Source organism: Gammaproteobacteria bacterium, assembly GCA_028819075.1.
Classification (GTDB): Bacteria; Gemmatimonadota; Gemmatimonadetes; order Longimicrobiales; family Gaopeijiaceae; genus BD2-11.
The window spans coordinates 1-57671 of record JAPPMM010000002.1 but is presented as its reverse complement, the minus strand read 5'-3'; the positions used below and the strand labels follow the sequence as shown (position 1 = coordinate 57671).

At 65.2% G+C, this 57671-nt stretch carries 51 protein-coding genes and 1 pseudogene (1 of these 52 running past the window's edge); 32 read left to right on the top strand and 20 right to left on the bottom strand.

What is annotated here, in order from left to right:
• The 12 genes from OXU32_00270 to OXU32_00215 form a co-directional block, all read left to right on the top strand.
• Nucleotides 1–767 carry the 3' portion of an alpha-E domain-containing protein gene (locus OXU32_00270; protein ID MDE0072406.1) on the top strand. 211 nt of this gene lie to the left of the window's left edge, so the window shows 767 of its 978 coding nt (coding positions 212–978); its start codon lies off the left edge, out of view; it ends in the stop codon at nt 765–767.
• Nucleotides 764–1636, top strand: a complete 873-nt coding sequence (locus tag OXU32_00265; protein MDE0072405.1) for a transglutaminase family protein — start codon at nt 764–766, stop codon at nt 1634–1636. The genes OXU32_00270 and OXU32_00265 overlap by 4 nt, the downstream gene beginning before the upstream one ends.
• A gap of 41 nt (nt 1637–1677) precedes the next feature.
• Entirely contained in the window at nt 1678–2439 is a 762-nt protein-coding gene (locus tag OXU32_00260; GenBank protein ID MDE0072404.1) for a hypothetical protein, read from the top strand.
• A 57-nt stretch (nt 2440–2496) separates the two neighbouring features.
• Nucleotides 2497–3186, top strand: a complete 690-nt coding sequence (locus OXU32_00255; GenBank protein ID MDE0072403.1) for a nucleotidyltransferase family protein — start codon at nt 2497–2499, stop codon at nt 3184–3186.
• Nucleotides 3183–4331, top strand: a complete 1149-nt coding sequence (locus OXU32_00250; GenBank protein ID MDE0072402.1) for an XdhC family protein — start codon at nt 3183–3185, stop codon at nt 4329–4331. The genes OXU32_00255 and OXU32_00250 overlap by 4 nt, the downstream gene beginning before the upstream one ends.
• A 29-nt stretch (nt 4332–4360) precedes the next feature.
• On the top strand, nt 4361–5224 hold the full coding sequence (locus OXU32_00245; protein ID MDE0072401.1) for a MoxR family ATPase: 864 nt from the start codon (nt 4361–4363) through the stop codon (nt 5222–5224).
• 37 nt (nt 5225–5261) lie between these two features.
• Complete coding sequence (locus OXU32_00240; protein MDE0072400.1) at nt 5262–6431, top strand: VWA domain-containing protein; 1170 nt, start codon at nt 5262–5264, stop codon at nt 6429–6431.
• 77 nt (nt 6432–6508) lie between these two features.
• Nucleotides 6509–6952 (top strand): SRPBCC family protein, encoded by a 444-nt coding sequence (locus OXU32_00235; GenBank protein ID MDE0072399.1) that lies wholly within the window; start codon nt 6509–6511, stop codon nt 6950–6952.
• Between the two features lie 22 nt (nt 6953–6974).
• The gene (locus tag OXU32_00230; GenBank protein ID MDE0072398.1) at nt 6975–7841 is read left to right on the top strand and encodes a xanthine dehydrogenase family protein subunit M; all 867 of its coding nucleotides are present in this window, start codon (nt 6975–6977) and stop codon (nt 7839–7841) included.
• Nucleotides 7842–7845: 4 nt separating this feature from the next.
• Nucleotides 7846–8325 (top strand): (2Fe-2S)-binding protein, encoded by a 480-nt coding sequence (locus OXU32_00225; protein MDE0072397.1) that lies wholly within the window; start codon nt 7846–7848, stop codon nt 8323–8325.
• Complete coding sequence (locus tag OXU32_00220) at nt 8325–10691, top strand: aerobic carbon-monoxide dehydrogenase large subunit (GenBank protein ID MDE0072396.1); 2367 nt, start codon at nt 8325–8327, stop codon at nt 10689–10691. The genes OXU32_00225 and OXU32_00220 overlap by 1 nt, the downstream gene beginning before the upstream one ends.
• Nucleotides 10692–11072: 381 nt before the next feature.
• Nucleotides 11073–14246 (top strand): metallophosphoesterase, encoded by a 3174-nt coding sequence (locus OXU32_00215; GenBank protein MDE0072395.1) that lies wholly within the window; start codon nt 11073–11075, stop codon nt 14244–14246.
• Between the two features lie 74 nt (nt 14247–14320).
• On the opposite strand, the gene OXU32_00210 is transcribed toward OXU32_00215, so the two are convergent.
• The 7 genes and pseudogenes from OXU32_00210 to OXU32_00180 all read right to left on the bottom strand — a co-directional run bounded on the left by OXU32_00210 (nt 14321) and on the right by OXU32_00180 (nt 25825).
• Nucleotides 14321–16123, bottom strand: a complete 1803-nt coding sequence (locus OXU32_00210; GenBank protein ID MDE0072394.1) for a restriction endonuclease subunit S — start codon at nt 16121–16123, stop codon at nt 14321–14323.
• Nucleotides 16120–17570, bottom strand: a pseudogene (locus OXU32_00205) (class I SAM-dependent DNA methyltransferase). Before OXU32_00205 ends, OXU32_00210 begins: the two are co-directional and overlap by 4 nt.
• A gap of 3 nt (nt 17571–17573) precedes the next feature.
• On the bottom strand, nt 17574–19934 hold the full coding sequence (locus OXU32_00200) for a DEAD/DEAH box helicase family protein (GenBank protein MDE0072393.1): 2361 nt from the start codon (nt 19932–19934) through the stop codon (nt 17574–17576).
• Nucleotides 19935–20338: 404 nt separating this feature from the next.
• Nucleotides 20339–21133 (bottom strand): DUF4268 domain-containing protein, encoded by a 795-nt coding sequence (locus OXU32_00195; protein ID MDE0072392.1) that lies wholly within the window; start codon nt 21131–21133, stop codon nt 20339–20341.
• 128 nt (nt 21134–21261) lie between these two features.
• A complete protein-coding gene (locus OXU32_00190; protein MDE0072391.1) occupies nt 21262–24006 on the bottom strand; it encodes a hypothetical protein in 2745 nt (914 codons plus the stop codon).
• 461 nt (nt 24007–24467) lie between these two features.
• Nucleotides 24468–25040, bottom strand: coding sequence for a hypothetical protein (locus OXU32_00185; GenBank protein ID MDE0072390.1), 573 nt, complete (start codon nt 25038–25040; stop codon nt 24468–24470).
• A gap of 140 nt (nt 25041–25180) precedes the next feature.
• Nucleotides 25181–25825, bottom strand: coding sequence for a hypothetical protein (locus tag OXU32_00180; GenBank protein MDE0072389.1), 645 nt, complete (start codon nt 25823–25825; stop codon nt 25181–25183).
• 237 nt (nt 25826–26062) lie between these two features.
• On the opposite strand from OXU32_00180, the gene OXU32_00175 reads away from it, so the two are divergent.
• Nucleotides 26063–27322: a hypothetical protein gene (locus tag OXU32_00175; GenBank protein MDE0072388.1), complete on the top strand. Its 1260-nt coding sequence runs from the start codon at nt 26063–26065 to the stop codon at nt 27320–27322.
• A 12-nt stretch (nt 27323–27334) separates the two neighbouring features.
• Here the strand turns inward: OXU32_00175 and OXU32_00170 are convergent, their stop codons facing one another.
• Nucleotides 27335–28519 (bottom strand): PDDEXK nuclease domain-containing protein, encoded by a 1185-nt coding sequence (locus OXU32_00170; GenBank protein MDE0072387.1) that lies wholly within the window; start codon nt 28517–28519, stop codon nt 27335–27337.
• A 372-nt stretch (nt 28520–28891) separates the two neighbouring features.
• Here OXU32_00170 and OXU32_00165 point away from each other — a divergent pair, with 372 nt between their 5' ends.
• The 6 genes from OXU32_00165 (at nt 28892) to OXU32_00140 (ending at nt 33125) form a co-directional block, all read left to right on the top strand.
• Complete coding sequence (locus tag OXU32_00165; protein MDE0072386.1) at nt 28892–29122, top strand: hypothetical protein; 231 nt, start codon at nt 28892–28894, stop codon at nt 29120–29122.
• Nucleotides 29119–29832 carry a class I SAM-dependent methyltransferase gene (locus OXU32_00160; protein ID MDE0072385.1) on the top strand — a complete coding sequence of 238 codons (714 nt, stop codon included), beginning with the start codon at nt 29119–29121 and terminating at the stop codon, nt 29830–29832. The genes OXU32_00165 and OXU32_00160 overlap by 4 nt, the downstream gene beginning before the upstream one ends.
• 352 nt (nt 29833–30184) lie before the next feature.
• Entirely contained in the window at nt 30185–30661 is a 477-nt protein-coding gene (locus tag OXU32_00155) for a hypothetical protein (GenBank protein MDE0072384.1), read from the top strand.
• Nucleotides 30662–30765: 104 nt separating this feature from the next.
• Complete coding sequence (locus OXU32_00150) at nt 30766–31935, top strand: hypothetical protein (protein MDE0072383.1); 1170 nt, start codon at nt 30766–30768, stop codon at nt 31933–31935.
• 27 nt (nt 31936–31962) lie between these two features.
• Nucleotides 31963–32265 (top strand): hypothetical protein, encoded by a 303-nt coding sequence (locus OXU32_00145; protein MDE0072382.1) that lies wholly within the window; start codon nt 31963–31965, stop codon nt 32263–32265.
• Nucleotides 32266–32483: 218 nt separating this feature from the next.
• Nucleotides 32484–33125: a hypothetical protein gene (locus tag OXU32_00140; protein ID MDE0072381.1), complete on the top strand. Its 642-nt coding sequence runs from the start codon at nt 32484–32486 to the stop codon at nt 33123–33125.
• Between the two features lie 62 nt (nt 33126–33187).
• Here the strand turns inward: OXU32_00140 and OXU32_00135 are convergent, their stop codons facing one another.
• Nucleotides 33188–33406 (bottom strand): type II toxin-antitoxin system HicA family toxin, encoded by a 219-nt coding sequence (locus OXU32_00135; GenBank protein MDE0072380.1) that lies wholly within the window; start codon nt 33404–33406, stop codon nt 33188–33190.
• Nucleotides 33399–33620: a type II toxin-antitoxin system HicB family antitoxin gene (locus OXU32_00130; protein ID MDE0072379.1), complete on the bottom strand. Its 222-nt coding sequence runs from the start codon at nt 33618–33620 to the stop codon at nt 33399–33401. Before OXU32_00130 ends, OXU32_00135 begins: the two co-directional genes overlap by 8 nt.
• A 185-nt stretch (nt 33621–33805) precedes the next feature.
• Between OXU32_00130 and OXU32_00125 the strand changes: the two genes are divergently transcribed.
• The 4 genes from OXU32_00125 to OXU32_00110 all read left to right on the top strand — a co-directional run bounded on the left by OXU32_00125 (nt 33806) and on the right by OXU32_00110 (nt 37254).
• Nucleotides 33806–34111 carry a transcriptional regulator gene (locus tag OXU32_00125; protein ID MDE0072378.1) on the top strand — a complete coding sequence of 102 codons (306 nt, stop codon included), beginning with the start codon at nt 33806–33808 and terminating at the stop codon, nt 34109–34111.
• Nucleotides 34112–34420: 309 nt separating this feature from the next.
• Nucleotides 34421–35407: an alpha-L-glutamate ligase gene (locus OXU32_00120; protein MDE0072377.1), complete on the top strand. Its 987-nt coding sequence runs from the start codon at nt 34421–34423 to the stop codon at nt 35405–35407.
• Nucleotides 35408–35446: 39 nt separating this feature from the next.
• A complete protein-coding gene (locus OXU32_00115) occupies nt 35447–36679 on the top strand; it encodes a hypothetical protein (protein MDE0072376.1) in 1233 nt (410 codons plus the stop codon).
• Between the two features lie 41 nt (nt 36680–36720).
• Nucleotides 36721–37254, top strand: a complete 534-nt coding sequence (locus OXU32_00110; GenBank protein MDE0072375.1) for a hypothetical protein — start codon at nt 36721–36723, stop codon at nt 37252–37254.
• Nucleotides 37255–37297: 43 nt separating this feature from the next.
• On the opposite strand, the gene OXU32_00105 is transcribed toward OXU32_00110, so the two are convergent.
• Nucleotides 37298–38077 (bottom strand): DUF4377 domain-containing protein, encoded by a 780-nt coding sequence (locus OXU32_00105; GenBank protein MDE0072374.1) that lies wholly within the window; start codon nt 38075–38077, stop codon nt 37298–37300.
• A gap of 161 nt (nt 38078–38238) precedes the next feature.
• Between OXU32_00105 and OXU32_00100 the strand changes: the two genes are divergently transcribed.
• Nucleotides 38239–38619, top strand: a complete 381-nt coding sequence (locus tag OXU32_00100; GenBank protein MDE0072373.1) for a VOC family protein — start codon at nt 38239–38241, stop codon at nt 38617–38619.
• 8 nt (nt 38620–38627) lie between these two features.
• On the opposite strand, the gene OXU32_00095 is transcribed toward OXU32_00100, so the two are convergent.
• Nucleotides 38628–40757, bottom strand: coding sequence for a copper-translocating P-type ATPase (locus OXU32_00095; protein MDE0072372.1), 2130 nt, complete (start codon nt 40755–40757; stop codon nt 38628–38630).
• A 174-nt stretch (nt 40758–40931) separates the two neighbouring features.
• Here OXU32_00095 and cueR point away from each other — a divergent pair, with 174 nt between their 5' ends.
• Nucleotides 40932–41333: a Cu(I)-responsive transcriptional regulator gene (cueR, locus tag OXU32_00090; protein ID MDE0072371.1), complete on the top strand. Its 402-nt coding sequence runs from the start codon at nt 40932–40934 to the stop codon at nt 41331–41333.
• Between the two features lie 52 nt (nt 41334–41385).
• A complete protein-coding gene (locus OXU32_00085) occupies nt 41386–42489 on the top strand; it encodes an ABC transporter substrate-binding protein (protein ID MDE0072370.1) in 1104 nt (367 codons plus the stop codon).
• Here the strand turns inward: OXU32_00085 and OXU32_00080 are convergent.
• From OXU32_00080 to OXU32_00070, 3 genes are read right to left on the bottom strand one after another with little or no spacing between them, the layout of a single operon-like run.
• Nucleotides 42467–43564, bottom strand: coding sequence for a saccharopine dehydrogenase NADP-binding domain-containing protein (locus tag OXU32_00080; protein MDE0072369.1), 1098 nt, complete (start codon nt 43562–43564; stop codon nt 42467–42469). The genes OXU32_00085 and OXU32_00080 overlap by 23 nt on opposite strands.
• Complete coding sequence (locus tag OXU32_00075; protein ID MDE0072368.1) at nt 43565–43846, bottom strand: antitoxin; 282 nt, start codon at nt 43844–43846, stop codon at nt 43565–43567.
• The gene (locus tag OXU32_00070; GenBank protein MDE0072367.1) at nt 43843–44124 is read right to left on the bottom strand and encodes a toxin; all 282 of its coding nucleotides are present in this window, start codon (nt 44122–44124) and stop codon (nt 43843–43845) included. The genes OXU32_00075 and OXU32_00070 overlap by 4 nt, the downstream gene beginning before the upstream one ends.
• Nucleotides 44125–44313: 189 nt before the next feature.
• Between OXU32_00070 and OXU32_00065 the strand changes: the two genes are divergently transcribed.
• Complete coding sequence (locus OXU32_00065) at nt 44314–44667, top strand: tRNA-binding protein (protein MDE0072366.1); 354 nt, start codon at nt 44314–44316, stop codon at nt 44665–44667.
• A gap of 12 nt (nt 44668–44679) precedes the next feature.
• Here the strand turns inward: OXU32_00065 and OXU32_00060 are convergent, their stop codons facing one another.
• Nucleotides 44680–45075: a type II toxin-antitoxin system VapC family toxin gene (locus OXU32_00060; protein ID MDE0072365.1), complete on the bottom strand. Its 396-nt coding sequence runs from the start codon at nt 45073–45075 to the stop codon at nt 44680–44682.
• Nucleotides 45072–45509 (bottom strand): hypothetical protein, encoded by a 438-nt coding sequence (locus OXU32_00055; GenBank protein ID MDE0072364.1) that lies wholly within the window; start codon nt 45507–45509, stop codon nt 45072–45074. Before OXU32_00055 ends, OXU32_00060 begins: the two co-directional genes overlap by 4 nt.
• A gap of 217 nt (nt 45510–45726) precedes the next feature.
• Between OXU32_00055 and OXU32_00050 the strand changes: the two genes are divergently transcribed.
• Nucleotides 45727–47364 carry a hypothetical protein gene (locus OXU32_00050; protein ID MDE0072363.1) on the top strand — a complete coding sequence of 546 codons (1638 nt, stop codon included), beginning with the start codon at nt 45727–45729 and terminating at the stop codon, nt 47362–47364.
• Between the two features lie 65 nt (nt 47365–47429).
• Complete coding sequence (locus OXU32_00045; GenBank protein MDE0072362.1) at nt 47430–50108, top strand: amidohydrolase family protein; 2679 nt, start codon at nt 47430–47432, stop codon at nt 50106–50108.
• Nucleotides 50109–50180: 72 nt separating this feature from the next.
• Here OXU32_00045 and OXU32_00040 read toward each other — a convergent pair whose 3' ends face one another.
• The gene (locus OXU32_00040) at nt 50181–52235 is read right to left on the bottom strand and encodes a S9 family peptidase (protein ID MDE0072361.1); all 2055 of its coding nucleotides are present in this window, start codon (nt 52233–52235) and stop codon (nt 50181–50183) included.
• A 75-nt stretch (nt 52236–52310) separates the two neighbouring features.
• Complete coding sequence (locus OXU32_00035; GenBank protein ID MDE0072360.1) at nt 52311–54020, bottom strand: Zn-dependent hydrolase; 1710 nt, start codon at nt 54018–54020, stop codon at nt 52311–52313.
• A gap of 134 nt (nt 54021–54154) precedes the next feature.
• Between OXU32_00035 and OXU32_00030 the strand changes: the two genes are divergently transcribed.
• From OXU32_00030 to OXU32_00020, 3 genes are read left to right on the top strand one after another with little or no spacing between them, the layout of a single operon-like run.
• Complete coding sequence (locus tag OXU32_00030; protein ID MDE0072359.1) at nt 54155–55324, top strand: ATP-binding protein; 1170 nt, start codon at nt 54155–54157, stop codon at nt 55322–55324.
• Nucleotide 55325: 1 nt separating this feature from the next.
• Nucleotides 55326–56702: an FAD-dependent oxidoreductase gene (locus tag OXU32_00025; GenBank protein MDE0072358.1), complete on the top strand. Its 1377-nt coding sequence runs from the start codon at nt 55326–55328 to the stop codon at nt 56700–56702.
• A 56-nt stretch (nt 56703–56758) separates the two neighbouring features.
• The gene (locus OXU32_00020) at nt 56759–57166 is read left to right on the top strand and encodes a hypothetical protein (protein MDE0072357.1); all 408 of its coding nucleotides are present in this window, start codon (nt 56759–56761) and stop codon (nt 57164–57166) included.
• A 41-nt stretch (nt 57167–57207) separates the two neighbouring features.
• Here the strand turns inward: OXU32_00020 and OXU32_00015 are convergent.
• A partial coding sequence (locus OXU32_00015) for a site-specific integrase (protein MDE0072356.1) occupies nt 57208–57671 on the bottom strand: 464 nt, incomplete at its 5' end.

Genomic DNA, 57671 nt, shown 5'->3' with positions numbered 1-57671 from the left:
TCGCCGACGCCTATACGCTCGCCGCGAGCCTGGTCGAGGAGACCACCAACCCCGACTCCATCATCCGCTGCTGGACCACGGCGCGGGACAACGCCAAGCAGCTCCGGCCCTGGCTCCCGGTCCGGGTCTGGACCTGTCTCAACCAGGGCTTCTTCTGGCTTCGCGACTGCGACTTCCCCGCCGCCTGGGCAACCGGACCGGCTGCGCTGGCGGGCGAGGCGATCGACCGGCTGCGGCTGCTGGCGGGGGTGGTGGAAGCCCGCATGCCCCGCGACGACGCATGGCGCTTCCTGGAGCTCGGACAATTCGTCGAACGTCTTCAGCACCAGGCGGCCCTGCTGGACGCCTGGGACCGCATCGGCCAGGCTCCCGGCGACGCGCCCTCGCTGTCGTGGGCGGGGCTCCTGCGGGTCTGCGCGGCCCATGAGTTCTACTGCCGCACCCACTCCATGGTGATCCGCCGGGGACCGGCGCTGGCGTTTCTGGCCCGCAACCCGGAGTTGCCCCAGTCGCTGTGCTTCGCGGTGCATCGCATCGAGCGGCTTCTTGCGGGCATCGACCCGAGGGGCGCGCGCTATCCCCTGGCGGCTCCCCACCGCATGGTGCTGCGCCTGTCCGCAACCGTGGAAACGGACCCCGCAAGCGAGAACGATGCCGAAGGGGATGGAGGGTCGTTCGAGGCGCTGCTGAAGGACAGCCGGGCGCTCCACGGCATCACCGTGTCGACGTACTTCGACTACCCCGTGGAAGCCGGGCTGCCGTCGTGAGCGCGCGCTACCGCATCCGGCACGAGCTCGAGTTCCGCTACGACGCTCCGGTGCGCGGATCCGTCATGACCCTCTTCCTGTCTCCGGTCCGGGATCGCCGCCAGCAACTGCGCAGCTTCTCCATCGAAACCGACCCCGGCGGAGCCGTGTTCGAGTTCAGGGGGCCCTTCGGAAACCGCGGCCACTTCTTCGACCGGCCGGGCCACCACCGCGCACTCCGGATCGTCGCCCGCTCCCGCGTGGAGGTCTCGCCCCCCGAAGCGGTTCCCGGCGACCCGGGACCTGGCTCGTGGGAGGCGCTCGCGTCCGAGATCCGGGCGCCGGAGCTCTGGCTCATGCTGCAGCCGAGCCGCTTCGCGCAGCCGTCGTCCGCGGCCCTGGGACAATTCGTGTCGGCGCGCGGCATCGAGAAGAGAGACGATGTCATGGGGAGCATTCGCGCCCTGCTGGCGCGAATCTACGAGGCCTTCGAGTTCTCACCCGGCATCACCGCGGCCGACTCGCCCATCGAGCACATTCTGGAGACCGGCCGGGGCGTGTGTCAGGACTATGCCCACGTCATGATCTCCGTCCTTCGCGGCTGGGGAGTCCCCACCCGCTACGTCTCGGGTTATCTCGGGCCCCACGGCGATCTGACTTCAACCAACGAAAGCCATGCCTGGGTGGAATGCTGGTTGCCCGGGTCGGGATGGCGCGGTTTCGATCCCGCCAACAACTGCGACTGCGATGAGCGCCATGTGCGCGCCGCGGTAGGCAGGGACTACGCCGACGTACCCCCGGTGCGGGGCGTCTTTCGCGGATCCGCCAACTCGGCCCTCGCCGCGCGCGTGGAGGTGGTCCGGGACGGGCAGGACGGGATGGAGCAGTGAGGAATTCAACCAGCGACCATAAATGTCATCAAGGGGGAAATATGTTTGCGACCCGTAGCGCACGCGTCCTGTTCTCGACGCTCACCATTGCCCTGATTCTCTCGTTTGCAGGCCCGGTTCAGGGCCAGTCCGCCTCCATCGGCGCCGATGTCGTCAGCCGCTACGTCTGGCGCGGCACCGACTTCGGGGAATCGATGTCCGTGCAGCCCGCGCTGACCCTCGGTTTCGGAGGCCTGGAGGGGGGCGTCTGGGGCTCCACTTCCATCTCCGCCTCCGGAGCCGGCGCCAACGAGGTCGACCTCTGGGCCACGTATACCGTTGCGGCCTCGAACGGCTCTTCGTTCTCGTTCGGGTTCACGGACTACTACTTCCCGGCCCCCGCGGCCGACGGCTTCTTCGTCACGGATGCCCACATACTCGAGTTGTCGGCTTCCTTCACCGGGCCGGAGAGCTTCCCGCTGACGCTCTTTGCCGGAAGGATGTCGCGGAACGACCACGACAATTCCCTGTACCTGGAAGCCAGCGTTCCCGTGTCGGCCTTCGAGGACGTCGAGATGAGCCTGACGGCGGGGATGGTGGCCGGCGAAAGCCAGTTCTACGGGACCGAGGGAACCGCGTTCGTGAATCTGGGCGTATCGGCCAGCAAGGATCTGGTCATCACCGATGACTTTGCGGTGCCCGTGACCGTCTCGTATATCGTCAACGCGAACCGCCTCGAACGGGACATGGATCACCACGGGGAGCCTCTCGGGGCGGATCCCGACCGCGCGTTTCTCGTCTTCGGTTTCAGCCTGTCGCCGTAGGCGGACGGGACGCGTCACTCCAGCAAAGCGCAAAGGGCCGGAGACACCGGGACTCAGGTGGGCAACGGACGAAGTGTAGCGGGCATCGTTCTCGCAGCCGGTTCTTCGACCCGCATGGGTCGGAACAAGCTTCTGCTTGAGGTGGCGGGCGAGGCGCTGGTCCGGCGCGCGGTGCGGATCTCGAGGGAGGCCGGTCTGGACCCGGTGGTGGTGGTCACGGGGCACGCGCGCGAGCGGATCGAGCGGGAGATCGCGGATCTCGACTGTACGCCTGTATTCAACGCCAACCACCGTGCGGGCATCCAGACCTCGGCGGCTTCGGGTGTCGCCGGGGTCGCGGGCGCGTGCGACGCCGCCGTGATCATGCTCGCAGACATGCCGTTCGTGACCGCGCGCATGCTGCGCACGCTGGTGGAGCGCTACACTGCGGAGGCGCCGCCACTGGTAGTGTCCCGATACGGCGGCGAGGTGAACGCGCCCCCGATGCTCTACGACCGGGTGCTCTTCCCCGAGGTGACCCGCATGCGCGCCGGGTGCGGGCGGGAGGTGGTGCGCCGCCACTACGACCGGGCCGTGCAGGTCGAGTGGCCGGCGGGCCGGTTGCGCGACCTCGACCGCCCGGAAGACTACGCGGCCGTGGTCGAGGAACTCGCGCGCGCCGAGGGGGGCGCCAGGGAGGAGGGGGGCGCGGGGGCGGCGGCGGACGCGGAGGCGGCGGCGGGCCCTACCCCGGGTGAGCGAAATTGACCGGCGACCTGCTGCGCCTGGCGGCCCGAATGGAACGCGAGCGGCGCCCGTTCGCGCTGGCCACCGTGGTAAGGAGCGAGCGCCCCACCTCCGGCAAGCCGGGCAACGCGGCGCTGATCGACCCCGAGGGAACCATGCACGGATGGATCGGCGGGAGCTGCACCCGCTCGGAGGTGATCCGGCATGCCCTGGAGGCGCTCCGACTGGGGGAGCCCCGGCTGCTGGCATTCGGGGCCGACGAGGAGCGGCCCGACGATCTGGTGAGGGTATCCATGTCCTGCGCGAGCGGAGGAAAAGTGGAAGTGCACATCAACCCCGTGTTGCCGGCGCCCGTCCTGCTGGTGGCGGGTGACTCGCCCGTGGCGCTCGCCCTGCTCAGGCTGGGGGGCGCGATGGGGTACCGGACGGTAGCGACCGCGTCCGCCAATGAGGCCATCAGCGAGGAACTGGCCGACATCGCCGACGAGCGCGCCAAGAACCTCGCCGGCTGGGTGGGGATGCTCGCGTCCCGTTCTCCCGGAACGCGGTTTTTCGCGGTGGTGGCCACCATGGGCCGCGAGGACGAGCGGACGCTCGCGTCGCTCGCAGGCGCCGCGCCCGACTACCTGGGCGTGGTGGCGTCCCCGCGGCGGATGCGGAGCGTGCGCGCGGTGCTGTCGGGTCTCGGGCTCGGCGATGACGCGATCGGCCGCATCCGCGGGCCCGCCGGCCTCGACCTGGGCGCCGAGCAGCCCGAAGAGATCGCGGTGAGCATTCTGGCGGAGATCGTGGGAGAGGTCCGGCGGGCGAGCGGGGGTGGGGCGGCCGGATCGGGCGGCGCGGGCGGCGCACCGAAAAACGTTGCGCGTTCGGATGTGGAGAGCGGTGACACGGGCACTACCGCGACGGATGCTTCGGGCCGCGCACCAGAAAACGTTGCGCGCTCGGATCTGGCCGGCGGTGGCGGCGCGTCCGGCGACTCCGACGCGACCTCCGCGGCCGCCTGGGCTACCGACCCCGTGTGCGGGATGACGGTGCCGGTCGCAGGGTCCCCCTCGGCAGTCCACGACGGCAAGACCCTCCACTTCTGCTGCGAGGGCTGCCGCGGCCTCTTCGAGTCGACCCCGGAGGTTTTCGCCTCCAACCCCGCGACGGGTCCGGCGTGAGACCCGAGATCCGCGCGCTGCAGGAGGCGATGCGCCGGGCGGACTACATCGCCGAGCCATCCATCGTCACCGCCGTCCACCTGGCGCGCGCGATGGAAAAGCCGCTTCTGGTCGAAGGCGACGCGGGGGTCGGCAAGACCGAGATCGCCAAGGTCATGGCTACCCTCATGCAGACCGAACTCATCCGGCTTCAGTGCTACGAGGGGCTCGACGTCAACACCGCGCTCTACGAGTGGAACTACCAGAAGCAGTTGCTCCGCCTGCGCATGGGGAGTGGTGAGGCGGAGGACGCCCCCGACACCCGCGACGACCACCTTGAAGGCGTCATCTTCGGGCGCCGCTACCTGCTCGAGCGGCCGCTGCTGCGCGCCATCACGCGCGACACGCCCCCCGTCCTGCTCATCGACGAAATCGACCGGGCCGACGAGGGGTTCGAGGCCTTCCTGCTCGAGGTGCTCTCCGACTTCCAGGTGACCATCCCCGAACTGGGCACCATCCGCGCAACCCACCGGCCGCTCGTCGTGCTCACCTCGAACCGGAGCCGCGAGATCGGCGACGCACTGCGGCGGCGCTGCCTCTACCTCTACATCGAGCACCCGACCTTCGGCAAGGAGGTCGAAATCATCCGCGCCAAGGTGCCTGGGATATCCGACGCGCTCGCCGCCCAGATCACGCACGTCGTGCAGGGGCTGCGCGCGCGGCGTCTCATGAAGCCCCCCGGCGTGGCCGAAACGCTCGACTGGGCGCGCGCCCTGGTCACGCTGCATCAGGATCACCTCGACGCCGAGATCGTCTCCGAGACGCTGGGCTGCCTCGTGAAGGATCGGCACGACATCAGCCTGCTCCACGCGGAGGACGTCGAGACCCTGCTTGCGGGCGCCGGGGCCGGCTGATGCGCGCGGCCGCGCCAGCTCGCCAAGGGCTCCGCTGATGCCCGCCGCGGCCCCGGCCCCGGAGCGAGAACTCGTCGCCCATCTGGCTCGCTTCTCCGGCGAACTTCGCCACGCCGGCGTGCCCGTCGGCCTCCGCGATGAGATCGACGGCACCGCGGCCCTCCGCTTCGTCGACATCGGCGACCCGGAAGAGGTGCGGCTGGCACTCCGCAGCGCGCTCAGGATCCCGCGCCGCTGGTGGGCGGAGTTCGACCGCCTGTTCGACGAGAGCTGGCGCCGCGCCGCCCTCCCCCGCCCCGCCCACGCCCGGAACGCCCCCCGCACCCCCCGCCGCTGGCGAGGCGACGAGAACACCGAGGCGCCGCTGGCGCGGATCCGCCGCGAACTGGACGAACGGACCGGCCGGGGCGACGCGGAGGCGCCCGACGCCGACGGCGACCTCCCCGGCTACAGCCCGCGCGCGCTCCTGCGCAAGAAGGTCTTCGACGAGTGCACCCCGGACGATCTCCGCGACATGGAGCGTCTGCTCGAACGCCTCGCGCGCCGCATCGCCACCCGGCCGAGCCGCCGGCTGGTGCCATCGGAGCGCGGGCCGGTGGTGGACGTGCGCCGGAGTTTCCGCCGCTCGCTGGCCCACGGCGGCGAACTGGTCGAGCTGGCGCGCCGCGCGCGGGCGGTCGAGCTCCCCAGCCTGGTAGTCCTGTGCGACACCAGCGGGTCGATGGACGCCTGCTCGCGCTTCCTGCTCGCCTTCGTCTTCGCGCTGCGCAAGGTCACGCGCCGCACCGAGATCTTCGCCTTCAACACCTCGCTCACGCGCCTCACCCCGTGGCTCCGGACGGGCGACGTGGCCGGCACCCTGGAGCGGCTCGCCCGCAACGTGCGTGACTGGTCCGGCGGGACCCGCATCGGCGAGTGCCTGCTCGCCTTCGTCGACCACCACCTGCGGCACACCGTGCGAAGCGATACCACGGTGTTGATCCTGAGCGACGGGCTCGACCGGGGCGACACGGAGTCGCTCGAGACGGCCCTGCTGGCCATCCGCCGGCGCGCCCGCCGGATCATCTGGCTCAACCCGCTCATGGGCGACCCGCGCTACCGTCCGGAGGCGAAGGGCATGCAGGCGGCGCTGCCGCACGTGGACCGCCTCGTGCCCGCCCACAACCTGGAGGCGCTGGAAGCCATCCTGCCGATGATCGAGCGCTAGACGATGCGCGACGATCCCGGAATCGCGAGACTAACGGAAATGACCGAGTAACCGGAATAACCGGAGAAATAACCCGCATGAAAATCCAGGACGGCTTCACCATCGACGCGCCCGCGGCCGACGTCTGGGCGCTGCTCTCCGACCCCGACCAGGTCGCGGACCTGCTCCCCGGCGCGAAGATGGGCGACATGATCGACGACAACACCTACTCGGGCGGGATGTTCGTGAAGGTCGGACCCCTCGCGGTGGCATACGACGGGACCGTATCCTTCCAGTTGGACGAGAGCGAGCGGTCCGTGCAGGTGCGCGCCCGCGGCCGGGGCAAGCGCGGCATGGGCACCGCCGAGATGACCATGACCAGCCAAGTGGTCGCGCACGGCGACGCGCGCACCGAGGTGACGATCGATTCCGATGTCGTTGTGACCGGAATTCTGGCCCAGATGGGACGCGGCATGATCCAGGTCGTGTCGAAGAAGATGCTACAGGAGTTTGTGGGAAACCTCACCAAAGCACTTGCCTGAACCGGCAGAGGAGAGCTGAGACATGATTCCCCCGCAGTTCGACTATCACGCCCCCGGCTCGCTGGACGAGGCGCTGGGGCTGCTCGGCTCCCTCGACGACCCGAAGGTGATGTCGGGCGGACAGAGCCTGCTGCCGATGCTGAAGCTGCGCCTGGCGTCGCCGGCGAACATCGTGGACATCGGCCGCATTCCGGGCCTCGACACGCTCGCGGAAGAGGACGGTTTCCTGCGCATCGGCGCGCTGGTCACCGAGACACAACTGGAGCAGTCGGCAGTGGTGGCGGAGCGCTATCCCATCCTGCTCGACACCGCGAAGGTGATCGCCGACCCGCTGGTGCGGAACCGCGCCACCATCTGCGGCAACATCGCGCACGGCGACCCCGCCAACGACCATCCCGCGACCATGCTGGCGCTCGGCGCCCAGGTGGTGGCCACGGGACCGGACGGCGCGCGCACCATCGACATCGGCGAGTTCTTCTTCGGGCTCTTCATGACGGCGCTCGGAGAGGATGAGATCCTGACCGAAATCCGCATCCCGGCGCCCGCCCCCAACAGCGGCGGCGCCTACGTCAAGCTCGAGCGCAAGGTGGGCGACTACGCCGTGGCCGGATCCGCCGTTCAGCTCTCGCTGGCCGACGACGGTACCGTGGCGAGCGCGGGCATCGGGCTCACCAACCTGGGCATCGCCCCCATCCGCGCGACCGCCGCGGAGGACGCGCTCAAGGGCGCGGCTCCCACCGACGACGTCATCGCCGCCGCCTCCCAGGCCGCCGCCGACGCCACCGAGCCCATCCCCGACCGGCGCGGTTCCATCGAATACAAGCAGAACATGGCCCGCGTGCTCACCGCCCGTGCCATCCGCAGGGCGCTCGCGCGCGCAGGAGGATAAAGCGATGGCCACACACAACATCAACGTCACCGTGAACGGCGAGGCCCACGCGGCCGCCGTCGACTCGCGGCTTCTGCTCGTGCACCTGATCCGCGACGACCTCGCGCTCACCGGCACCCACATCGGCTGCGACACCACGCACTGCGGCGCGTGCACCGTGCTGATGGGCGGCGTGCCCGTGAAGTCGTGCACCGTGCTGGCCGTCCAGGCCGACGGGGCCGAGATCGGCACCGTGGAAGGGCTCGCGGGCGCCGACGGCATGACCCCGCTGCAGGAGGGCTTCCAGGAGGAGCACGGCCTCCAGTGCGGCTTCTGCACCCCCGGCATGCTCATGACCGGGACCGCGCTGCTCGAAAGCAATCCGAACCCCAGCGAAGCCGAGATCCGCGAGGCCATCTCCGGGAATCTCTGCCGCTGCACCGGATACGTGAACATCGTCAAGGCGGTCGAGTACGCCGCCGCGAAGACGGGGGAGGGCGACTGATGGCACCGAGAACATCCGCCAAGATCTGCGGCATGGGCCACTCCATGAAGCGCAAGGAGGACCCGCGCTTCCTGCAGGGCAAGGGCAACTACATCGACGACTTCACGCTGCCGGGGATGCTGTGGCTGGACATCGTCCGGAGCCCCATCGCCTACGGCAAAATCAAGAACATCGACTCCTCGAAGGCGCTCGAGATTCCCGGCGTGCTCGCGGTGCTCACGGGCAAGGACCTGGAGGCGTACGGTCTGCACTGGATGCCGACCCTCATGTCGGACACCCAGATGGTGCTCCCCACGGACACCGTGATGTACCAGGCGCAGGAGGTGGCCGGGGTGATCGCCACCTCGCGCTACGCGGCCGCCGACGGCGTGGCCGCGGTCGAGGTCGACTACGAGCCCATGAAGCCGGTCATCGACCCCTTCAAGGCGCTCGAGGACGACGCGCCCGTGCTCCGCACCGACAAGGAAGGCAAGACCGACAACCACATCTGGCACTGGGAGGCGGGCGACAAGGAGGCCACGGACCGGATCTTCGATGAAGCCGATGTCGTGGTGCGCGAGAAGATGCACGTGCCGCGCATCCACGTGGCGTCCATCGAGACCTGCGGCTGCCTCGCCGACTTCAACCCGGTCGAGGGGCACCTGACGGTCTACATGACCACCCAGGCGCCGCACGCCATCCGCACCGTGCTCGCACTGGTGGCGGGCCACGTGGGGCTCTCCGAGGAGAAGATCCGCGTGGTGAGCCCCGACATCGGGGGCGGCTTCGGCGGCAAGGTCCCGGTCTACCCCGGCTACGTGGTCGCCATCGCGGCGTCGGTGGTGCTGGGCAAGCCGGTGAAATGGATCGAGGACAGGATGGAGAACCTCCAGGCCGACTCCTTCGCGCGCGACTATCACATGGACGCCGAGATCGCGGCCAACGCCGACGGCAAGATCCGGGCGCTGCGCATCAAGACGATCGCGGACCATGGGTACTCCGACGCCCAGGCCGCGCCGTCGAAGTGGCCGGCGGGCCTCTTCTCGATCTGCACCGGGTCCTACGACATGGAGCAGGCGTACGCCGAGGTCGACGCGGTCTACACCAACAAGCCGCCGGGAGGCGTCGCGTACCGCTGCTCGTTCCGCGTGACCGAGGCCGTGCACTGCATGGAGCGGGTGGTCGACACGCTGGCCCACAAGGTCGGCAAGGATCCGGCGCAACTGCGCGAGGAGAACTTCATCCCCAAGGAGGCCTTCCCCTACCAGTCACCGCTCGGCTGGGAGTATGACAGCGGCGACTACCAGGCCGCGATGGACAAGGCGAAGGAGATGATCGGCTACGACGAGCTGCGCGCCGAGCAGGCCGAGAAGCGCGCGCGCGGCGAGCTGATGGGGATCGGCGTGTGCAGCTTCACCGAGGTGCTGGGCGCCGGCCCGTCGAAGGACTTCGACATCCTGGGCATCAAGATGTTCGATTCGGCCGAGGTGCGCGTGCACCCGACCGGCAAGGCGATCGCCCGCTTCGGCACCAAGTCGCAGGGCCAGGGCCACGAGACCACCTACGCGCAGATCATCGCCGAGGAGCTGGGCCTCCCGGCCGCGCACGTGCAGGTGGAGGAGGGCGACACCGACACCGCCCCCTACGGGCTGGGCACGTACGCCAGCCGCTCGACCCCGACCGCGGGCGCCGCGGGCGCGATGGCCGCCCGCCAGATCCGCGACAAGGCCGCGAAGATCGCCGCGCACCTGCTCGAGGTGAGCGAAGAGGACCTGGACTGGGAGCCCGGCACCTTCTCGGTGAAGGGCGCGCCCGACAAGTCGGTGTCCATCCAGGACTGCGCCTTCGCCGCCTACACCAACATGCCCGCGGGGATGGAGCCCGGGCTGGAGGCAACCAACTACTACGACCCGCCCAACCTCACCTTCCCCTTCGGCACCTACATCTGCGTCGTGGACATCGAACGCGGCACGGGCGAGGTGACCGTGCGGCGATTCGTGGCGGTGGATGACTGCGGGAACATCATCAACCCGATGATCGTCCAGGGCCAGATCCATGGGGGGCTGACCCAGGGGATCGGACCTGCGCTGTATGAGGAGATTCCTTACGACGAAGACGGCAACAACCTGGCCGGCTCGTTCATGGACTACCTGGTGCCGACCGCGGTGGAGACGCCGGCGTGGGAGACGGGGCATACGGTGACGCCCTCGCCGCATCATCCGCTGGGGGCGAAGGGGGTTGGGGAGTCGGCTACGGTGGGGGCGCCGCCGGCGATTGCGAATGCGGTGGTGGATGCGCTGGCGCACCTAGGGGTGACGCATGTGGAGATTCCGATCAGACCCGACCGTGTGTGGGAGATTCTGAGGGAGAGGGGGGTGGCGAAGTGAGGGGGGAATGCGTGCCCGTACCCGATATCTCCTCGCGCAGTCCTCAGCGACGAACGTGGAGCCGCCGTCTTCGCTGTCACGGTCGCGAGCAAAGGACCGAAACGCCGCTGGCCGGAAATGCGGCCGCCCCTGTGCTTTCCCTGAGGCTCATCCCTTCCGGCCTTCGAGTAGTCGCATCGGAAATCCAAGCTGCCCGCCAGCCACCAATCTCTGAAATGCCCGACACCCTTAACGTAGTATCCGTCGCACATTTCGCTTTGCCAAGAACCCTCAACCGCCAGATGCGACCTCCGTCTCCGTCCCTTTGTCGCGTTACGTTTGTATCCAGTCCTCGCTAGCCTTCCAGCATTTCGTCACCAATAGGAACAATGGAGACTTTCCGTGACCTTCGCTGTTGTTCATCTAACTGACTTCCACATCCGGTCGAATACCGATCCAATCCTTGCCCGTACTCCCTTGCTCGCGAGAGCTATTGCCTCTCGCACTCAAACTTGTAGCGGAATCCTCCTCGCCGTCTCGGGGGATCTGTCATACTCCGGCGTTGAAGACGAACTACTAGACGCATTCTCTCTCGTCCAGCAACTCCAGCAGCTTCTAACGGAGGCAACCGCCGCGGATGTTTACATCTCTGCCATCCCGGGCAACCACGATTGCGATTTTTCCGACCCGACTACTATTCGCCAAACATTGCTCAACGCCGTGAATGGAGACGAAGAAGCGCTACAGGATGACGTACTTGTCGCGATAACTCAACCTCTTGCCAGTTTCTTCGAGCAACGCGACGCATGGTGCCCGCCAACCGTCGTCGATTCCCCAATCGCCTGGCATTACAATTTTCCAGTCCGCGACAAATCCATCTTGGTGATGTGCCTAAACACCGCGTGGTGTTCTTCTCGTAACGAGATTCAGGGAAGCCTGTTCGTACCCCAATCCCATTTCCCCGCCCAGCCCCCGGGGTCGCATGATCTCGTGATCGCCATGCTTCACCATCCCTACAACTGGATGAAGTCTGGCAACGCCCGCCTTCTGACTGCTCATATCGAGCAACACGCCGACATTGTCATCACCGGCCATGAACATGTTCCCGACCACCGTCTGATATCTAAGATCACTGGCGAACGGGTCCAGTACATCGAGGGCATCGCCCTCCAGGCCTCCGACACCAACTCCACTGGTTTCAATCTCATCACAATCGACCTCGCACATCGCACCCAGCAATTGTGGACCCTAATTTGGGACCGCGATACTAATTGTTACATACCTGACACTCTCAGCCCTCCTATGACCGACATGCAGGTCAATCGAGCGAGAAAGCGCAAACATTTCGTATTTACCGACGATTTTCTCCGCTTCTTGGACGATCTTGGCCTCCAGGTACAACATCCCGTCGCTGGCACCTTGATACGGTCTGACGTCTTCACTTATCCTCACGTTCGGAAGATCCAACTTCGCGAAACCGCCTCCGGGAATCTGATCGGCGCCGAAGCCATGCCGTCCCACCTGGCCGACGAGCGCATTGTCTTGATCACCGGTGACGATGCGTCAGGCAAAACGACCCTCGCCAAGCAATTAGTTGTCGATCTGCTCGCGTCCGATGTTGTTCCCGTCTACATGTCCGGCCGTGACCGCGCCCATCGCACCATCCAATCCCCTGACGACGTCGTTCACGCCGTCTCGACAATTGTCTCACGTCAGTACGGCAGCACCAAGGTTGATGCCTATCACCAGCTCGACGTTGATCAACGGGCCATCATCGTCGATGATTACGACAAACTATCTGACGGCCACATCGCCGTTGACGATCTGATCTCGTGCCTGACCGACATCTTCGGTCGCGTATATCTTTTCGCGGATGCGATGTCTCAAGAACTCAAGAGCATTGACGACGACCGTCGCCGGATTCTCTTGGAAGATCGCGAAGACGCGGCTCACTTTCGGATCCAACCTCTTGGCTTCCAACGACGTGCAGAGTTGGTTGAACGATGGGTGGCTCTCAAGGACAGCCATATTGACGCCGCCGCGCTCGTTAAGGAGATTGAACAACGAACGCGTACGATCAATACTGTGATTGGCCACAATTTAATACCCTCGTATCCGGTTTACATTCTAGGTATTTTGCAGGCGAGCGACAGCGTCGGCCCCGTCGATCTCCGAGCCAGTATCAACGCCCACTATTACGAGCTGTTCATCAAGAACGCACTGGCACTAACTTCTGACAAGATCGCCTATTCAATCAAGACGTCATTCCTCGCCCGTCTAGCATATGAGATACTTCGTTCGGAAGATATGGGTATATCCGAAGAGCGATTCCGTGAGCTATATATGACGTTTACGACAAAATACGAGCTGCCGATCACCTTTGAACAGCTGGTCAAGATGTTGAAGGATAGCCGATTGCTGATAGGGTTTCAGGGACGAGTCGAATTTAGATACGATTATTGCTTTTACTATTTTGCGGCTCTTCACATAACTAAAAACTTGCAGCAGGATTGGGCAAAGAAATGCGTCGCCCACCTAGCGGACACGATATATGAGGAGAGAAACGCCAACATTTTTCTATTTCTCGCCCATTTATCGGAGAATTCAGTTATTCTCGACGAAATGCTACGGTGTGCGCGAGAGATATGTAAGGGAAGCCCCGTCGCTGCCCTAAATCGCGCGGAGCTCCAGTTCCTAGAAGGAGACAGATCGGACTTGGCCAAGGCCGAGTTTCGGGATGTTGGGGATATTCGAGAACTACGTCGACGCGTTCTTGAACAGAAGGATCGAGAGGTGTTGGATGGAGTGGACACCGACGAAGGAGGTGAACTCGAATACGGGGATGAGTATGCTGTTGGGCAGGAGAAAATTCGTGAACTAGGCGCGGCGTTTAGAACTACTCAAATTCTCGGACAGGTACTGAAGAACTTCCCGGCGTCGATTGACGCTTCGAGAAAACGGGAGATCGCTCGGGCGGCTTATGAGGTGGCGCTGCGAGCGTTAACGGAGATTCTGACGCTCCTGAAGGGCAACTATGAGCCGATCGTTGTTGATTTTATGGCGCAACAGATGGGAGGGAGATGGCCAGGTGGGTACGGAGAAGCACTTCGAAATGCGCAACGATCCGTTGCCGGGTTGACGCGTTTGGTGTCGTATAGCGCGGTGAGACGCATCGTGGATGCGTTGGGTGATCCGAACTGGATTCATCCAAGTCCGACTATTCAGCGCGTAGCGGATGAATTGGATTCTCCTGTCTCGGAGCTGACGGTGTTCGGTATGCGGTTGGATTATGGAGACGGATTTCCAAAACAACACTTGCGGCGAATAGATGATGCGCTCGAGGATAATCCAATTGCTCATGGAGTGCTTCAGTATCTTGTCATTAGACACATGCATCTGTTTGTTATGGATTATGAAGAACGTCAGAGCGCATGTGGCATTCTCGGAATCAATTACAGGAACTTGCGAATCAAGGCGTTGGACCCCCGAAGAAAATTGATCGAGAAGGGAAAGAAGAAGAAATCCAAGAAGAAGAAGAGGGGGAGGAGAAAGCGGAAGGGTAGGAAGCGACGTTAGGGGCGGGACGAAGAACGGTGGCAGGAAGAACCGTCACGGGCGAATGCCCGCATCCGGCTCTCAGTTGGTGCATGTCAGCGATGGCGAACGCCGATTCTGCCAGCCGGATCGCTGATTGCGGGCGATGCCCGAACCCTCGCACCGCCGCCGGCCGTTCCATTGATGCTGGCTTCCTGGGAGGCTAGCGACTCATGCAGAAGGGAGTCGAGTAGGCTACTGCGTATGCCATCGGCACCACGGACCTCGGCCTCCAACTGGTCGCACAGCGCCATGAGGGCATCGACCTTGGCGACGATGCGGCGCTGCTCGGCGAGGGGCGGCAGGCCGATGCTCATCGCCAACAGGATGGATTGGTTCAGGTTCCGCATTGTTGTGCCGACGGAAGAACCTTGGAGGTATTCCCGAACATCGGGTGATCCGATGAGCATGGCGAGGTAATCTGCGCAAACGCTGTCCGAAAGACGGAGGATCAAGCTTCCCGTCCCACAGAGCCAGCCATCCTCGTCCTCAGCCACTACCGCACATCGTCCCATTTCACCCCGGCGGCCCATCACGATGTCCCCAGCACGGAGCTTGAAGTTGGCAAGTCTCTCCAAGGTGTCGGTCCCGACGGCCATCTTTTCCACCGGCACGATCTTCCCATTGCGTATTGAAGCGGGGTTGACGACGGGTGTCCCGCCCATCTTGTAGTCGCTCTTGTGGAGTGAGCTGCCGAACGGTCCGGTCTGCAATCCAACCACGACATCCGACAACCTTGCGGCTATCCACCCACTTGGTAGTCCGACGGCGGCCGCGGGAGGCGACAGCGATCCTGTGAGTATTCGTTTTCTGATCTTGCGAGCCTTCAACAGCCGCGCCTTCTTTGCCGCGATCTGCTTCAGCAACTCCGAGGCCGGCTCATCCGCCGAGTCCTGCTTTACGAGCTTCCCCCCCACGGCGAGGCGGAGGATGGTCTGCCGCAGGTGCTTGACCTGATCGGCGCGCGCGGTCAGCGCGGGAAGGGCATGGACGGCAAACCGCGCGTGACCCCGAAATGCCGCTGCGTCGGTGGCGGGAGCGGTCAGGCGGGCCAAGCTGGCGTTGGTGAGCCGGTCGCGGGTGTCCTCGCGCGCGGCGTGGGCTTCGTCCAACCGGTCGCAGAGGGCGAAAAGCTCGTCTACCTTCGCAACAATGCGGCGCTGCTCGGCGAGCGGCGGGAGCGGGAATGGCGCGACGACGGCATCCTTGGTGCGCAGTCGTGGCATCTTCGTCCCTTGCCCAAGCCGCGTGACGTAGTCCACGAAATCAGGGCGACGCAGTGCGAGTGCGCAGTATTCCGAAGACAGTTGAAGATACGGACGGATGGCTACGATTTCGGTTGTCGAGTAGCCCGTCTCATCAGCGACAATCACTTTATTCAGGTAGGGGCGGAGCTTTCCGTAGAGAACATCGCCAGGTAAGAACCGTGACTTGGTACTCTTCGACTCGCGCTCACTCGTTCGCACGCGGTTCAAGAGACGACCCGTTCCTTTCTCGATGTCTCGCAGCTCCAGGAGCCAAGCTGACGTGTCGAGCGCCTTTGGATCACACTTCGTTCCGGCATCGTAATGAAACACGGCCCCCAATGAGGCCCAACACCATGTGCGAGGCAAATCGAATGGTGCGGGAGCCATCTGCGGATGAACAGCCTTCTTCCTGCGCGTCCTGGCTGCGTTTGTCCGCCGCGCCTTTTCGGCAGCGATCCGCTTCAGCAGTTTCGACGCCGGTTCATCCGCCGGATCCTGTTCCACCAGCTTTCCCCGCACGGCTAGATCAAGCACGAACCGGCGCATGCGGTCGATGGCGTCCGGCGCGTCCACCACGCGGTCGTAGAGTACGAGGAGCCGCTCGGCGTTCATCGAAGTAGCGCGTCGGCAAGGATCTCCTTCAACTGGTCTCGAACCGAGACCACCTCGGCTTCGGCACTGTTCAGTCTCACCAGAAGCGCCTCGGGATCGCCTAGATCCGCTTCCACGGTATGAGGATTCTTGATGTCGAGGTTGTAGCCGCGCGCCTTGACCTCGTCGGCGGTAACCCTCCAAGCGCGGCCACCCTCCTCTCGGCCCTCGCGCTCTGCTCCGCCCCACCACTCGGCGCAGTCGTTGAGATGCTCCACCCGAATCGGCCGTGTCATGGAATACGCCTCTGACCCTCCGGCACGAGATGCTCCCAGAACCAGACTTCCCTCGTCGGTTCCCCTTTTTCGAAGAAAAGCAGGTTCGTCCCGATCGAGGCGTAGGGGCGGAACACGGAGTTGGGCAGGCGCACGATGGTGTGGAGGTTGCACTCCTCCATCAGGTGCTGTTTCAGTCGGGTCTTGACGCCCTCGCCAAACAGGGAGCCATCGGGAAGGACCACTGCGGCCCGGCCTCCCGGCTTGAGTAGTCGGATGATGAGTGCCAAGAACAGATCCGCCGTCTCGCGCGTCCGGAAGTGCGGCGGAAAGTTCGCCTCGATGCCGTCCGCCTCCTTGCCGCCGAACGGCGGATTGGTGAGCACGATATCCACGCGATCATCGCGCCCCCACGAGACGTAGGGTCGGGCCAACGTGTTGTCGTGTCTCAGGAACGACGGGTCCTCGATTCCGTGCAGCAGCATGTTGGTGACGGCGAGCATGTGCGGCAGCGGCTTCTTCTCAACCGCGCGCAGGGAGGCCTGCATCTGCGCCCGGTCCTCCGGGCGCTTCACATGATGGTCGATCATGTGGCGGATGGCGCAGGTCAGAAACCCTCCAGTGCCGCACGCCGGATCGAGAACGGTCTCACCCGGCTTGGGGTCGATCATCCGAGCCATGAACGAGGTTACGGCGCGCGGCGTGTAGTATTCGCCCGCGTTGCCGGCCGATTGCAGGTCGTTGAGCATCTGTTCGTAGATGTCGCCGAAGTGCTGCCGGTCGGCGAGGTTGTTGAAGTCGATCCCATTGATCTTGTTGATGATCTGCCGCAGCAGCTGGCCCGACTTCATGTAGTTGTAGGCGTCAGCGAACACATCACGCACGACAGTCGCGCGAGGGCCGGACCGGGCCGGGAGTTCCTTGAGGCGGGGAAAGAGGTCGCCGTTGACGAAATCGAGGAGATCATCACCCGTGATGCCCTCCGGATCGGCGGCCCAGTTCCGCCACCGCAAAGGGGGCGGGACCGGCGAGCGGTAGCCGTCCGTGAAGGTCTCGAGTTCCTGGTCCTGGTCGTCGATGATCTTGAGGAAGAACATCCAGCACAATTGGCTCATGCGTTGGGCGTCGCCATCGACGCCCACATCCTGGCGCATGATGTTCTGAATGGACTTGACGAGCGTGCCGACGGCCATCTCTCAGGCGCTCTCCCGGTAGAGTTCGGATTGAAGATGGTGGACGGCCCGCTCGAAGCCCGGTTTGCCACCGAAGGCGCGAACAAGTTCGAGCGGCGTGCCAAGGCTGTCGAGCGGCGGTATCCGGAGCACTTTCGCGTCGTCCAGATTGAGGACGCCCTCGTCGGCGTACTTGTCGAGCAGCGCATCGAGCACCGCACGGGCTTTACCCGCGTACTTGGTGAACACGCCCCGTTTCCTAACGTTCGCGGCCCGCTCGCGGCGGGTCAGCGGTGGGGCGTCGAAAGCGACATGACAGATGAGATCGAAGGGGTCGAGATCGTTCCCCAGCTCCTCGACGATCACGTCCAACCGAAGGCCCTCGGACTCCATCTCGTCGATGATCGCCTGCTTGCGCTCCTCGCCGTTCCAACGATTCAGGAAGTCATCAAGGCCTGCGAAACGCTTCCGCAGCGCCCGGCGTGTGAAGTCGCGGAGCGTTTCCGTGATGAGTTTGCCCTTCCCGTCGAGATACTCGACCCGCTCGGCGACAACGGTGGCTTCGATGCCATCGACATAGATCTTCTCCTGCGGGCCGGTCTTCGGAGGGAGTGGTCGAGGCGGATCGGGGCCATCAATGATCTCGCCGTTGCCGGGTCCGTTCGGCCCATTCGGTGGCGGATCGGGCGGGAGAACGGGATCGTTTGGTCCGGGCTCGTAGATCTGCTCCGGCTCGCCGTCGAATCCGGGATCCGCAAAAAGACTGGAGGCCTTCCGGAAGTCGATGAGCGTGAAGTAGAACTTTCCCGTGTCCTCGTGCACGCGGGTGCCCCGGCCGACGATCTGCTTGAACTCGGTCATCGTTCCGACCACCCGGTCGATCACGATCAGTCGGCACGTTTGGACATCCACGCCGGTCGATAGCAGCCGCGACGTGGTGACGAGGACTGGGTAGGGCGATTCCGGGTCGATGAAGTTCCCGAGTTGGTTCTTTCCGGTCTCGTCTTCGCCCGTGATCCGCATGACGTACCGAGCGTTCCGTTGGACGAGATCCGCATTCTCGTTGACCAGTGCTTGGCGCATCCGGGCGGCGTGCTCCTGATCGACGCAGAAGATGATGGCTTTCTGGAAGCGGTCGCCGCTCTCCCGCAGGAACGCCGTGATCTTCTCCGCAACTGCCTTGGTGCGACCGTCGATGACCAGCGTGCGGTCGAACTCTCTGACGGTGTAGTTGCGATCATCCACCGGCTTGCCATCGCGGGCAAGCTGGCCCTTTGTGGGACGCCAGCCTTCGATGTCCCGGTCGATGTGAACCTTGACCACCTTGTAGGGCGCGAGAAATCCATCGCTGATTCCCTGCTTCAGGGAGTAGGAGAACACGGGTTTCCCGAAGTAGGCGATGTTCGAGACGTACTTGGTCTCCTTCGGCGTGGCGGTGAGCCCGATCTGCGTCGCGGCGGAGAAGTACTTGAGGATCTCACGCCACGCTGAATCGGCTGCGGCACTGCCCCGGTGGCACTCGTCGATCACGATCAGGTCGAAGAAGCCGGGCGAGAGCTTCTTGTCGGCCTTCTGGTGCTCCTCGGGCCCGGTGATCGCTTGATAGAGGCCGAGGTAGACCTCGTAGGAGGTGTCGATGCGGCGCGACAGTTTGGTCATCGCGCCCCCGAACGGCCGGAAGTCGTTCGCCATCGTCTGGTCGACGAGGACGTTCCGGTCGGCAAGGAACAGGATGCGCTTCTTACGTCCTGCCTTCCACAGCCGCCAGATGATCTGGAAAGCGGTGAACGTCTTGCCCGTGCCCGTGGCCATGACCAGCAAGATGCGGTTCTGCCCCTTGGCGATGGCCTCGACGGCCGCGTTCACGGCGTTGACCTGGTAGTAGCGCGGTGTCTTGCCGCCGCCGTCCTCGAAGTAGTCCTGTAGTACGGTGTCCTCGGCTTCCGGCGTAAGTCCCTTCCAGGTCCGGTAGCGCTCCCACAGATGGTCCGGCGATGGAAAACCATCGAGCGTCAAGTTGGTCTCAATGGGGTTGCTGCCTCCCGTGCGGTCGTGGAATACGAAGCCGTCGCCGTTCGAGGAGAACGCGAAGGGGATGTGCAGCGTCTCAGCGTAGTCCAGCGCCTGCTGCATGCCGTCGCCGACGCCGTGGTTGTTATCCTTGGCCTCGATCACCGCGACCGGGATGTTCGGCTTGACGGAGAGGATGTAGTCGGCCCGTTTCCGCCTGCGGCGCGTCACCAGCTTGCCGCGCACCACGATGCGGCCAGCAGTGAACGTTACCTCCTCGCGAAGCTGTGACATCTCGTCCCATCCGGCCCCGCGGAGGGCGGGAGTGATGAACTTCGTGCAGATGTCGCGTTCCGAGAGGCCTCGCTTGTCCATTCCGCTCAGCAGTCTTCCGTTCCGTTCGGTGTCACCTTCCGTTCCTCCGTCTCCTAGCCCGTCTCAGCGGCCTCGATCGGCTTCAGTCGCTGGTATTGCTCCACCGCGAGACCCACTCGGCTAGTGGCCGGCTGATTCTTGGCCAATCGGCCGTCGCACGCAAGCCGGACGGTACCCAAGTGGGGTTCATGGGGAGTTCTACAGAGAGCGCCTTCCGAGCCGCTGGCTAGTCCGGCATCGGAAGCGCCTTGACTCGAGGCGCGAGGATGGCGTGGAGCGCTTCCACCCTGGCAAGGAGCCAGCGGTACTGCTCGATACGCTGGTCAGGATCCCCAAAGTCGGTCGCGAGACGCCAGTAGACCCTCCGCTGCTGGACACCGGTGGGATTGTACCATTCCAGCGCTTCATCGAACTCGTGCTCTTTCTCGATTACCTGTCGGTCGACGTGCAGCAGATCGAAGTAGTGATCGCTTTCTTGAACCGGTGATTTGTAGTTCCGCCCTCAGTTCGTGACCGCCAGCCTCCGTCCATGTGGACATGACACCGTACAGGAAGAAGCCGCCCCGTCCGACTCCGGCCACTCCCAGCCAGCTCTGAGGCCGAGGCGCGTGAGTCTTGGTTACGATCTTGCCCTTTCGGGAGACGAACTCCGCGAAGCCCTCCCAGAAGCGAAGTTGAATCCGTTGGGTGTCCGTCAGCGCTCCCTTATCCACACCCTCCTTCGTCCAGTCGTTCGGCCTGGTGACGACGTTGAGCTTCGGCGCCGGTGCCGATTCCCCGATTCGCCAAAGCTCGATCTCCAGACCGAAGAACCGAGTACCGGTTTCGGACACTTCGTTGAGCCAGTCCAGCGCGGCTCGGTGCTGATCCGTGAATGTTCTGGCGACCCACACCACCACCCGGGCGTTGAAATGGGAGGCATAGGTCAGAAGTTTGCCCAGGTGGTCGTGATCCGTCTGGCCCAGCTGATTCTCCACCACCACCATGGTCTGGTCGCTCGGATCCCGGCAGAGGACATCGGCCGAATACGGACCCACCTTTTCCTCTCGCGCTACAAACTCCAAGGACATTCCCAAGGCGTCAGCTAGGATCCCCAGGTTTTCCTGCTCTGCCAGCCAAGGAGTGAAGTCCTTCTCTTCATTTGGCCAAACCTCGCGCAGTGCAACAGGTTCTAGGCGGCCAAGGTTGGTCTTACCCATGTGCGCTCATCCCTCCGGTCCGGTGCCTTCTCCAGCCAACCTGTCGGATGACTACCGTTCTACAACAGTTGGGTTTCTGGCGGGTGTCCTCGGTGGCCACCGGGGCACCCGCATTTCCCTGTTCGGCGTTAGTGCCAAGCCTCTCGGCTTGGAATCCCACGGCTGAACAGCATCTCCAGCCCGGTCGAGCGGCTGACCGAATCCGTCGCATCCGCAGCGGCTTGAGTCGAGGGTGGTGGATCGCGCAGGAACCCCCTCACCTGCCCAGTTCGCCGGTCGCGCAGAATCGTCATGGGCATGTCGGTGTCTCTGTCCAGCGTGAACGATCCTACGGGCCCGGCGAGGGTGATACTGCCAAGATCGCCCTCCCACGCGTCCTGCCTGGGCAACACGAACGCGAAGCTGGAGCCACCATCGCCATCGGAGATCTCAGGCATGTCGAAGGTGAAGGAGAACAACTCAGTCCCATCGGCTCCAGCCCGGCCGCTGATGCGGTACGCGCCTCCAGCGGTGGGCAGCGCGGGTTGCGCATCAACCAGGAAGGTGGGCTCAAGAAACGGCACTCCGTCGGCGTCGGTTCCTCCCCACAGGAGGATGGACTTGGTTGCAGTAGCAGAGGGGGCAGACGCCGTCACCGCATCAATCGTGGTGCTCGGGCGGTTGTAGAGCGCCTTCGTGAAATGGTAGTCGCTGATCCAGGTTGGACCGCAATAAGACATCAAATCCTTGTGGGAAGGGGGCACGACCGTGCCGCTACCGAAGTCGTAGCCCCGAGCGCCGATCTTTCCGTCAGGGTAGGGATACCCAGCGTCGAGCCCCCCGGCACCTCTACCGCATGCCGCGTGGCCCAAGCTCAGGTTGTGGCCGAGCTCGTGCGCAATCGTGTGCGGATTGGCTGAGGAGACGCTCTCCTTGCCGCCGAGCAACGCGACTCCAGAAGAGTATCCCGAATACCCCGGGGGCAGGATGCCCATGTAGTATCTGGACCTGACCCCCTCCTCGCCCGATTCCATGGAGCGAATGGCAATCGTCTCGCGAAGCAGGCTTTGGGCGTCGCTACTTGAACTCAGGACGGGCTCATGGGCGGTCACCCTGATGTCACCAATCGGCAACAACGTTCGGGCGGGTCGGAGCGTCTCGTGATTCTCAGGATCGGCCGCGATGGCCCTGATCAGTTCCACCCTCGAGGAATCGTGGGTCTCGGTCCATACAAACGGGATGAGCCTAAGGTCGAAGAGGGCCATGTCATGTACCTCGACGGGCAAGCGCCCCGTCTCAGGAATCCGTGTTGCCGCCAGAAGCTCCGAATCAAGTGTCCCGTCGGGATCGATCTCGATCACCATTTCGAGGCCGGGTTGGATGATGTCACCCGGAATCTCAGCGTTGGCAGACTTGGCAAAGGAGTCCTCATCCACCCGCATGGGGATTGGCTCGGACTTGCCCGGAATGTACATCACGAAGGTCTTGCGACCTTCATGGAAGAAGTGGGCTTCGACACTTGGAATGCCTACGTCGGTGATCTGCGTCGCGGTGGGAAACACACGTAGCATCGCTCTCTTTCCCGCGACCAGCGGGACGGGGAACTCCCGGGACTGGATGGCTTGTACGAGGTACGCGGACGAGTTTCCGTTAGTGCAGGGCTTGATCCTGCTTGACTCACGTGCCCGCAGCCATCTACGAAAGCCAGGATCTGCTGGGGCGCACAGACCTGTGCCCCCGGCCATGAGCGTCTGAAGCCAGCGTATCTCGGTGATCTCGACCGGCAGAGGTCCGGCCATTCCCGGGTTGTCGGTGAGGACCAGATGGCGCAGGTCTGACATCCCGCTCAGATTAGCGGGCACCGGCCCGGACAGATCGTTGTCCTCAAGCCACAGGGTCTCCAGTTTGGTGAGGCTGCCGAGTTCGGGCGGAATCGGACCCTTCAGATCGTTCGCTTGGATATACAGGGTATGCAGGTTGCCGAGGTTGCCCAACTCGGGAGGAAGCGGACTGGAGAAGTGGTTCTCCTGAAGCCAAAGCCTCCTGAGGCTGGCGAGGTTGCCGAGTTCAGGCGGGATTGGGCCGGTCATTCCGTTGAGAAACAAGTCTGTCAGGCTCGACAGATTGCCCAACTCGGATGGGATCGAGTCAGTCAGCCGGCCGAGCCGCAACTCTCTCAGGTTGGCAAGGTTGCTGATTTCGGACGGGATCGAATCCCAAAAGCCACTCAGGCGCAAACGCGTCAGGTTCGACAGGCGTCCAAGTTCGGGGGGAATTGGGCCGTCCGAGAGATCGTTTCCTACGAGGTCCAGCCACGTCAAGCGTGACAGGTTGCCAAGCTCGGGTGGAATCCGGCCTGACAGGCCCCTCAGGGACAAGTCCGTCAGATTGGCGAGGTTGCCGAGTTCAGCCGGGATTGGGCTGGAGAGGCCGTTGAGCCACAACTCTGTCAGGTTGGCGAGGTTGCCAAGCTCGGGTGGAATCGGGCCGCCCGAAAGATCGTTTGCACGGATGCGTAGCTGTGTCAGGTGCGATAGGTCGCCCAGTTCTGGTGGGATGGAGCCAGAGAGGTTGTTCCAGCCGATGCGCAGCCTCTGGACCCGGCCTTGCTCATCGGTCTTAACGCCGTACCACTCCCCGAGAGGGGCATCCGTCAACCAATTGGTGCTGTTGGCCCAGTTCGGCCCGTCCGTGGCGTGATAGAAGATCTCCAGGATTTCACGATCAGTGAGTTGGACCGTCGCACCCAACGCCGCCTGTTCATGGGTCTCCGGTGTGACCGCAAGGGTCGTTGCGCCTTCCGGAGGCAGGGTCGGGTCGTACTCTCCTTTGCACCCCGCGACCAGCAGTCCCAAGGACGCGAGGAACACAATGAGGAGAGTGGGACGGGACATGGCCGGCCTCTCGGCGCATTATTGGGTCCAGCGACCCGATCCCGCAGCACCGGTCCCGGACCTGCGTTGTGCTTGGCAGGATCCAATGCTAGGCGTTGCGTTTGCGTTACGCTAGAGTCGCCCGGAGAACGTCAGAGCGATATCAAGAGGATTTGCAAGTCGCGCACAGCTCGGAATTGTGTAGCTCCGGGCGTTTGGGGTGTCCGATCCGCCCTTCTCACCTGAATCAGGAGATTATTTCGTAATCCAACCTCAAACTGCCGCACGGCAGGACCTTGCGTTGCGCCGGAGCAAGCCCGTCGCCTACCCTGCGTGGAAGGGCGGAGGTCAACTCCACACAGTGGGATGTTCAAGATCCGGGGGTCAGATCCTCCACCGACCGGCGACGATTGCCCGAACTCTCGCCATAGGCGCGTCAACGCGATGTGGAGCAGGAGTCTCTCCGCTCTTCATCCCGGCATTCAGGTAGACTCCGCCGTCCAACATGGCCACTGCGTCCGCCAAGGTTTATCCTTTCCGCCGTCTGCCGAGGCAGCGTCCGCCGCCCTCGTTGGATGCCTCGCCACCGGTGACGATCCGTCAAGCGGTCGTTCCTCGTCGTTGTCGAATTCATCCAGCTGGCCGAGCCGCTCGAGTGATTTCGCGTACTTCGGCCGGAGGTGTTCCGGACAGTTCTGGCAAGGCCTCAGGTTATCGGTCAAATCGGCCCGCTTCACCCAAACCGCGATCCGGTTCTCGGACGTTGCAATCCGCTCGATATAGGTGTCATAGGGATCCGAGGCCTTCCGCGTGAGCAGGTTGAGAGCTTGGAGCTCTTCCACGGTCAGCCTCGCGCGCACCGCGTCGATCGACCCTCCATCCTCGACCACGTCATGCAGGACAGCGACCACCCGCGCGTCCTCCGGAACGTTCTCCATCACGCGGAGCGGGTGCCGGACAAAGACCTCGCCGTCCTGGTCGGTTTCACCTCGGTGGTTGTCGAGCGCGACCTGGATGGCGTCCTCGAGAAGCCCGGATCGATCGCTTTTCGTCATCACGCCCCTGCTGCAGAGTAAGCCATAAGCCAAACGACGGCACCGAACGTCCATCCAGCCCGCCATTGCGGTGGGCGCTCACCAGAATGGTCGAGACCGGATCGGGCTGGATTACCCGCGTCAGGAGCCGCGCCGCCGGTTCAGTCTGCGCGTCGAGGCGTGAGTCCGGCGGCAATCGCCGCCCCGCCCCTGGCCGTGAACACTCCCAGTGTCAATCCGGCGACTCCCAGGAAAGCGGCGAAACCGACCGGGCTCTGGAGCCCCCCCACGAGCTCCGCGGCCAAACTGCCGGCGGGTAGTCCGGCGCCGAATCCGGCGACGCACAAGACTATCCACCGGCGAGCCATCGGCGCCGCGGGACGAAGCGTCAGCCACTGCGCCGCGCCCAGCCCCAGGCCGGCGAATGCCCCGACGAACGTCAACCCGCCGAGTCGGCCGAGCATGTCGAGCGCCTGCAGGCGCATTGGCTCGTCGGCCAATGCCTGGCCGAGCATCTCGACCAACACGATGCCGATGGTCATGCCGATACCGAGGCCGATACCCGAGGTCGCGACCCATGACGCGCCCAACCGCGGGTTCCTTCCCAGGGCCAGCCACTGGGCGGCGCCGAACATCGAGCCGGCCAACGCCAGGATGACGGGCGTCACCAACATCATGCCCACGACCGCCTCGACCGGTGCTGCCAGGCCCAAGCCGACGGCCAGCCCGCCCGCCAGGCCGAGCCCGCAGAGAACGGTCCAGCGCACCCCGAATCCGCTTGCAGCACCCCTGATATCTTCGATCATCGCACACCTCCCATTCGGCCACCGTCGGTTGGGTCGACGTTCCGGCCCGTTGCTGGCTGTCAGTTGTCCTACCGGCGGGAACGGCAAACCGTGCCAACCGGCACGGTATTACTCTTGTTTGATGCCAAGGAGACTCTTTCCTCGTTTCCGGGTGGTTGGGTCGTCAGCGGCCGTAGATTCATGCGCGCCGGCCCGGCATCCTCACTGCCGTAGTTCCGCCCGAACAACCCGACGTAGATGTCGCGGGGCGTACTTCAGGTAGGTTTCGATCCTTCGGAAGTCCCGGTCGAGAAACGCGGCCATCTTGCGCAGCGCAACGTCTGGGCAACCGATGGGGCGGCGAGAGGCATCGAAGGAATTGCCTTGGTCGAAGACATCGGTCCGCTTTCAACCATGAGGACTCAACGAACCATGATCGACCCGGATTCCCGTGGCTACGCCCGGGCCAGGCCCTTGTCGCTGCTGGTTGCCGCGTTACTCTCGTTCAACTGCGACCAGGAGCCGCAAACCGCGACCGGCCTGCAATGCGGTCCCCATCCTGCAGACGTCGCCACACGGAACTTCGCAGGCGCGTTCACCCAGCTTGAGCCTCTGGTGTTCGGCGCTACCGGCCCCACCGCCGTGCTGTCCATCAGGACGCTGAGTGTTTCGCCGTCCGGCCAACTCCTTCTGACAGACAGCCGCAGTCTCGACCTGAAGGTTGCCGACAGCGAAGGGCGTATCGTCCAGGTGATCGGGGGTGAAGGCGAGGGTCCTGGCGAGTTCACGGCTCTCATGGGTGCCGTATTCCTGTCGGACGACCGGATCCTGACCCTTGATGCCGGCAGAGTGCTCGCGACGCTCTTCGACACGACGGGCGAGGTCCTGAGTACGTTCCCGCTAGGCGACCAACTGGACCCAAGAACTGTGGTGGCCATTGATGAATCCGCCTTTCTCATCGGAGGGATGGTCACCACGCCGGGGGAAGGGAATGACATGGCCAGGATCTATTCCCTTGACGGAACCAGCTCGGAATCGTTCCTTCCCGCCGACCAACTCCTCTTCGATACCCGGATGATCGTCGATGGTGTTTGGGCGGTCTCCTTACCGGGCGGCTCGCTGGCCCTGGGGCTCGATGTGACACCCGCCGTTCATCTGTTCTCCGAGACCGGCGCTCACATCTGCACGCAGGCGTCGGAGCCGCCTCTATGGTCGCAGTTGCTGCCGCGCGACGAGCCGGTTGCCATGGATCAGGCAACGCGCGAATGGATCGAACGAGCGACCATGACCATCGGCGCCGCGTACGTCGGGGGCAGTGTGTACAGACAGTACAGGAGTTCGGGAGAAAACGGCGTGTCGTTGCTTGCCGAGTATGATGCCGATCTGAATCTGCGGAACGTCTACACCGCGGTTCCGGGCCGCCTGGTCGGGGGCGATGACGAAACGCTGTTCTTTCTTGGCGGCGAGTCGGTAGATGAGACACGAGTTTCGAGATTTCGAGCCAGATGGAACCGGTGAGGAACTGCTGCGTCATCCATCCCCCCTACCTCCCCACCCCTCAATCTCCCGCCGAACTCTCGCCACCTGATCGGCAAGCTCGTCTCTCGACGGCAGATACAGCTGGTACTTCGACGCGTAGATGTTGGCGTCCTCGGGGAGCGTCAGCTCAACCACGGCGTCGTTTGTCCGGTCGCAGAGCAGGATCCCGACGGTCGGCAGCTCGTCATCGGTCTTCACGTAGCGGTCGAAGTAGGTCACGTACATCTGCATCTGGCCGAGATCCTGATGGGTCAGCTTCCCGGTCTTGAGGTCGATCAGCACGTAGCAGCGCAGCAGGCGGTTGTAGAATACGAGATCGACGAAGAAGTGACTGTCATCGAAGCTGAAGCGCTTCTGGCGCGCCTCGAACAGGAAGCCCTTGCCAAGCTCCAGCAGGAACTGTTGGAGCCGGTCGATGATGGCGATCTCCAGGTCGCTCTCGGAATACGCAGGCGTCTCCTCCAGACCGAGGAACTCCAGCACCACCGGATCCTTGATCAGGTCCGACGCCTTTTCGACGACCTGTCCCTCGCGGGCGAGACGGCGAACCTCGTGCTTGTCGCGGCTGAGCGCGAGCCGCTCGTACAGGGAGCTGTCCAGCTGCCGTTTGAGTTCGCGGACGCTCCAGCCGTTGTCCGCGGCCTCGATCTCGTAGAAACGGCGGGCTTCGGGGTCGGTTACCGACAGCAGGGTGACGTAGTGGGACCAGCCGAGCGGGAACCGCTGCAGAAGGAGGACGGGCACTGAAGCCCCTGACTCCTCGCCATGCGAAACGGGCAATTCGGAAAACAGTGTCTGCCGAATCTTCTCGGTGACGGAAACGGAAAACGCCGTCCGCCGCTTCTCGAACTCCGGCACGACCTCCTTGAACTCCACGTAGAAACGCCGGAACTGCCTCAGGTATCGCACGGAGAACCCCCGTCCGATCCTCTCCTGCAGCGCCGCCGAGAGCTTCCTGAGCGCCTGCGCGCCGTACTCGGCCCGGTCTGCGCCCCTCTGCTCGTACTCCACGATGTACCATCCGAACAGCCAATTCCGCACGACCAGCGAGCGATCCACGGCGCGGGCAGCCGAACGCCGCGTCTCCTCATGCGTGTGCCGACACAACTCGACGAGGCGTTCGAAGTCGAATGGCTGTGAGAGCAGCAGGAGATGCCTGTCGTCCTTTCGATCCAATCCGGACTCCGGCCAGGGGGGCTCGCTTGGCGGCAGAGCGGCATCGTGCGAGGCTGTGAGCCCGGTGCCGCCGGTAAGTATCGGATCGCTGGCTGGGCGAATACATGGCGGTATGAGACGGATTGCTCAGGCCGTCGAAATCAGGCTGTTGCGTTACCGCGGCGAGGGACCCTGGAGCGGCCCAACTTGGGTGGGCGACCTCTTTCACCGGTCGGAATCAGGACGCTTCCGCCTGGTCTCGTGGAGAGCAGCCTTCCCCGTCGGCTCCGCTGCGGTTCCCGGAACGATCCGCAGCTAGTGGTGAATGGTCGAAGGCGGGACGATCCGTGCGTGCTATTGGATCAGGCAAACCTAGAACGTGGGGAGGTGGTGGTGGGCAAATTCGAGCGCAGTCTGGATGAGTTGTTCGACCGGGGAGCGCGGGAGGGCGCCCGGCAGGTTCTGGGCCAACTGGCGACCCGAAGATTCGGTGAGGAGACGGCCGGGCGTTTGTCCAAGCTGTTTGCGGAGTTCTCCGACTCCGAAGACATCGACAAGGTGAGCGGCGCGTCGCTGGAATGCCGTACCGGCGAAGAGTTCATCGAGCGGGTGCGGGCGGCGTGAGCCAACTGTCGCATCGGGTGACCACGATCAAGACGAATCGATCTCTGGTCTCGGCTCGCTGGGACACGGAGTATCGCCAGGGCCGATACGCCGACGAGCCTCCCCTCCCCTTCACGGCAGAGATCCTCGCCACGCTGCGCGCCAGCTCGCTCGCCGAGAGTAAGGGGCTCTACATAGGGTGCGGAAACGGTCGCAACTACCTTCCGCTCGCGAGGTCGGGACTGCGGCTCTTCGGTCTCGATCTTTCGGCCGAAGCGCTTCGCCAACTGGCCGCCCGAGAGTCTGCGAAGCCCGCGCGACTGATCTGCGCCGACTTCCGGGAGTTCGCCAGCCAGCACCGCTTCGGCTACGTGATCGCCATTCAGGTGCTTCAGCATGGCGTAGCTGCCGACGTGTCCAAGTACTTTTCGCGAGTCAGGTCGCTGCTGTCCCTCGGTGGCCTCTTCTTCCTTCGCGTCAATGCCGCGTCGACTCAGGTGCGGTGGCCGCACACCGTCATCGAACGGAATGAACTTGGCGGGTTCACGGTCTTGTACGAAGCCGGTCCCAAGCGCGGTCTCCCCGTCCACTTCTATGCGCGCGACGAACTATTGGCCTTGACCCGCGATGGTTTTGCTCTCCTGGCTGAACCTCGTGAGGACGTTGCGGTGCGCACGCCCCCGGAAGCGGGCCGCTGGGTCCAGTGGGAGGCAATCTGGAAGCGGACATGACAAGTCACCGTTTCGCTTTGCCCGACATTCCGCATGAACGCCGTGTCCACGCCTCGTCCGCCGCGCTGACTCGTCGCACCTTCCTCCGGATACGGGCAGGTCGCCGACGTTCTGGCGGATGGCTTGGACATCCGGTTCCTGGAAGCGGTGACGGAGGTCGACTACGGGGGGACGGACATCGTCCTGACGACGGCCGCCGGTGCGACCTTCGAGGCCACCCGAGTCATGGTAATGGTCGTGTCGACATCCGCGTGGCATCGACCATGCTCGGGCGACTGTCGAGGCAGCGGAGTCGGAGGTGCTTCGTCGAGGAATCGGACGGCACACGGCCGTTGCCCTGAGCTACAAGTGCATGGCGCAGGCTGAGATCGGTCTTGCCGACGAAGCGCTCGATAGTTGCCGCCAACTGGAAGACATCGCCCGCCTCTGGACGAACGACAGCGAAGAGTTCCTTGGAGTGCCCTGGGTCGCGTGGCTCAAGTGTCGCATCGCCGGCGCGAGGGCTCTGGCTTTGGCGGTTCGAGCCGAACATCGAGCCTCGATCGGGCAGTTCCGGGTCGCCTACGCTGCCTCCCCGTCAGACCACGAAGCGACGATACACGAAATGCTACGCCTGGTGCCGGCATTGGTCGGAGCCGGAATCTCGCCCCGTGATCTGCTGGCTGTCTTCGCCGACGATACCGCCAGGTCCGCCGACCTTTGGCCTCTCGTCGTCGCCCTTGAGGAACACGCAGGCAATCAGATTCGTGCCCCACGGCAGGTCAAGGAGGTTGCGGCCGACATCCGTGGCCGGTTCATCGAGGCGGCGGAGCGAATGGGGACAACGTGACTCGAAAGCGTCTCGGCAGTCCAGCGCGTCCGAGTTGTGGCCCGGACCCCTGCGCCTTACGATTGGCAACTTCCCAGGTCTTCCGAGCACGCGGAGTCGTCGCAATGAGGTTTCTCGTTCTGGCAGCCGCCTTGTCGGCACTGGCACTGGCCACGGCAAGTCAGTTCATCGGCGCGCAGTCCATTCAGTCGCGACCCGCCGCTGAAGTGCGCCTGTCGGCCGATCCAGTGCTGTCTGTCGGGATGCTCGACGGGCCTGACGAATACCTCTTCGGCGAAATCAACGCTGGCTCGCTGCTCGCCGATGGCAGCTTGGTAGTGTCCGACCGGATGAACTTCCGTATCCAGCGTTTCGGCGCGGACGGCGAACATCTGTGGAGCCGCGGCCGCGAAGGCGAAGGTCCAGGGGAATTCGAGAACGTCCAGATCGTCCACGGGTGCGTGAGCGCGGACCGGATCGTCGTCTACGACATCTGGACCCAACGAGTCTCCGTGTTCAACGACGAAGGGGATCTCGTCGACGACTACCGTCTGTTGTACAACGGACTGCCGATCCGGCGGTTTGGGTGCGCACCGAACGGGCGCCTGGGCTTCACGGGAGACAGCGACCAAACCATCGAGGGCCTCGCGTCCGAAGAACTCTACCGTCAGTTGATGACGCTTGGCTGGGTGGAGTTGGGCGACACTGCCGCCACCACGGTGCGCCAGCGGATCCCGGGCTCGGAAAGGAGATATCTCGGACCCGGGAGCGCCATGCCCGGAAGCATCTGGGAGCACAGCGTAGCGATTACTGCGGCCAATGAGGGCATCTGGCTTGGAAGCAGCGAGGACTACGAGGTGGAACTGATTGGGTGGACGGGCGAGACGATTCGGCGGATCCGCTGGCAGGGGCCGGATCTGAACGTGACGCAGAGGGATGTCGACCGATACCGTGACGCGCTTGAGGGAAGCTACCGGCGTGGCGGCAATCCCGACTGGCGCGCACGCTTCGAGCGCCGGTGGGCATGGGAAAGCGAGAACGTGCCCGATGTCTTTCCCGCTTACGACAGACTCATGATCGGAGACGACGGCGTACTATGGGTGCACGACTACGTTCGCCCGGGAGAGCCAAGTGAGTGGTTCGCCTTCGCCGCGGATGGCACATGGATCCGTACGCTCGTGCTGCCTCCCCGCACGCTCCTGCTGGACATCGGCCGGGACTGGGCGCTGGTACGAACACTGGATGACGTGGATGTCCAGCGGGTCGCGGTGCACGCGTTCGTGGAGAATCGGTAACCTGAAGTGAGTGAAGGGAGGGGCGTGATGGGGAATCACAACGCAGGGTACGCCATAGCGGACACCGCGGTCGCCCTCGGCGCAGTTCGCGCCAGGACGGGGCTGACCGCCCGGGAGATCCTGGACATCGTCAGCACGCCCTACCGGCACGTTGACGTGTCGTTCAGCGGTGATGACGCCAACCCCAATTCTCCGTTCGGCAAGCTGGTCACCGAGGCCTTCGCGCCAGATGGGGCAGCACCCGAGGGGCTCGACCTCAAGACGGACGAAGGCTACGACTGGTGGGACGAGCACTGCTGGTTGCCGTTCCGCTGCCGCTTCCCGTTCTGATGGTGGCCGTGATTCGGTAGGCATGGGCGCATACCGTTCCGCTTGTCGATGACCACGATGCACGCCGGGATCCTGGTGCCGTAGAAACAGGTCCATCCATCGCCCAAGCGCAGACGAAATCAACGATCCGATCACCACCGAATGACGGACGCGGTGGGATACACGTTCGGAGGTCGGAGGGCGACCTTCTGACGAAACCACCAACCCCTAGTGATCCGATGAGTTGGCTACGATCCGGCAAATGGCTGACCAGCGTCAGCGGCGGCGCGATCGCCTTCCCCATCGCGGTGCTGGTACACGAACTCGGGCACTTCGCGGCGTTCGTCGCGTTCCGATTCCCCGATCCGGTCCTGCGGTACGGCTCTGCCAGCTGGTCCGGTTCCGGGGAGTTCGGCAGGCTCGTGCGGGCGGGGGACGTGGAGGCGGCGGCGGCGATCGTTCAACCGTGGCAGGTGGCGGTCGGCGTGGCCGCGGGAGTGATCGTCACCTACCTGACGGTCATCGCCTGCGTGCTTGCGGTCCGCCGTTTCGGCCCAGGCCCGCTCTCAGTGGTTCTCGGAGTCGGGCTCGTGACCCCGCTGCGCTGGCTGGGAGCGATTCCGATCCTGGTCTCGAAGCTCCGCGGTCGGCTGCCGTTCCCATCGAACACGGACGAGGGTTGGTTGGCGGCCCTCACGGGGATCCCCGAGACCCTTCTCCTTCTGCTCGGTCTCACCTGTCTCGTGCTGGGATACTGGTTCCTCGTAACAGCGATTCCCCGAGGCCGGAGGATCCGGATCGTCGTCCCGACGCTGGTGGGCAGCGTGGCCGTGGGTGGTCCTTTATGGGTCCTGTGGCTGGGGCCGCTGATTCTTCCGTGAAGCCACCCCATCCAGACGTCCGAGCGGGTGCGGACGGCCCGAGTGCCATGCAACCGACGCCGTCACTCGAATTCCGAACGGGACAGCCCGGACTGCCTGATGATCGATCTCAGCGTGCCGGTGCGTAACTCGCGGTGATCCGGGATCGGCACAGTGACGGTTCCCGTCTCTTCGAGTTTCTGCATCACGATATGGCTGCCTCGTCGTCGGACCTCGAGGAAGCCGTGAGAAGCAAGAATCCGGCAGACATCGCGACCGGAAAGAACACGCAGCCTACCCAACCGCGACCTCGACCTGGGTCACATAGACTTCGCTGCGCCAGCGTCTTTCGATCTCTTCGGGGGACGCCGTTTCGAGGAAGAGCGTGATTGCTTCCTGGAGATTCGCGCGCGCCTCGGCCACGGAGTCTCCCTGGCTGGCAACATCCACCTCCGGGCATAAAGCTACGTACCCGTTGCCTTCACGTTCGACGATCGCCGTCAAGTGCCTCTTCATCTCAAATCTCCCTTCAAGCTGTCCCGGCTGCAGCGGGTCTTGTAACCCGTCGAAGGTGGGGGGGTTCGCAGATTCCAGCAACCGGACCGCCATGGCCCCAGAGTGCTGTTGCTCTGGATACGGCATTGCCGCACCTTATGCTCTTCGTGACTCGTTGCCGCGATCAAGAAGGAGGAGCGATGCCGATGACTAGCCAGCGAACCGATTTGGGACACGAGCTGGAGGGAGCCCTCGGCGAAGTGCTCGCCCATGTGCGTGGCACCAGACCCCTTCCCTGCCGAATCGTCGACGACCCGGCCCCCGAGCACATCCTGGCGCTGCGCAAGCGGATGAAGCTGAGCCGCCAGAGGTTCGCCGACAGTTTCGGCCTCCATGTACGGGCCGTTCAGGAATGGGAACAGGGACGGCGGGTGCCCGACCGCGCAGCCCGCGTCCTGCTCACGGTCATCGACCGCGAGCCCGAAGCAGTTTTGCGGGCTCTCGGCGGGTGAGTGATTCGCACCAAAGGCCAACCGTGGATCGCCTTGGCTGAGACCGCTGACCGGCCGCGCTTGTCCCCCAAACCGGTTTCCGACATCTTCCCTCGCCATGATCCACGCAACCGACATCCGATCCCCCCGCGCTCGCGGAGCGACCTGCCCCTGTAGGTGCTCGTGTCCATGTTCCGCCTGGATCCGGGTGTGTTGACGCGCTGAGTCCCGAGCTCAAGCCGCTTCCGAGCCGCCCCGGTCAGCCGATCCGGGCGGTTTTTTCGTGCTCCCGATCCGCCGTTCGACCCTGCCCAAACCTCAGAGAGAACCATGATCAGCCCTGTGCTACCGACAATAAATATCCTCTACGAGAATATTGTTTGGATCCCGCCACTCCAGGAGGCCCTCGAGAGCGAAGGCTTCCGCGTCCGCCTCGTGCACGTGAACGAGGGGATCGTCGACCCGTCGGCGCCTCCTCCAGAGGGCATCTGGATGAACCGCATCAGCCCGTCCTCGCACACCCGGGGTCACGTCCACACGGTGGAGCTGGCTCGCCAGCTCCTGTTCTGGCTGGAGTCCCACGGCCGTCGAGTGATCAACGGGCTGGGCGCCTTCGAGCTGGAGATGAGCAAGCTTCGCCAGGACCTCGTCCTGCGGCGACACGGGATCAGGACGCCGCGGACGGTGCTGGCCGTCGGGAAGGAGCATGTGCGCGAAGCGGCCGCAACCTTCGACGGCCCGTTCATCTCCAAGCACGATCAGGGGGGCAAGGGATTGGGCATCCGGCTCTTCCAGGACCCCGGGAAGCTCGAAGAACATCTCGACGACAGGAGCTTCGACGCCGGGCCCGGCGCCCGGGTGATCCTGCAGCAGTACATCCCGGCACCCGAACCATTCATCACGAGGGTGGAGATCGTTGGCAGCCGCTTCGTGTTCGCGATGCGGAGTTCCACGGCCGGGGGGTTCGAACTCTGCCCCTCGGATGCCTGCAATCCGATGCCTCCGAACCGCGAGAGCTTCTGGACGGGTGCGGGCGGCACGGATGCTGCCGACCTCTTCAGCCCCTCGCCGATCGCGGCCGGCGACCCGTTGGTCCAGAGGTACATCCGGCTCTGCATCGAGGAGGGGATCGAGATCGCCGGAATCGAATTCGTGGAGGATGCCCGCGGCAACCGCTACACGTATGACATCAACGGCACAACCAACTACAATCAGGCGTTCGGCGCCCGGATCGGAGTCGATGGCATGCGCACGGTGGCCCGGTATGTACGCAGGGTGGCGATGCCGGACCTTCGGCCGCAGCGCATCGCGTGTTAGCGAGGGATGCCGTAGCCGCAACGCCACAGGAGACGAACGATGGCTGGGAAGATGACGCAGGAGCGGACGAGTTATGCGACGGCCGTCGCATTGGCCACGCTGTCCCTCGCGATACTCACAGGGCTCGCCCACCCACTTGCCGCCCAGGAAGTAATCGAACTCCCGGCCGAAGACCGGCCCCTCGTCGCCGACTTCGAGGACATCTACCGGGTGGGCTCGTTGGATGGGGACGGCTGGGACACCTTCGGCCGCGTCGCGGGGGTCGGCTTCGACGGTGCCGGCAACCTCTACATCCTCGACACCGAGGCGGTGCGGATCAACGTCGTCGACCTGCAAGCCAACCTGTTGCGCCAGTTCATGCGAGAAGGACAAGGCCCCGGAGAGTTTGGAAGCGACACCGCGCCAATGCTGCAGTTCACGGTCATGCGGGATGGGCGCGTGACCGTCTACGACCTGGGACAAATGGGATTCACCCTCTTTGATGCCGACGGCCAATTCGAACGCATGGCCCGGTTTCCAGGTGCGCAGATGAGCGCTGCGATGATTGGCGGCATTCAGGTCTTCCCGGGAATGGATCGAGTCCTCGCGACATCCGAGGTCCGCTATCTGAGAATGACCGCCGATCCGGGCGACGAGTCGTCGGAACCCTCGTTCCGGCATGTCCTGAGCTATGATCTGAGTGGCGACGAGGTCCGCATCGACTCGGTTGCCGCGGGGTGGCGGCCCCCCGGTAATGCGGAGGGATTCAGGCCGGTGCTCAGGGCGGGCGTGCTGCCCAGCGGAGCGTTCGTGTACACCGACTCTTCCACGTATGCGATCAAGTCTGCCGTGCCGGGCGGCCTCGTGACACGGATCCTGACCCGTCCGTTCCAACCCCGCCCGGCGACGGGCCGCATCAGGGCCGCTGAGATCGAGCGGCGCCTGGAAGCACTCGCGCCCGTTCGCGGCGGCAACTCGTTTCAACAGCAAATGAGAGAAATGCGCCGCGGCCAGATCGAGGCGATGGAGTTCTTCGATGAGATCCCCGTAGTCGTCGACCTGACCACGAGTTGGGAAGGCACCATCTGGGTCCTTCACCGGGGCGACGGAAACACGGAGGGCACCCGCATCGACCTCATTTCGTCGGACGGACGCTACCTGGGCACCTTCCCGCCCGGCTCCACCGCGATGCCTTCCGCCTTCGGTCCCGACGGCCTCGTCGCCTTCGTGGAAACGGACGACCTGGATGTGCCCTATGTGGCAGTGAGGCGCCTGCCGGAAGGGATGCGCTGATTCAACCCCACTCACCACCACGCCTCGTTGACGCTTCCCCAATGAACCTGGACACCCTCGGCAACCTCGGCGAGTTCATCGGTGCCGTGGGGGTCGTGGCGTCGCTGCTTCTGGTCGCGCGCCGGATGAGGCTCGGCATCGAGCAGACGCAGCGCCACACGAGGAGCGTACGCGCGGCAACCTTCAACTCGATGGTCGAGAACAGCATCCGCCTGCTCGAGCACGTCTTCCGGGACCCCGAACTGGCCGATTTCCTCGCCCGCGCCGCCGACGACCCGGATCGACTCACGGCCGGGGAGCGGTTGCGCTGGACCTCCTATATGACGGCGATCTTCCGCCACATGGGGAACCTGGTCTACCAGCGGGAGACCGGAGCCATGGAAGAGAAGATGTGGGAGTCCTACCGTCGCTCGTTCAAGGAGCACCTGCTCAGCGAGGGTTGGGTGGCCTGGTACCTCAACCACACCCATCTCTTCGACGAGCGCCTTGCGGACGCGGTGCGCGCCATCCTGGAAGAGCTGGCGAGCGAAGGAGTGCCGCACGCGGTGGAGTGGAAGGAGCGGGGCGCCGAATAGCTGGGGCGGCGATCGCTTCGATTTGCGCACCTCCAACCGACAATCAGCCGGTCGTACGTTCGAGCGTCTCCAGCCAGCGGTACCCGTACGCCGGAATGTACGGCGCTCCGGTCACGTCTTCGGGAAACATGTCGAATCTGTCGACGCGCAGACGATAGTCGTAGTCGTGCGCGGGCTGGAAGCCGACGATCTCGCCCCGGAAGGGCGCGCCGTCCACGACCTTGCAGTATCCGGGATGGCCGTCGCCGCACTCCACCCGGTGGCGGTCGATGGTGATCTCCTCCTCCGTGCCCGCTGCCCTGGTTCTCGAAGTAATCTCGTTCAGCAGGTACCGGCCGTCACGATACCTGTTGGCAACGAGGATATAGTGATCGCCCGCCTCATATTCGAAGCTGGTGATCATGTCGTCGTACAATTCGCCGTCCAGCACCAGGCAGAAGTCGTCACCCTGGATGCAGGTCACCCGCGTCGGAGCCAGCGACAGGGTAGCGGGGGTGGACGGTGCGACGGTCTTCTCCAGTTGCTCCAGCAGACGATAGGCGTACCGGCCGGCATCCTGCGGCGGTTCTCCCCCGCCCCAGGGATCGTACTTGCCGATGCGGAGGCGATAGTCGTAGCCGGGCTCGTAGTCGAATCCTTCGATCCCGTCGTAGAACAACCCGCCGTCAACCACCATGCACGACTGCGGACCCACACCGTAGCACTTGGCCAGCGTGGGCCCCACGGTTACCTCCCGGGTCTCGATGTACTCGGGCCCGAGAAGGTCGCAACCGGCAACGACCAGGGCCGCCAGCCAGAAGAGAGCCAGGCTACGGATGCGCATCGGAGTCATACTTCGTTACAGCTGCTCGCCGTTTTCGGGAAGCGGGTGCCTTCGGCACCGGCCACGACCGGCACCAAGGTAGGGGGGATATTATTCGATGCAGTCTGATACGTTCCCTACCGCGAACACTCAAGGCGCGTAGACCAAACCAGGAGATGACGATGACCGAACCGCCCCTGCTCGGACCACAGCTTGTACCATCGCTACTGGTCAGGGACCTGGACGAGACCATCGCCTTTTACGAGCGACTCGGGTTCACGCGCACCGGCATCTATCCGCGCGCTGGGACACCGATCTGGGGTGAGGTGACCCGTGACGGCATCTCGCTGCAGTTCTACACTGATCCGCCGCGCGGGACACCGGCCGAGCCCGTGTGCAGCGGCACGTTCTACGTGCGAGCCCGCGACGTGATGGCTTTGGCGAGGGAGCTCGAGCAAGCCGTCCGGTTCGCGTGGGGCCCCGAGGTCATGGAATACGGCATGCGGGAATTCGCGATCCAGGACCCGAACGGATACTACCTCGCCTTCACCGAACCGGCGTAGCGGAGTCTCTACAAACGAATGCCGCGCAGGCGCAGGGAGTTGCCGATGACCGAGACCGACGAAAGGCTCATCGCCAGAGCAGCGAGCATCGGTGAGAGCAGGATCCCGAAGACGGGGAAGAGCACGCCCGCCGCCACGGGCACACCGGCAGCGTTGTAGACGAAGGCGAAGAACAGGTTCTGGCGGATGTTGCGCATTGTCCCCTGCGCCAGGACGCGCGCCCGCGCGATGCCTCCGAGGTCGCCCTTCACCAGCGTCACGCCCGCACTTTCGACGGCCGCGTCGGCGCCCGTGCCCATGGCGATGCCCACGTCCGCGCCGGCCAGCGCGGGGGCGTCGTTCACGCCGTCGCCCGCCATGGCCACCGACAGGCCCCTCGCACGGACTTGAGCGACAAGCTCGGCCTTTTCCGCGGGAGAGATCCCGGCCTGCACCTCGTCGATCCCGAGTTCGCGGGCCACGGCTTCGGCGGTTCGGGGGCTGTCGCCCGTCGCCATGACGATCTCGATGCCTGCGGCGCGCAGGCGGCGGATCGCGCTCGGCGTGGTCTCCTTGATGCGATCGGCGACGGCGACGATCCCGCGGAGCACGCCATCCACGGCCAGAAGCATCGCCGTCTTGCCCTCGCCCTGCAGTTCGGCCAGCCGGGGACCGGCCACCCAAACGTCGACACCGTGCGCGTCGATCAGCGCCGCGTTGCCGAGTACGACCACAGACCCTCCGACGCGGCCCGTCACGCCCCCGCCGGTGACCGCCTCGAAGTCCGCCACCTTGAGGGGCTCGACGCCCCGCTTTGCCGCACCCCGGAGAATGGCTTCGCCCAGCGGGTGCTCCGAGTCGCGCTCGACCGCGGCGGCGAACGCGAGCACCTCGTCCTCGGACGTGTCGCCGAACGCCATCACATCCGTCAGGGCTGGGCGGCCCTCGGTCAGCGTACCCGTCTTGTCGACGATCAGGACATCGACCCCCGCGAGCCGTTCCAGCGCCTCGGCGTCGCGGAGCAGCACCCCGACCTGGGCGCCCCGCGCCGTCGCCACCATGATCGACACCGGCGTGGCGAGACCGAGCGCGCAGGGACACGCGATGATGAGGACGCTGACGGCGGCCACCACGGCATGGCCGAGCGCCGGCTCGGGACCGAGAATCAGCCAGGCAACGACCGAGAGCGCGGCGATCACGACTACGGCCGGCACGAAGTAGGAGGAAACCCGGTCGGCGAGCGCCTGGATCGGCGCTCGCGAGCGTTGCGCCTCGGCAACCATGGCGACGATTCGGGACAGGACGGTGTCGCCGCCCACGGCCTCCGCCTCCATCACGAACGAGCCCGTCCTGTTCAGCGTGCCGCCCGTGACCGGATCGCCCCCGACCTTCTCGACCGGCACCGGTTCGCCCGTGATCATGCTCTCGTCGACCGAGGAGCGACCTTCGACGACGGCGCCGTCGACCGGTACCGCCTCGCCGGGACGCACCCGCAGCCGGTCCCCCACCACCACAGCGTCGAGCGGGACATCCTCGTCGCCCGCATCCGTCACCCGCCGCACGGTCTTCGGCGAAAGGTCCATGAGCGCCCGGATCGCGTCGCCCGTCCGGTCGCGGGCGGTCAGCTCCAGCACCTGTCCGACGAGGACGAGAATCAGGATTACGGCCGCCGCCTCGAAGTACAGCGGCGGGTAGCGTCCCTCCGCCAGCGCCTCCGGGAAGATGCCGGGCGCCAGCAGCGAGACGACGCTGAACGCATAGGCGGCGCCGGTCCCGATCGCGATGAGCGTCCACATGTTGAGATGGCCGGTGACGATGGATCGCCAGCCCAGTCTGAAGAAGGGTTGCGCGACCCAGGCGACAACCGGCGTGGCCAGCACGAACTGGAGCCAGCGGACCGCGGCCGCCCCGAGCCACGTGTCCCACGGCAGACCCAGCATGCCGCCCATCTCGAGCGCGAGGACCGCCAGCGCCAGTGGTGCGCCGATCCAGAGCCTGCGCCGGAAATCGACGAGCTCCGGGTTCGGCCCGGCGGCCGGCTCGGGCATCACCGGTTCGAGCGCCATGCCGCAGATCGGGCATGAACCAGGCCCGGCCTGCGTGATTTCGGGGTGCATCGGGCAGGTGTAGATCGTGCCGCCCGGCTGGGATTCCGCCATTCGCCAATCCTCCTGTGCAGCCCCGACGTGCCTCCTCCAACACGAGGGACGGTTGAACTCGTCGGCGCCGGTTGACTGTTCCTTGCCTGGCATCCTAATCTTTCCAGTAACTGGAGAGTCAAGGGGCCCTGTGATGGAAGCTTGGGCTCTGTGATGGAGGCTTGGGGCTCTGCGATGAAGATTTCCGCCGCTGCGAAGGCTGCTGGATTGCCGGTGAAGACGGTCCGGTACTATGCGGACATCGGGCTGGTATCGGCGCCGCTGCGAACCGGAGCTGGATACAGGACCTACGACGACCGCTCGGTGTTGAAACTCGTGTTCGTCCGCCGGGCGAGGGAGTTCGGGTTCTCCATTGCCGAGTGCAGGGAGCTGCTCGGCCTCTACGAAGATCGAAACCGCTCGAGCGCCGACGTCAAGCGCATTGCGGCGGCGCGGCTCGCGGAGGTCGCGGAGAAACGGCGGGAACTGCAGTCTCTGCACGACGAGCTCACCCATCTCGTCGGCGCCTGCAAGGGCGATCACCGGCCGGATTGTCCGATCATCGACAGCCTCGGCAACCGACACACGGATCTGTGACCGCTACTCTGCTCCCGGGCCCCGGGTCCTCGCGCCCCGGCAGGAGACAGCCATGAAGCGTTCACGCCCCGAGTTGCGCGCAAGACTGATTCTGGCTTTCGCGGTGATCCTCGCCGCCGCCGCGTGCGGACAGGACCAGCCGGAGCCGATCACCGTCGTGTCGTGGGGTGGTTCCTACGGGCGTGCCGTCGAGGAGGCCACCATCGTCCCCTTCACCGAGGCGACCGGCATCCCCGTCAACCTCGGGGCGTACAACGGCGGGCTCGCCGAAATCCGCGCCCAGGTGGACATCGGCAACATCCAGTGGGACGTCGTCAGCCTGGAGATCGCCGACGCGGTGCAGGCGTGCGACGAAGGGCTGCTCGAGCCGATCGACATCGACGCATTGCCTCCCGGTTACGATGGCACGCCGGCAGCCGAGGACTTCGTTGCCGAGACGCAGACTGTCTGCGGCGCCCCCTTCCTATACGCGTCCACGGTGATCGTCTACAACGAGGAGACTATCCCGGGCGAGAAGCCCGCGAGCATGGCCGACTTCTTCGATCTGGAGAGGTTTCCGGGCCGGCGCGGGATGCGGCGTCTTGCGCAGGCGAATCTGGAGTTTGCGCTGCTTGCCGACGGCGTGCCCCGCGACCAGGTCTATCCGACTCTGAGCACGCCCGAAGGGCTCGACCGCGCTTTCCGCAAGCTCGATACGATCAAGGACCAGGTGATCTGGTGGGAGGCCGGCGCCCAGCCGCCGCAGATGCTGGCCGACGGCGAAGTGGTGATGAGCACCGCGTACAACGGGCGCATCTTCAACGCGCAGGTCCTGGAGGGCCAGCCGTTCGTGATCATCTGGGATGGCCAGCTGCTCGCCTTCGGCCAGATCGGGATCGTCCGGGGCACACCGAGGCTCGAAGCGGCGCTGCGCTACGTGGGCCTCGCGACCAGCGCCGAGTCGCTCGCGCGGATCAGCCGCCGAATCTCCTACTCACCCACCCGCAAGTCCGGCATGCCATTGGTGACGACCCACTTGGCCACCGGTGTCGAGATGGAGCCGCACATGCCGGCGAGCCCCGCCAATGCCGCGCGCGCCCTGCGCTACGACTGGGCCTTCTGGGTCGACCATCAGGACGAACTGAACGAACGCTTCAGCACCTGGCTGGCGCGTTAGGGGACGCCAGCACCTCCCACTCCACGCCATCAAACTCGTGGACGAAGTCGGCGCCGTACGCCGAGGACGGTGTCTGGTATCCGGCCTTGAAGTCGCCGTCCAGCACGCGCACCCCCATAGCCACCAGGGTCTTCGCGGTGAATCCGTAAGGATCGGGAACGCGCATGCGGGCGGCGGCGCGACGGCCCCGGGCATCCTCGATCTCCGCGACTAGGATCCCCTCGCTGGTCCTGCGTTGCGCGTCGCTCGGTCCCTCGGGTCCACGGTCGATCCAGCTGCGCAGCAGGGCCTGGGCCGTACGCCCGGCCAGCAGCCAGCCGAACCACCGGCTCAACCGCATGAGCTGCGGGAGTCTTCTCCCGGCGCGATAGTAGGTCTCGATGTTCTCGATGCCGGTCGACCACCAGGCCGTCGAGACATCCGCCAAGGGTGTCACGAGAGCTGCGGCCGGCCCGCGCCCGAAGTCGAACGCGTGCCGCAGGCTGCCTGCGGCGACCCGCGTGATGACGCCGCCTTGCCGGATGCGAATCGCGTTTACGCCCTCCAGCGCCGTCTTCATCGTGCCGCGCGAGGCTCCGGAACGGACGAACAGGCCCAGCCGCAGGATGCGCGCGTCGGGATGCCGTGCGGCCAGATCGGCGATCAGGCAGTCGCTCGGCACGACGTCGAAGCCGGCCGCAGGCAGCGCCATGACCCCTGCCTCTCGCGCCTCCGCATCCCGGGCCGCAAGCGCCTCGCAGACGCTGATCTCGCCGGTAATGTCGACGTAGTGCGTACCGGTCCGGACGCAGGCGTCGAACATCGGCAGCGCGGTGCGGGAGAAGGGGCCGGCGCAGTGCAGCACCACGTCGATGTCCCGCAGGGCCGTGGCGATCCTCGCCGGCTCGTCCAGGCCGAACGCGTGGGTCTCGAGCGGCGAGCCCCGGGACTCCCCGTCCACCGCGGCGCTCAAGGAATCGGCCAGAACTCCGAGCTTTTCCGCATCGCGGCCAGCAAGCACGGGCCGCACGCCGGCTTCGACCGCTTCCGCCGCGACCAGCCGGCCCGTGTACCCGGTCGCGCCGTAGATCATCATCTATCGCTTCTCTACCAGCCGTCCCGCCAGGTACTTGTGGATGACGCTCGACAACAGCGTCTGATAGGGAATGCCCTCCTCGCGCGCCCTCGCGTGGGCTCGGGAGAAGTCGAGTTCCGTTACCCGCAGGTTGACCCTTCGGGTCTTCTTGAAGGTACTGCGGGCCGCTTGAGGCGCGATTTGCATCTCACGATCCGCCCTCGGAGCGGGCCTCAATTCACCTCGTTCGAATGCCTCCAGGATCTCCCGCTCTTCGGTGTTCAACTGGTCACTCACGATCATCGCCTCTTCCGGTAGTGTCTCGTCGCCTTTCGACTGGGGATGATGGTCTTCAAGAAACGCGTGCCGTCCGCACTGGTAACGAACGGTACCAGGTAGAGATACTCCTCAACGTCGACGACGTAGATCATCTGGCCCCGGTACCGGTCCTGATTTGGATGCTCCAGGACATCCACCAAACCGCCCTGCTCGATGGCGGAAACGATGCGTTCGAACGAGATGCCTCGTTGCTCGACGAGTCGCTCGTTCTTCTCCACGTTCCAATCGAAGTCGGGAGGCATGATCCAATCAACATCCAACGTGTGCATGTTGTCAACACTTGTGACACCCGGTCGCACCGTAGATCATCAGCTTCCGTTCCATTCGCTCAAGCTTCCACGCTTCCGGGTTCGCGTCTACTTTTGGCTGGCCAACGGCCGCGAATCGAGGCGGCCGGAGAACGCTCCACGGGAGGGATCGGGTTGCTGGAAATGAAGCCTGCACGGGTCAAGCCCACCATCAACATCGGTGTCGTCAATCAGGTTGACGCCCGCGTCGGCACGATCCAGAACGTCGGCGACGTCGAAGGGTCACACAAGCTCGTTCGACTCAGGGTCGATTTCGGCGACCACAAGCGGACGATCCTGGCGGGAATGAAACAGGAGCGCGAGGATCCGACCGAAATCGAAGGCCGGCAGGCGCTGTTCATCGTCAACCTGGAGCCGAGGAAGATGATGGGGGAAGTCTCGGAGGGAATGCTCTTCGACGTCGGCTACGAGGATGGCCTCCGGCCGGCGCTGCTGACCCCGGAGCACCCGGTCCCGAACGGCACCCGCGGGGGGTAAAGTCAATCGCCTTCAGGCGCCGGACATCACCCGGATGTCGGGACACCGCAGGAGCGACTCGCCCGCCGTAACCAGGGTGTGCCCGTGCGCCACGGCGGTGGCCGCGATGAAGCGATCGGCGGGATCGTCATGACCGAGACGGACGGTGCGGCTGCCCAGCGCGATGTCGAACGTCACGGGGAGTTCGCGCAAGGGGCGGACGGTCAGGGCGGTACGGATCCAGCTCCAGGGATCGGGGCGGAGCAGCACGCGTTCCTTATCGGCCAGCACCAGCGCTTCCCAGATGCTCACGGACGAGAGCGCCAGGGTGTTCGCCGGGTCGATCAGCTCGTTGCGCGCCCGGCCGCAGAGCCGATCAGGCTCCAGCAGGCTCCAGAGCCAGATGTGGGTGTCGAGAAGCAGATTCACGGCTTGTCGACACCGTTCGGCCCGTCGATGTCCGGGCGGAGCGCGGCCCAGTCGGAGGGGTCGATCGCCGGGGACACGATGTCGCCCACGATCTCGCCCAGGTCGCTCATGGCCCCCATCCATTCTCCGCTGTCGGGTTCCACGCCAAGGCCCGTGTCGGGAGCTGGCCCGACCGCCCCGACCACGGTGGGCCGGACGTCGGACGCGGTGGTCGCAACCGTCGAATCCGCGCGGTATCGGGCAGCCATCCGGGCCCGTTCGCGCACCAGGCCGAGCGCAGGTCTCGGGGCTGCGGAGCGCTCGAGCAGATAGCGCAGTTCCCCCTCGAGCGAGCGATGATTGGCCCTGGCCCGTGCCTTTAACGCGGCGATCACATCGTCGTCCACGTTGCGGATGGTGAGTACGCCCATGCGTCCCCTGCGTGCATTGGCCATGTTGCCGGCATCGTCAGCGTACCTCGTGCCGGCGTCGTTAGTCTGTCTGTGACAGCGTAACGTAATGGATTCGCCTGCAATATGCCAGCATCCTGCCCCTTGCATCCTGCGCCGCAAGAGCAGTAGGGTTCGCCATGGCCAGGAATCGCCAAGTTGACGAATCGCTTCGCGACTGAACGCGCTGGCGACGGAACAAGCAAAGGGAGACCCGCCGGGCATGATGAAGACACCAGTTCGCATAGCTGCGATCGCCGTCTCGGGATCGCTGCTGTGCGTCACGCCGCTTATGGCACAGCACAGAAGCGTCCCGCCCCCCGCAGCCTACGCGATCGAGGGCGTGACGGTCGTCGGACCCGGCCTTCAGGAAGAGCCGGGCGTCACGGTCATCGTCCGAGGAGGGCTTATCGAGGCGATGGGCGCCGGACTCGAGATTCCCGCGGACGCGGAGCGGCTGGAGGGAGACTCTCTCTATCTCTACCCGGGGCTCGTCGACGCCGATGGCGTGAGCGAGTTCGAGTTTCCCGAGGATCCGGAGGATGGACCCCCGTCCTGGGCGCCCACGCGCATCGCTCAGCGCGTAACCCCGTACCGGCGCGTTGCGGACCACGTCACGGCGACCGGAGGCGCGCAGGGCGAGCAGCGAAGGCGCGGGATCGTCGCCGCGGCGGTGCACGCCGGCGACGGAATCGCCCCGGGGCGGAGCGCGGTCCTGTTGAATCGGGTCGACGCCGAGACCTCGCGCGAGTTGATCGCCCGCGCCGATGCCGGGCTTTCGATGAGCCTCCAGACGGCGCAGGGCGTGTACCCCTCGACGCTCCTGGGCGTGATGGCGACGATCCGGCAGGCGTTCCTGGACGCCGAGCGCCAGGCCACCCTCGAGAGCGCCTTCGCGGATGGCCGCGCCGGCATGACGATGCCCGCCTGGGATCCGGACTACGAGGTGCTGCGCGATGTGGCAGCGGGCGAGACGCCCGTGTTTTTCCGCGCGGCGGATTCGGAGGACATCCGCCGGGTGCTCGGGCTCGCGGACGAGATCGGCTTCCGGCCGATCATCGTGGGGGGCGACGAGGCGTGGATGGTCGCGGATGAACTCGCCGACCGAGGCGTCCCCGTCCTCATCGATACGGACTTTCGCGAACCCGATGAATGGGATCCGGAGAGCGAGGAGGAGCTCGAACCCGCGGCCTTCCGCGAGAAGCGCGAGCTTGAGGCGCTGTACGGCAACGCCGCCGCGCTCGAGGCCGCAGGCGTGCAGTTCGCGCTGACCAGCGGAGAGGGCGACGCGAATCTCATCGAGGGGGCCCGCAAGGCCGTTGAGTACGGGCTGTCCCGGAACACGGCCGTCGCGGCGATGACCACCGCTCCCGCCGAGATCCTGGGTGTGAGGTCGCTCATCCAGGTCGGCGAGGGCCGGCCTGCGACCTTCCTTCTGGCGACCGGTCCGCTGCTCGAGGAGGGAAGCGAGATCGCCTACACCTTCGTCGAGGGCAGCTACGAGGTCGGGCCCGGATCGGGCGCCGGGGGCGGCGAGGCTCCCACGGTCAACGTGTCGGGCTCCTGGGAAGTTGAGGTGAACGCGCAGGGGATGACCGTCCCCATGGAGATGGAGCTCGAGCAGGAAGGAAGCGAGTTCTCGGGCACCGCGGCCGCGGACATGTTCGGTGACGCCGAGGTGCGCGGCGGACGGGTTTCGGGCAACGAAGTCACGTTCCGCCTGGTCGTCGCGGCGGGCGGCCAGTCGATGGAGCTGTCGTTCGAGGCCGATGTCGAGGGCGATCGCATGAGCGGTTCAGGATCGAGTCCGATGGGAGATTTCCAGATGACGGCCCGACGGGCTCCGGGAGGTGCGCGATGAGCATTCGGCACACGATGAATATTCGGCACTCGATGACCATTCGGCACGCGATGACTATTTGCAAGATGGCACGCGCGGCCCTGGTTGCGGCGATCGGCCTCTGCTCGGGGACTCCGGCTGCGGCGCAGGAGTGGGATGTGCAGCTCCCCGCCGACGCGGGCAGCTACCCGACGGGCGATCTGTTCATCAGCAATCTCGACGCACTACACACGGCGGCTGGCCCCGTGCTCGAGGGTGTCTCGATCCTGGTCCGGGACGGGATCATCGAGGGCATCGGGGCCGACCTCACGGCGCCCGAAGGCGTGCGCGTGATCGACGGGACGGGTCTCACCGCGATGCCGGGCATCGTGGACGAGCACTCGCACACCGCGCTGGTCGCCGGCAACGAGGGCACCGCTCCCGTCGTACCCGAGGTGCAGGTCCTGGACGCGCTCACGACCGAGGACTTCGGGATCTACCGCGCGCTGTCGGGCGGCGTGACGACCGCCCGCATCATGCACGGCAGTTCGAACCCGATCGGCGGCCAGAGCGCCGTGATCAAGATGCGCTGGGGGATGGACGCGACGGAGCAGTTGCTGCTCCCCGGAGCGCCCAGGTTCGTGAAGTTCGCGCTCGGAGAAAACGTGACCAGAAAGGCTGCTCCCCCAGGCGCCAATTCCCGGTTTCCGATGAGCCGCCCGGGCGTCGAGGCGATCTACGTCGAGGCGTTCACCGCCGCGCAGGCCTACCGGGCGGAGTGGGATCGCTTCCGCGAGAACCCGGGCGCGTTCCCCGTTCCCCCGCGCCGGGACCTCCGCCTCGAAGCGCTGGTCGACATCATGGAGGGACGCATCCGCATCCACGCCCACTCGTACCGCGGGGATGAGATCCTCATGCTCATCCGCGTGGCGGAACGATTCGGGTTCAGGATCGACGTGTTCACTCACGTCATGGAGGGATACCGGGTCGCGACCGAGATGGCGGAGCACGGGGCCGCCGGCTCGACCTTCTCCGACTGGTGGCAGTACAAGCTCGAGGCGTACGAGTCGATTCCGCACAACGCCGCGATCATGCACCAGCACGGAGTGCTCACCGCGATCAACTCCGACATCCCCTCGCTCCAACCCTTCATGCACCGGGAGATCGTGAAGCCGGTGAAGTACGGGGGCGTGAGCGAGCTGGAAGCGCTCCAGATGCTGACGCTCTTTCCCGCGCAGATGATGTACCTGGACGACCGGGTCGGAAGCCTGGAGGAAGGCAAGGAAGGCGATGTCGTGCTGCTCGACGGATCGCCCTTCGACTCGTTCAGCCGCGTCGAGAAGACCATCGTGGACGGCATCGTCTACTACGATGTGGATGACGAGGAGAGGACGCGGGGCGAGCCGGTGCGAGCGGTCACGGATCTCGTTGCGGCGCCGGCCACGCCGCGGACTTCGACCCCCGGTGACGGCCCGGACGCCGGCGATGGCCCGGACTCGGGAGCCGGGATCGCGCCCGGTGCAAACGGTGCGAACGGAGAGACGCCGCCAACATCGCCTGCCGCCCAGGAAGCCGCCACGGCCCTCGTGGGCGGCACGGTTCACACGGTGTCGGGCGGGACGATTCCCGACGGGGTGGTGCTCATCCGGGGCGGGACCATCGAGGCCGTGGGAACGCGGTCCGAGGTGCAGATTCCCGCCGATGCCGCGCGCGTGGAGGTGGCCGGGCGGCACATCTATCCGGGCATGGTCGACCCGTTCACCACGCTCGGCCTCTTCGAGTTCGGCGCGGTCGGCCAGGCGACCGACATCGCCGAGCTCGGGGACTACAACCCGCACATCCGCGCGCTCGGAGCCGTGAACCCCTACTACCCCAGCCTGAACGTGGCGCGGGCCAACGGCATCACCACGGTTCAGACCGCCCAGGGCGGCGGCGTGGTTCGGGGTACGGGATCGGTCATCCAGCTCAACGACGGAGACACGTTCGAGAAGGTGGCCGTGGCTCCTGAGGCGTCCCTTATCGTCGATCTGCCGTCGGGTCCCGAGGGCGACGACGACGAGGAGCCGGGGCTCGACGCCAGCGCCATGGAGGACCTCGTCGACCTGTTCGAGCGCGCCGTCGCCTACGGCGCGAACCCATCGACCTCCGACGACCCGACCGCGCCCTTCGAGGCGAACAACTGGGGCGGCGAGGCCGTCCTGCTCGACGCGCTTCAGCCGGCGCTCCGCGGCGAGGTGCCGGTCTTCTTCTCGGTGGACACGGCCTGGGAGATCCGCACCCTGTTCGTCTTCCTGGACGCCTTTCCGACGATCGACCCCGTCGTGCTGGGCGGCCGCGAGGCCTATCGCGTGGCCTCCGGGCTGGCCGCGCGCGACATCCCCGTGATCCTGACGGGCACTCTCCAGGCGCCCGCCGACCGGGACGTCGCCGTCACGTCAGGCTACCGCAACGCCGGGCTTCTGCACCAGGCGGGCGTCACGGTCTCGTTCTCGACGGCGAGCGATGCGGACGTCCGCAACCTCCCCTATCACGCGGCGCTTTCGGTAGGCTTCGGGCTCCCGGAAGATGCCGCGCTGCGCGGGGTGACCCTGGGCCCGGCGGAGGCGCTGGGCCTCGAAGACCTCATGGGGAGCATCGAACCCGGCAAGCGGGCGGATCTGCTGGTAACGGACGGATCCCCGCTGCAGTCGCTCACGCGGATCGAGCGCATGTGGGTCGGAGGACTCGAGGTGGACCCCCGCGCGAACAAGCACGACCGCCTGTGGGAGGCGTTCCGGGGTCGGTAAGCCGACGGCCCGGGGGGTGTCACGATCCACCGGGCGCGCTCGCCCGGATCCGTGCCCCCGGGCCGACTTCGTCTACCCGCCATCCTCCTGCGTCACCGCCCCTGTCCGGTACTTGTCGAACCACGCCTTGATGTAGAGCTGCGTCATGATCCGGTGCGACACGGAGCGTGAGCCGTGGTACTCGTCCGGAATCTTGACGTGCATCGTCTCCTGGCCGAGCACCTTCAGCGCGCGGTAGAACTCTTCGGCCTGCGGCATCGGGGTGCGCAGGTCCTCGACGCCCGAGAGGAGCATCGTCGGCGTGGTGACGTTGCCGACGTAGTGCAGCGGTGACCGCTCGGCATACTCCACCGGGTCGTCCCACGGATAGGAGCGGAAGCGGCGGTACCAGCCCGACCCGTCGGTCGTCCCCACGAAGGAGTGCCAGTTGATGACCGGCCGCTGCGACACCGCGGCCCGGAAGCGGTCGGTGTGTCCCACGGTCCAGGCGGTGAGGACGCCGCCGCCGCTGCTCCCCGTGACGAACATGTTGTCCTCGTCGATGAAGCCGCGGTCGATGGCGGCGTCCACGCCGGCCATGAGGTCGTGGAAATCGTTGCCGGGATACAGGTAGTTGATGCCGTTCACGAAGTCCTGGCCGTATCCGGTGCTCCCGCGCGGGTTCGTCCACAACACCGCATAGCCGTCCGCCGCGAAGTTCTGCCAGTTCCAGTTCCACCGCACGGTGTACATCGACACCGGCCCGCCGTGGATCCACAGCAGCAGCGGGTACTCGCGCCCCGGATCGAAGTTGGCCGGCTTCATGAGCCAGCCCTGCACCGGCCAGCCGTCGACGGACTCGGTCCAGATCTCCTCGACGTCGCCGAGCGTGATGCCGGCGAGCACGTCCTCGTTGTAGTCGACCAGGGTCTCGAGTTCATCCGCGTCGTCGAGGCCGAATGTGACCAAATAGTTCGGGCGGTAGAAGGTCGAGTTGATGGCGGCCGCGCGCCCGTTGTTCGCGATCGAGACGCCGGAGATGTAGTGGACACCGTCCGTGACCTTCTCGATGTCACCGCTCGTGGACACGAAGTGGAGGTTGGACGAGCCCTCCTCGCCCAGCGTGTAGTAGAGGCCGGACCCGTCCGGCGCCCAGGTGACGCCGCTCGGGGAGTTCTTGAGGTTGCCGGCGAGCATCCGGCTGCCCGAGCCGTCCGCATCCATCAGATAGAGGTGCGACAGGTTGCTGTAGTTCTCGTTCTCGTCGTAGCCGGTGTACGCGATCATGCGCCCGTCGGGCGACGGGATGGGGCCGTTGTCGGGGCCGAGGCGGTCCGTCAGCGTGGTGATCTCGAGGGTCGCGAGATCGATGGCGTGAACCTCGGAGTTGCCGCGCTCATATCCCTCCTCGGGGATGAGGTCGCCGCTGAAGTAGAGCTTCGTGCCGTCCGGCGCCCAGCGCGGGTTGCCGTGCGAGGTGTCGCCGAAGGTGATCTGGCGCGGGGTGCCGCCCAGGTCCGCATCGACGATGAAGATCTGCGTGTTGCCCCTGCGCGTATACCCGGTCCCGTCGCGCTGCCAGGCGATGCGGTCCTCCACCACCGCCGGCGCGGCCAGGTTCGCGCCCGGTGGGAAGCTGGGCATCGTGATGGGCAGCGGCGATCCGGTCTCCGGGATGAAGCTCGTAAACGAGATCTGCGCCCCGTCGGGCGACCAGCGGATGCCGCCGGGGGCCCGGTCGAGGTTGGTGAGCTGCTTGGTCTCGCGCGTGTCGAGCCACATGACGTGGATCTGGTTCGTCCCGCTCTTGTCGGACAGGAAGGCGATGCGCGTGCCGTCCGGCGACCAGATCGGCGACGACACCTCGAAGCTGCCGGTCTCGAGCTCGCTGATCCGCCGGGTGGACAGATCCATGATCATCAGCTCGCTCTTGTTGCGGTCGTTCATCTTGTCCACGCTCCCGCGCGTGAACAGGATGTAGTTGCCGTCCGGCGAGATGCTCGGGCTGCCGACCGACTCCATCTCCATGTAGGTGTCCATGTCCAGGAGGCCGCTGGGCTGCTGCGCGGCGGACGAGGCGGGCGGAGCGAGGGTGATCGCGAGGGCGAGAAGCGCCGGGGCGGTGCGGAAGTGGCGGCGGGTGGTCATGCGGGTCTCCTTGGGGTGGTGCGAGTCGCGCGCGGCTTCAGGTAACCAGCATAGCGCCTGGGGTGCCGCTGCGCCCTACCCTCCCCCGAACAGCACGCTCATCCCCTGCTCGAAGACGATGTCGCGCGGGATTCCCGCCGAATCCAGCCGGTCGAGATCGGCCTGCAGCTCGGCGGGCACGAATCCCCTCTCGTCCATGAGCTGCGCCACTCCGTCGTAGTCGCCGTCCCCCTGGAGCGTGAGGATCAACTCGCTCAGGCCGCTCACCGCCTCGCGCATCGCCGCAAAGTCGACGCGGTATTTCCCGGTGTCCTCTTCGCGCGTGAAGGCGCCCTGCTCCAGGAAGTAGTTGAAGCGCACCATGTTGGCTCGGCCGTGGGCGCTCGCGGCGCCGAAGCGGACCGAGCGGAAGATCCCCGCCAGGAAGGTCACGTAGTGGTGCTCGACGGAGGGCTCCGTGATCTCGCCCCGCTCGAGGAGTTCGGTCACCATGTGCAGGCCGACCACATCGGCCTTCCCTTCCTCCATCGGCGAGGCGTGCTCGAGCAGGGCCTCCCGCACCGTCCCCTTCCCCGTGATGATGTTCTTGATGCCGAGGCCGTGCGCCACCTCGTGGAACATCGTATTGCCGAAGAAGGCGTCGAAGACGACGTACTCCTGCTGGTCCTCGACGATCAGCTCGCGCGTGATCGGCACCATGATCTCATCGAACTTGGCCTGCATCGCGTTCTTGAGCTGGAGCCGGCGGGTGCCCTTGGCGAGCTGCACCTCCTCATCGTTCGGGAGGTTGATCGCGATCGTCTTGGCTCCGGCGTTGGCGTCTCCGGCGTAGTAGACGGCGTCGTACGCGTTCAGATCCGAGTCCGTCCCCGGCGCCTCGGCCTTGTACCGGTCGGCGACCGGCAGGCTCTCCTGCAGGCTGGGGAGAAGCGCGGCGAAGCGCTCGAGCCTCTCGCTCCACTCCAGGTCCTTGATGAGGACGAAGCCCTCGTGGGCGGCCTTGGCGCCGAAGAGCAGGTCCTCGTAGGTCTCGATCGGCCCGATCACGACCTCGATCGGGTTCTCCTTCATGTCCAGCCACGCCATGTCGCTCGGCTGGTAGTCGTCGGATTCGAGGGCGTCGGCGCGCAGGCGCAGGTACGTCGCCAGGCCGGGGTCGCTCGCAAGCTCGGCCGCCTCCCGCAGCTTCGCCGCGGCGGACGCGTGTTGCTCCGCAAAGGCCTCGTGATACGGAACCGCGACCAACGCACCGTCCCCGTCCCGCCGCACGAGCGTGTAGAGCGAGCGAAGCGCGTCGTTGTCCGCGGCTGCGGCGTCGAACTCGTCCGCCGTCATGTCGGCGGGATAGAAGTTCGCGCCCGCCGGCTTGGCGCCGACCCCGGCGATGAAGGGATCGTCGGCGCGCAGCCGGTCCCAGGGCCCGTAGTTGATCTCGATGTAGCGGCGCGCAGCCTGGTCGCCCTGCGCCAGCGCGAGCGCCTCCTCCCTGTCGCCGTACGCCTGCATCCAGAAGACGTTGTCCATGGGCCGGGACGCCTCGATCAGCAGACGCACGACCTCCCGGTCGTTCTCCGACAGGTGGGAGAGGTCGGCTTCCAGCCGGAACACCGCGTATCCGTGCACGAGATCCTGTATGTTCGTCCCGCCATCTTGTATGCTATCCTGTATGATACCTGTATTATCCTGTGTGTTTCGGACCTCATCGCCCGGGGCGGCGCAGGCGGCGAGCGAGGAGAGGAGGACGGCTGCGGCCGGGAAGCGGAGAGATTGCGAGGCGGTGGTCATCGGCATGCTCCTGGCGACGGAAGACCTGATAGAGAGATGAAGAATAGGAACAGAGAAGCGAGTCTGTCACGGTCTCGGCGAACCCCCCATCTTCTTTCCTTGCAAACTGAACGGTCATCGCACAGATTTCAATAATGATGATCGCCAGAGAGGATCACCTGACGCGCGTACGGCTGTTGCTGCGCGAATTCCCGGTCGTCGCCTTGCTGGGGGCACGCCAGGTGGGCAAGACCACCCTGGCGCGGCAACTGGCCGAGGCCCATCACGATCCCGTCTCCTGGTTCGATCTCGAGGATCCCGCCGACCTTGCGCGGCTCGCGGATCCCGGGCTGGAGCTGCGACCACTTCAGGGGCTCGTGGTCCTCGACGAGATCCACCGACTTCCCGGCGTCTTCGAACTCCTGCGCGTTCTCGTCGATCGTCCGGGTCCGCCAGCCCGCTTTCTGGTGCTCGGAAGCGCATCGCCGGAACTGCTGCGCCAGACATCGGAGTCGCTTGCAGGCCGCGTCGCCTTCCACGAACTCGACGGCTTCAATCTGACCGAGGTCGACGATCTGCAGAACCTCTGGCTGCGGGGCGGCTTTCCGCGCTCCTATCTCGCGCAGTCGGAGGCTGCAAGCCGCCGGTGGCGGGACGCCTTCGTTCGCACCCTGCTCTCCCGCGATCTGCCGGGGCTCGGAAACACCATTCCATCGCCGACGCTCAGCCGTTTCTGGACGATGCTTGCGCACTGGCACGGGCAGATCTGGAACGGCGCCGAGTTTGGACGCGCCTTCGGGGTCGCCCACACCACCGTGCGTCGTTACCTGGATCTCCTGACCTCCGTCTTCGTCGTCCGCCAACTCCAGCCCTGGTTCGAGAACATCAGCAAGCGACAGGTTCGTTCGCCCAAGGTCTACATCGCGGACTCCGGCGTCCTCCACGCCCTGCTCGGCCTCACCAGCCGGACAGATGTCGTCTCGCACCCGAAAGTCGGGGCTTCCTGGGAGGGGTTTGTCATTCAACAGATCGCTCACCTCCTGGGCGCGCCTCCCGATCGATGCTTCCACTGGTCCACGCACGCGGGCGCGGAGCTCGATCTTCTGGTGATCGACGGCGCACGCCGGCACGGCTTCGAGATCAAGCGCTCCGAGGCTCCGCGGCTCACCCGGTCCATGCGGTCTGCGATGGAAACGCTCAACCTGGGCCGTCTCGACGTGATCCACGCCGGCACGTCCCGCTATCGGCTGGCCAGTCGGATCGAGGCCGTGCCCGCGGCCGGACTCGCCGAGATGTTGCTGCCGCACGGCTCGCCTCGCGAATAGCATGACCAGGACGATCCCGCGGCGAATCGCCATCATCGGCGGAGGCGTATCGGGCCTCGCGGCCGCGTGGGCCCTCGACCGCCACCCGGACCGGTTCGACTTCCGGCTGTATGAGGCCCGGGACCGGATCGGCGGCAATGCGGTCACCGCGGACATGCCCCAGCGCGACGGCAGCTCCATTCCCTTCGACATCTCCGTCACCGCCTGCATACCGTCGGTATACCGGCACATCATGCTGCTGATGGAGGAGTACGGCATCGAGCTGATCGACACCCGATTCAGCTACAGCGTGAAATACCGGGGCGGCATCTACGCCCACGATTTCGACTCCGACATCAGGGAGCAGCTGCAACCCGAGATTGCCAGGTTTCAGCGAATCCTCAGGTGGCTGCACCGGTTCGGCTGGCTGACCCGGTCCCGGTCGAAGTTCCTGAACGCCCTCAATCCCTTCAACTACGTTAACATGGGGACGATCCTGAACCTGGCCGGGTTCTCCGGAGACTTCAGGTACAAGGTGCTGAAGCCGATGTTCGTCAACTTCCTGATGGCGACGAACGTGTTCGACATGCCCGCGGCGCTCTTTTCCCGGTACCTCGAGTTTTTCGACATCGAGTCGGCCACGCCCATGCAGACCTGGGACCAGGGGACGCGGCGCATCTACGAGCATCTGACCGCGAACGTCCGGGACCGCATCTACCTCAACCGGCCGGTGCGAAAGGTGTACCGCGGGCCGTCGCAGGTGGTGGTCGAGGACGAGAACGGCGCCAGGGAGACGTTCGACCAGGTGATCTTCGCATGCAATGCGAACCAGACGCTGATGATGCTCGACGACCCCACGCTGCTCGAGCGCTACATTCTCTCGTCGGTGCGCTACGAGAGCGAACTTCACAACCACACCATCATCCACTTCGACGCGTCTGTCCTTCCGGATAACGAAGTGAAGCCCCTGACGACCCGGAGCAATCATATCGAGCAATATGGCGCCAGGCCCGACAACTATGAGATCACGTATATCATGCACAACCAGCAGCCGTGGGTCGGCCGGTCCGACCGGCCCTGCCTGGTGACCTACAATCCCATCAGCAGAATCGATAGTCGGAAGATCATCGGCAAGTGGTGGTTCCAGCACATCGTGCACGACGTGCGCCATGTCGCATGGCTTGTACCGTTATTCCGCAGGATCCAGGGGCGTCGGCGGACCTGGCATTGTGGGGCGCATACGCTGATCAACAGTCAGGAGACCTGTTTCGTCACCGGGCTTGCCGCCGCGACACAGCTCGGCGCGGACTATCCCTTCGACGACGCCGAAGCGAGGCGCTCGTTCAATCACTACGGGAGCATCCTGCACGGCTGGCGCTTCCGGAGGGTGAGGGGCTAGGACTTGTTGGGTCGCCCGAAGACGAGTAGCATCGCCGTGCTACCTGGAGGAGATTCATGGTTCGAAGCGTGAAGCTGCGGCAAATGGGTGCGTGCCTCGCGGCACTGTTCATCGCGGGAGATGGTCATGCCCAGGAATCCGTCGAGCTTCCGGGGGAGGATCGAACCTTGGCCTTGGAACTCTCGGAGGTCTACCGCATCGGGTCGGCCGGCGCGGTCGCCGACTGGGAGCTTCTGCACACCGTTCAGGGCGCAGGCTTTGACGAGGCCGGGAACCTGTACTTCCTGAACTCGCCTCACCGCGTGGTCGCCGTCGATCCGGCTGGCAACCTCCTGCGCCAATTCGGCCGTACCGGTGGAGGTCCCGGCGAATTCGGTAACCCGCGCCAACTGGACGTTTTGCCGGACGGGCAAGGTCCAACGGATTCACATCTGATTGAGGTGATTGAAGTTGCGGGAACGTAAGGTCCGGCTCCCGCCGTTTCGTTCCCGCTGATCGCGAACTCTCAGGCGCGAGCCCTCCGGCGGTTTTCCAGCGCCGTCCGAAGCTGTCCCTCGTCGGCTTGCTGATAACACTGGAGGACCGTCCTGGCCTCCTTCCAGCCACCGAGTTCGCAGAGCACCTTGAGCGGCTGATCCATGAGATCGCTGGCAAACTTCCGCCGCAGCGAGTGCCAGCCCCTGCCCCGCTTGGGCTCCAGCCCCGCCAGCTTCTCGGCCCTGACCCACCATACTCGGGCCACCCCGGGTCCCATGCACTTCGAGGGATTCTTGGGCGCGGGCAGCACCGGAGCTTCCCCGGGTCCGGGGTTCTTCCTCCGCGTCTCCTCCAGAACTTCGAGCGCCTCGCCGGTGGCGGGCGTGACGTGCTCGTGCCCCGACTTGTCGTGCTCGGCCCGCCAGCGGATGGTCCAGCCCTCGAAGTCGATGTCGAGCCACCGAAGGTGGCGTATTGCGCCGATGCGGTGGC

Bases quoted from the DNA above. Each gene is read 5' to 3' on its own strand.
- OXU32_00030 (MDE0072359.1), top strand. From the start codon at position 54,155: ATGATGATCGCCAGAGAGGATCACCTGACGCGCGTACGGCTGTTGCTG.
- OXU32_00045 (MDE0072362.1), top strand. From the start codon at position 47,430: ATGGCACGCGCGGCCCTGGTTGCGGCGATCGGCCTCTGCTCGGGGACT.
- OXU32_00130 (MDE0072379.1), bottom strand. From the start codon at position 33,620: ATGAAGAGGCACTTGACGGCGATCGTCGAACGTGAAGGCAACGGGTAC.
- OXU32_00115 (MDE0072376.1), top strand. From the start codon at position 35,447: ATGGCTGGGAAGATGACGCAGGAGCGGACGAGTTATGCGACGGCCGTC.
- OXU32_00245 (MDE0072401.1), top strand. From the start codon at position 4,361: ATGCGCCGGGCGGACTACATCGCCGAGCCATCCATCGTCACCGCCGTC.
- OXU32_00240 (MDE0072400.1), top strand. From the start codon at position 5,262: ATGCCCGCCGCGGCCCCGGCCCCGGAGCGAGAACTCGTCGCCCATCTG.
- OXU32_00020 (MDE0072357.1), top strand. From the start codon at position 56,759: ATGGTTCGAAGCGTGAAGCTGCGGCAAATGGGTGCGTGCCTCGCGGCA.
- OXU32_00100 (MDE0072373.1), top strand. From the start codon at position 38,239: ATGACCGAACCGCCCCTGCTCGGACCACAGCTTGTACCATCGCTACTG.
- OXU32_00140 (MDE0072381.1), top strand. From the start codon at position 32,484: ATGAGTTGGCTACGATCCGGCAAATGGCTGACCAGCGTCAGCGGCGGC.
- OXU32_00155 (MDE0072384.1), top strand. From the start codon at position 30,185: ATGGCGCAGGCTGAGATCGGTCTTGCCGACGAAGCGCTCGATAGTTGC.
- cueR (MDE0072371.1), top strand. From the start codon at position 40,932: ATGAAGATTTCCGCCGCTGCGAAGGCTGCTGGATTGCCGGTGAAGACG.
- OXU32_00055 (MDE0072364.1), bottom strand. From the start codon at position 45,509: ATGGCCAATGCACGCAGGGGACGCATGGGCGTACTCACCATCCGCAAC.
- OXU32_00070 (MDE0072367.1), bottom strand. From the start codon at position 44,124: ATGCCTCCCGACTTCGATTGGAACGTGGAGAAGAACGAGCGACTCGTC.
- OXU32_00235 (MDE0072399.1), top strand. From the start codon at position 6,509: ATGAAAATCCAGGACGGCTTCACCATCGACGCGCCCGCGGCCGACGTC.
- OXU32_00175 (MDE0072388.1), top strand. From the start codon at position 26,063: ATGTCGCGGGGCGTACTTCAGGTAGGTTTCGATCCTTCGGAAGTCCCG.
- OXU32_00225 (MDE0072397.1), top strand. From the start codon at position 7,846: ATGGCCACACACAACATCAACGTCACCGTGAACGGCGAGGCCCACGCG.
- OXU32_00190 (MDE0072391.1), bottom strand. From the start codon at position 24,006: ATGTCCCGTCCCACTCTCCTCATTGTGTTCCTCGCGTCCTTGGGACTG.
- OXU32_00065 (MDE0072366.1), top strand. From the start codon at position 44,314: ATGAAGCCTGCACGGGTCAAGCCCACCATCAACATCGGTGTCGTCAAT.
- OXU32_00145 (MDE0072382.1), top strand. From the start codon at position 31,963: ATGGGGAATCACAACGCAGGGTACGCCATAGCGGACACCGCGGTCGCC.
- OXU32_00110 (MDE0072375.1), top strand. From the start codon at position 36,721: ATGAACCTGGACACCCTCGGCAACCTCGGCGAGTTCATCGGTGCCGTG.
- OXU32_00025 (MDE0072358.1), top strand. From the start codon at position 55,326: ATGACCAGGACGATCCCGCGGCGAATCGCCATCATCGGCGGAGGCGTA.
- OXU32_00120 (MDE0072377.1), top strand. From the start codon at position 34,421: ATGATCAGCCCTGTGCTACCGACAATAAATATCCTCTACGAGAATATT.
- OXU32_00085 (MDE0072370.1), top strand. From the start codon at position 41,386: ATGAAGCGTTCACGCCCCGAGTTGCGCGCAAGACTGATTCTGGCTTTC.
- OXU32_00150 (MDE0072383.1), top strand. From the start codon at position 30,766: ATGAGGTTTCTCGTTCTGGCAGCCGCCTTGTCGGCACTGGCACTGGCC.
- OXU32_00185 (MDE0072390.1), bottom strand. From the start codon at position 25,040: ATGACGAAAAGCGATCGATCCGGGCTTCTCGAGGACGCCATCCAGGTC.
- OXU32_00220 (MDE0072396.1), top strand. From the start codon at position 8,325: ATGGCACCGAGAACATCCGCCAAGATCTGCGGCATGGGCCACTCCATG.
- OXU32_00260 (MDE0072404.1), top strand. From the start codon at position 1,678: ATGTTTGCGACCCGTAGCGCACGCGTCCTGTTCTCGACGCTCACCATT.
- OXU32_00105 (MDE0072374.1), bottom strand. From the start codon at position 38,077: ATGCGCATCCGTAGCCTGGCTCTCTTCTGGCTGGCGGCCCTGGTCGTT.
- OXU32_00080 (MDE0072369.1), bottom strand. From the start codon at position 43,564: ATGATGATCTACGGCGCGACCGGGTACACGGGCCGGCTGGTCGCGGCG.
- OXU32_00180 (MDE0072389.1), bottom strand. From the start codon at position 25,825: ATGATCGAAGATATCAGGGGTGCTGCAAGCGGATTCGGGGTGCGCTGG.
- OXU32_00210 (MDE0072394.1), bottom strand. From the start codon at position 16,123: ATGAACGCCGAGCGGCTCCTCGTACTCTACGACCGCGTGGTGGACGCG.
- OXU32_00230 (MDE0072398.1), top strand. From the start codon at position 6,975: ATGATTCCCCCGCAGTTCGACTATCACGCCCCCGGCTCGCTGGACGAG.
- OXU32_00095 (MDE0072372.1), bottom strand. From the start codon at position 40,757: ATGGCGGAATCCCAGCCGGGCGGCACGATCTACACCTGCCCGATGCAC.
- OXU32_00200 (MDE0072393.1), bottom strand. From the start codon at position 19,934: ATGGACAAGCGAGGCCTCTCGGAACGCGACATCTGCACGAAGTTCATC.
- OXU32_00195 (MDE0072392.1), bottom strand. From the start codon at position 21,133: ATGGGTAAGACCAACCTTGGCCGCCTAGAACCTGTTGCACTGCGCGAG.
- OXU32_00125 (MDE0072378.1), top strand. From the start codon at position 33,806: ATGACTAGCCAGCGAACCGATTTGGGACACGAGCTGGAGGGAGCCCTC.
- OXU32_00050 (MDE0072363.1), top strand. From the start codon at position 45,727: ATGATGAAGACACCAGTTCGCATAGCTGCGATCGCCGTCTCGGGATCG.
- OXU32_00035 (MDE0072360.1), bottom strand. From the start codon at position 54,020: ATGACCACCGCCTCGCAATCTCTCCGCTTCCCGGCCGCAGCCGTCCTC.
- OXU32_00040 (MDE0072361.1), bottom strand. From the start codon at position 52,235: ATGACCACCCGCCGCCACTTCCGCACCGCCCCGGCGCTTCTCGCCCTC.
- OXU32_00075 (MDE0072368.1), bottom strand. From the start codon at position 43,846: ATGATCGTGAGTGACCAGTTGAACACCGAAGAGCGGGAGATCCTGGAG.